The organism is Bacillota bacterium (assembly GCA_018818595.1).
Taxonomy (GTDB): Bacteria; Bacillota_I; Bacilli_A; order Izemoplasmatales; family Hujiaoplasmataceae; genus JAHIRM01.
The window spans coordinates 1-57,671 of record JAHIRM010000036.1; the positions used below are offsets into that span (position 1 = coordinate 1).

General features: G+C 32.1%; 51 protein-coding genes, 1 other RNA gene, 1 pseudogene and 2 other annotated features (1 of these 55 running past the window's edge). Of the genes and pseudogenes, 5 read left to right on the forward strand and 48 right to left on the reverse strand.

The window, feature by feature from the left end:
* The 11 genes from KJ971_06145 to glpK form a co-directional block, all read right to left on the reverse strand.
* The coding region (locus tag KJ971_06145) for a TetR family transcriptional regulator (GenBank protein MBU1145416.1) at positions 1-815 on the reverse strand (815 nt) is incomplete at its 3' end.
* Between the two features lie 118 nt (positions 816-933).
* Positions 934-1,428 carry a hypothetical protein gene (locus KJ971_06150; protein ID MBU1145417.1) on the reverse strand — a complete coding sequence of 165 codons (495 nt, stop codon included), beginning with the start codon at positions 1,426-1,428 and terminating at the stop codon, positions 934-936.
* Positions 1,429-1,443: 15 nt separating this feature from the next.
* A complete protein-coding gene (locus KJ971_06155) occupies positions 1,444-2,382 on the reverse strand; it encodes a phosphatase PAP2 family protein (protein MBU1145418.1) in 939 nt (312 codons plus the stop codon).
* The gene (locus tag KJ971_06160; protein ID MBU1145419.1) at positions 2,372-3,202 is read right to left on the reverse strand and encodes a Cof-type HAD-IIB family hydrolase; all 831 of its coding nucleotides are present in this window, start codon (positions 3,200-3,202) and stop codon (positions 2,372-2,374) included. The genes KJ971_06155 and KJ971_06160 overlap by 11 nt, the downstream gene beginning before the upstream one ends.
* Before the next feature lie 59 nt (positions 3,203-3,261).
* Positions 3,262-4,089: a 1-acyl-sn-glycerol-3-phosphate acyltransferase gene (locus KJ971_06165; protein MBU1145420.1), complete on the reverse strand. Its 828-nt coding sequence runs from the start codon at positions 4,087-4,089 to the stop codon at positions 3,262-3,264.
* Between the two features lies 1 nt (position 4,090).
* Positions 4,091-4,561, reverse strand: a complete 471-nt coding sequence (locus tag KJ971_06170; protein ID MBU1145421.1) for a dihydrofolate reductase — start codon at positions 4,559-4,561, stop codon at positions 4,091-4,093.
* A 1-nt stretch (position 4,562) separates the two neighbouring features.
* A complete protein-coding gene (thyA, locus tag KJ971_06175; GenBank protein MBU1145422.1) occupies positions 4,563-5,441 on the reverse strand; it encodes a thymidylate synthase in 879 nt (292 codons plus the stop codon).
* A gap of 69 nt (positions 5,442-5,510) precedes the next feature.
* Positions 5,511-5,840, reverse strand: coding sequence for a single-stranded DNA-binding protein (locus tag KJ971_06180; GenBank protein ID MBU1145423.1), 330 nt, complete (start codon positions 5,838-5,840; stop codon positions 5,511-5,513).
* A 189-nt stretch (positions 5,841-6,029) separates the two neighbouring features.
* Entirely contained in the window at positions 6,030-6,608 is a 579-nt protein-coding gene (locus tag KJ971_06185; GenBank protein MBU1145424.1) for a LemA family protein, read from the reverse strand.
* 11 nt (positions 6,609-6,619) lie between these two features.
* Positions 6,620-7,504 (reverse strand): DUF3137 domain-containing protein, encoded by an 885-nt coding sequence (locus KJ971_06190; protein ID MBU1145425.1) that lies wholly within the window; start codon positions 7,502-7,504, stop codon positions 6,620-6,622.
* Positions 7,505-7,565: 61 nt separating this feature from the next.
* Positions 7,566-9,053, reverse strand: coding sequence for a glycerol kinase GlpK (gene glpK / locus KJ971_06195; protein MBU1145426.1), 1,488 nt, complete (start codon positions 9,051-9,053; stop codon positions 7,566-7,568).
* A gap of 101 nt (positions 9,054-9,154) precedes the next feature.
* Between glpK and KJ971_06200 the strand changes: the two genes are divergently transcribed.
* Positions 9,155-10,075 (forward strand): alpha/beta hydrolase, encoded by a 921-nt coding sequence (locus tag KJ971_06200; protein ID MBU1145427.1) that lies wholly within the window; start codon positions 9,155-9,157, stop codon positions 10,073-10,075.
* A 67-nt stretch (positions 10,076-10,142) separates the two neighbouring features.
* Positions 10,143-11,090 carry a hypothetical protein gene (locus KJ971_06205; GenBank protein ID MBU1145428.1) on the forward strand — a complete coding sequence of 316 codons (948 nt, stop codon included), beginning with the start codon at positions 10,143-10,145 and terminating at the stop codon, positions 11,088-11,090.
* A 48-nt stretch (positions 11,091-11,138) separates the two neighbouring features.
* Here the strand turns inward: KJ971_06205 and radC are convergent, their stop codons facing one another.
* From radC to KJ971_06315, 22 genes and pseudogenes are all read right to left on the reverse strand, one after another.
* Positions 11,139-11,801, reverse strand: a complete 663-nt coding sequence (gene radC / locus KJ971_06210) for a DNA repair protein RadC (protein MBU1145429.1) — start codon at positions 11,799-11,801, stop codon at positions 11,139-11,141.
* A 92-nt stretch (positions 11,802-11,893) separates the two neighbouring features.
* Positions 11,894-13,156 (reverse strand): bifunctional folylpolyglutamate synthase/dihydrofolate synthase, encoded by a 1,263-nt coding sequence (locus tag KJ971_06215; protein ID MBU1145430.1) that lies wholly within the window; start codon positions 13,154-13,156, stop codon positions 11,894-11,896.
* 1 nt (position 13,157) lies between these two features.
* Complete coding sequence (locus KJ971_06220; GenBank protein ID MBU1145431.1) at positions 13,158-15,740, reverse strand: valine--tRNA ligase; 2,583 nt, start codon at positions 15,738-15,740, stop codon at positions 13,158-13,160.
* A complete protein-coding gene (locus KJ971_06225; protein MBU1145432.1) occupies positions 15,715-16,218 on the reverse strand; it encodes an NUDIX domain-containing protein in 504 nt (167 codons plus the stop codon). Before KJ971_06225 ends, KJ971_06220 begins: the two co-directional genes overlap by 26 nt.
* Positions 16,219-16,250: 32 nt before the next feature.
* Positions 16,251-16,453: a binding site (T-box leader), on the reverse strand.
* A 192-nt stretch (positions 16,454-16,645) separates the two neighbouring features.
* A pseudogene (locus KJ971_06230) lies at positions 16,646-17,131 on the reverse strand (class I SAM-dependent methyltransferase).
* 37 nt (positions 17,132-17,168) lie between these two features.
* Positions 17,169-17,756: a ribosome biogenesis GTP-binding protein YihA/YsxC gene (gene yihA, locus KJ971_06235; protein ID MBU1145433.1), complete on the reverse strand. Its 588-nt coding sequence runs from the start codon at positions 17,754-17,756 to the stop codon at positions 17,169-17,171.
* Positions 17,757-17,768: 12 nt separating this feature from the next.
* The gene (locus KJ971_06240) at positions 17,769-18,944 is read right to left on the reverse strand and encodes a class I SAM-dependent rRNA methyltransferase (GenBank protein ID MBU1145434.1); all 1,176 of its coding nucleotides are present in this window, start codon (positions 18,942-18,944) and stop codon (positions 17,769-17,771) included.
* 97 nt (positions 18,945-19,041) lie between these two features.
* The gene (locus KJ971_06245; protein MBU1145435.1) at positions 19,042-20,322 is read right to left on the reverse strand and encodes an insulinase family protein; all 1,281 of its coding nucleotides are present in this window, start codon (positions 20,320-20,322) and stop codon (positions 19,042-19,044) included.
* Complete coding sequence (locus KJ971_06250; GenBank protein MBU1145436.1) at positions 20,319-21,596, reverse strand: insulinase family protein; 1,278 nt, start codon at positions 21,594-21,596, stop codon at positions 20,319-20,321. The genes KJ971_06245 and KJ971_06250 overlap by 4 nt, the downstream gene beginning before the upstream one ends.
* A 51-nt stretch (positions 21,597-21,647) precedes the next feature.
* Positions 21,648-22,352: a purine-nucleoside phosphorylase gene (deoD, locus tag KJ971_06255; GenBank protein ID MBU1145437.1), complete on the reverse strand. Its 705-nt coding sequence runs from the start codon at positions 22,350-22,352 to the stop codon at positions 21,648-21,650.
* Positions 22,353-22,355: 3 nt separating this feature from the next.
* The gene (locus KJ971_06260) at positions 22,356-22,940 is read right to left on the reverse strand and encodes a hypothetical protein (protein MBU1145438.1); all 585 of its coding nucleotides are present in this window, start codon (positions 22,938-22,940) and stop codon (positions 22,356-22,358) included.
* Complete coding sequence (gene deoC, locus KJ971_06265) at positions 22,940-23,596, reverse strand: deoxyribose-phosphate aldolase (GenBank protein ID MBU1145439.1); 657 nt, start codon at positions 23,594-23,596, stop codon at positions 22,940-22,942. The genes KJ971_06260 and deoC overlap by 1 nt, the downstream gene beginning before the upstream one ends.
* Complete coding sequence (locus KJ971_06270; GenBank protein MBU1145440.1) at positions 23,583-24,233, reverse strand: hypothetical protein; 651 nt, start codon at positions 24,231-24,233, stop codon at positions 23,583-23,585. The genes deoC and KJ971_06270 overlap by 14 nt, the downstream gene beginning before the upstream one ends.
* 105 nt (positions 24,234-24,338) lie before the next feature.
* A complete protein-coding gene (gene ileS / locus KJ971_06275) occupies positions 24,339-27,077 on the reverse strand; it encodes an isoleucine--tRNA ligase (protein MBU1145441.1) in 2,739 nt (912 codons plus the stop codon).
* Between the two features lie 33 nt (positions 27,078-27,110).
* Positions 27,111-27,312 (reverse strand) — a binding site (T-box leader).
* A gap of 57 nt (positions 27,313-27,369) precedes the next feature.
* A complete protein-coding gene (locus tag KJ971_06280) occupies positions 27,370-27,636 on the reverse strand; it encodes a YggT family protein (protein MBU1145442.1) in 267 nt (88 codons plus the stop codon).
* Entirely contained in the window at positions 27,636-27,950 is a 315-nt protein-coding gene (locus KJ971_06285; GenBank protein ID MBU1145443.1) for a cell division protein SepF, read from the reverse strand. The genes KJ971_06280 and KJ971_06285 overlap by 1 nt, the downstream gene beginning before the upstream one ends.
* An 8-nt stretch (positions 27,951-27,958) precedes the next feature.
* Complete coding sequence (locus tag KJ971_06290) at positions 27,959-28,606, reverse strand: YggS family pyridoxal phosphate-dependent enzyme (protein MBU1145444.1); 648 nt, start codon at positions 28,604-28,606, stop codon at positions 27,959-27,961.
* 173 nt (positions 28,607-28,779) lie between these two features.
* Positions 28,780-29,508, reverse strand: coding sequence for a 5'/3'-nucleotidase SurE (surE, locus tag KJ971_06295; protein MBU1145445.1), 729 nt, complete (start codon positions 29,506-29,508; stop codon positions 28,780-28,782).
* Positions 29,508-29,804 (reverse strand): YhbY family RNA-binding protein, encoded by a 297-nt coding sequence (locus KJ971_06300; GenBank protein ID MBU1145446.1) that lies wholly within the window; start codon positions 29,802-29,804, stop codon positions 29,508-29,510. Before KJ971_06300 ends, surE begins: the two co-directional genes overlap by 1 nt.
* 217 nt (positions 29,805-30,021) lie before the next feature.
* Positions 30,022-31,194: a cell division protein FtsZ gene (gene ftsZ, locus KJ971_06305; protein ID MBU1145447.1), complete on the reverse strand. Its 1,173-nt coding sequence runs from the start codon at positions 31,192-31,194 to the stop codon at positions 30,022-30,024.
* Between the two features lie 190 nt (positions 31,195-31,384).
* Positions 31,385-32,497 carry a tRNA guanosine(34) transglycosylase Tgt gene (tgt, locus tag KJ971_06310; protein ID MBU1145448.1) on the reverse strand — a complete coding sequence of 371 codons (1,113 nt, stop codon included), beginning with the start codon at positions 32,495-32,497 and terminating at the stop codon, positions 31,385-31,387.
* A gap of 3 nt (positions 32,498-32,500) precedes the next feature.
* Positions 32,501-33,073: a phosphate propanoyltransferase gene (locus tag KJ971_06315; GenBank protein ID MBU1145449.1), complete on the reverse strand. Its 573-nt coding sequence runs from the start codon at positions 33,071-33,073 to the stop codon at positions 32,501-32,503.
* Positions 33,074-33,237: 164 nt separating this feature from the next.
* Between KJ971_06315 and KJ971_06320 the strand changes: the two genes are divergently transcribed.
* Entirely contained in the window at positions 33,238-33,918 is a 681-nt protein-coding gene (locus KJ971_06320; GenBank protein MBU1145450.1) for a queuosine precursor transporter, read from the forward strand.
* A gap of 30 nt (positions 33,919-33,948) precedes the next feature.
* Here KJ971_06320 and queA read toward each other — a convergent pair whose 3' ends face one another.
* Together queA and ruvB are read right to left on the reverse strand one after the other, a co-directional pair.
* Positions 33,949-34,980 (reverse strand): tRNA preQ1(34) S-adenosylmethionine ribosyltransferase-isomerase QueA, encoded by a 1,032-nt coding sequence (queA, locus tag KJ971_06325; GenBank protein MBU1145451.1) that lies wholly within the window; start codon positions 34,978-34,980, stop codon positions 33,949-33,951.
* A gap of 1 nt (position 34,981) precedes the next feature.
* Positions 34,982-35,986: a Holliday junction branch migration DNA helicase RuvB gene (gene ruvB, locus KJ971_06330; protein ID MBU1145452.1), complete on the reverse strand. Its 1,005-nt coding sequence runs from the start codon at positions 35,984-35,986 to the stop codon at positions 34,982-34,984.
* 128 nt (positions 35,987-36,114) lie between these two features.
* On the opposite strand from ruvB, the gene KJ971_06335 reads away from it, so the two are divergent.
* Positions 36,115-39,576, forward strand: a complete 3,462-nt coding sequence (locus tag KJ971_06335) for a hypothetical protein (GenBank protein MBU1145453.1) — start codon at positions 36,115-36,117, stop codon at positions 39,574-39,576.
* A gap of 13 nt (positions 39,577-39,589) precedes the next feature.
* The gene (locus tag KJ971_06340; protein ID MBU1145454.1) at positions 39,590-42,523 is read left to right on the forward strand and encodes a hypothetical protein; all 2,934 of its coding nucleotides are present in this window, start codon (positions 39,590-39,592) and stop codon (positions 42,521-42,523) included.
* A 31-nt stretch (positions 42,524-42,554) separates the two neighbouring features.
* Here KJ971_06340 and KJ971_06345 read toward each other — a convergent pair whose 3' ends face one another.
* From KJ971_06345 to lon, 13 genes are all read right to left on the reverse strand, one after another.
* On the reverse strand, positions 42,555-43,733 hold the full coding sequence (locus KJ971_06345) for a phosphopentomutase (protein ID MBU1145455.1): 1,179 nt from the start codon (positions 43,731-43,733) through the stop codon (positions 42,555-42,557).
* Positions 43,730-44,644, reverse strand: a complete 915-nt coding sequence (gene xerD / locus KJ971_06350) for a site-specific tyrosine recombinase XerD (GenBank protein MBU1145456.1) — start codon at positions 44,642-44,644, stop codon at positions 43,730-43,732. The genes KJ971_06345 and xerD overlap by 4 nt, the downstream gene beginning before the upstream one ends.
* 11 nt (positions 44,645-44,655) lie before the next feature.
* On the reverse strand, positions 44,656-45,768 hold the full coding sequence (gene hemW, locus KJ971_06355; protein MBU1145457.1) for a radical SAM family heme chaperone HemW: 1,113 nt from the start codon (positions 45,766-45,768) through the stop codon (positions 44,656-44,658).
* 141 nt (positions 45,769-45,909) lie between these two features.
* Entirely contained in the window at positions 45,910-47,736 is a 1,827-nt protein-coding gene (gene lepA / locus KJ971_06360; protein ID MBU1145458.1) for a translation elongation factor 4, read from the reverse strand.
* A 76-nt stretch (positions 47,737-47,812) separates the two neighbouring features.
* The gene (locus tag KJ971_06365) at positions 47,813-47,986 is read right to left on the reverse strand and encodes a hypothetical protein (protein ID MBU1145459.1); all 174 of its coding nucleotides are present in this window, start codon (positions 47,984-47,986) and stop codon (positions 47,813-47,815) included.
* Between the two features lie 24 nt (positions 47,987-48,010).
* Positions 48,011-48,342: RNase P RNA component class B (rnpB, locus tag KJ971_06370), an RNA gene on the reverse strand.
* Between the two features lie 14 nt (positions 48,343-48,356).
* A complete protein-coding gene (pnp, locus tag KJ971_06375) occupies positions 48,357-50,480 on the reverse strand; it encodes a polyribonucleotide nucleotidyltransferase (protein MBU1145460.1) in 2,124 nt (707 codons plus the stop codon).
* Positions 50,481-50,600: 120 nt separating this feature from the next.
* Complete coding sequence (gene rpsO, locus KJ971_06380) at positions 50,601-50,870, reverse strand: 30S ribosomal protein S15 (protein MBU1145461.1); 270 nt, start codon at positions 50,868-50,870, stop codon at positions 50,601-50,603.
* 120 nt (positions 50,871-50,990) lie between these two features.
* Positions 50,991-52,784 carry a DUF2779 domain-containing protein gene (locus KJ971_06385; GenBank protein MBU1145462.1) on the reverse strand — a complete coding sequence of 598 codons (1,794 nt, stop codon included), beginning with the start codon at positions 52,782-52,784 and terminating at the stop codon, positions 50,991-50,993.
* A gap of 89 nt (positions 52,785-52,873) precedes the next feature.
* Positions 52,874-53,326 carry an NUDIX domain-containing protein gene (locus KJ971_06390; GenBank protein ID MBU1145463.1) on the reverse strand — a complete coding sequence of 151 codons (453 nt, stop codon included), beginning with the start codon at positions 53,324-53,326 and terminating at the stop codon, positions 52,874-52,876.
* Positions 53,327-53,472: 146 nt separating this feature from the next.
* Entirely contained in the window at positions 53,473-54,120 is a 648-nt protein-coding gene (locus KJ971_06395; protein MBU1145464.1) for a hypothetical protein, read from the reverse strand.
* The gene (locus KJ971_06400) at positions 54,117-55,352 is read right to left on the reverse strand and encodes an FAD-dependent oxidoreductase (GenBank protein ID MBU1145465.1); all 1,236 of its coding nucleotides are present in this window, start codon (positions 55,350-55,352) and stop codon (positions 54,117-54,119) included. The genes KJ971_06395 and KJ971_06400 overlap by 4 nt, the downstream gene beginning before the upstream one ends.
* A gap of 159 nt (positions 55,353-55,511) precedes the next feature.
* A protein-coding gene (gene lon / locus KJ971_06405; GenBank protein ID MBU1145466.1) for an endopeptidase La crosses the window boundary here: on the reverse strand, positions 55,512-57,671 show its 3' portion. 162 nt of this gene lie beyond the right edge of the window; 2,160 of the gene's 2,322 nt are visible here — the last part of the coding sequence; the start codon falls outside the window, past its right edge; its stop codon occupies positions 55,512-55,514.

A 57,671-nucleotide genomic window follows, 5' to 3' on the forward strand; every position in this document is an offset into this window, starting at 1 on the left:
AAATACTCGATTTCTCCATCATTTATGTCAAATAGTTCCAAGATTAGTTTCTGAAGAATTAGTTCTGGGGATTTATTTGGACCTACTATTGCTAATATTTCGCCTTTTGTTAATTTTAAATTTAAATCAAACATGTCTTTGTTCTCTTTAGATAATTGTAAACTCATTTTATTGTTTAAAAAAACAGATTGATCTAAATTATCTAAATTGCGATATAAATTTATACTTTGAATTAAAGTAGATACCAAACTAGACACATCCGAACTTGTAAAAGTGTCTTTAAATACAAACGGTAAAAAATAATATTGAATTTCGACATTTTTAATAAACATTTTTAAGATTGTAGATTTCATTTTGTAATCTTTTAAAATCAAATTTTCGATTACTGGCAGTACTTTATCAACAAGAGATGAAATGCAATGCTCTAATCTGTTATTTTTCAAATCTTCTTTTTCAAGAAACGAATTATAATTTAACATAAGTAATTCTGGATTTAATGAATAAAGATTATATGAATTAGTGAAGAAAGCGTGTAATAAAACTTCAAGTGAAAAATTTCCTTTTAAATATTGAGTCTGTTTTTCAAAAATATTTAATTGTTCAATGTAGAGATAGTCCATTAATGCATAATATAAATCCAATTTATCATTGAATCGATAATAAAAACTTCCTTTATTTAATCCCGATGTTTTGATAATATCGTTTAATGATGCAACTTCAAAGCTTTTATGCGCAAATTCACTTAAAGTGGCTATAAATAAGTCTTTATTGTTTTTCAAAAAATATGTTTTATCGTTAATTTCCATGGTTTTCATCGCACACACCTCCTTTTTGACCATACGGTCTAAACCAAGCAGTCTAATTGTAATATATTTTTTGAAAAAATGCAATAAGAAAATAAAAAAAACAGACTAAATCAGTCTGTTAAAGGTGTTATTTATAAATGGTTGAGTACCTTTCTCTTAAAAAGCTATCTAATAATCCAAAATCATTGGCATGGTCAAATCCTTTTAAATCAACAATGTATGTCTTCTTTGTTTTTGAAGTAATGATTAAAAATTCTTTTGTTTTCCTTAATTTTGCAATTTCTAAATATGGTATAGAAAAGGTGTTCACATTATGAATCGAAATCTCAGTATCTAAGAATTGATAATGCTGCATCACTGGGTTTTCGACTAAAGGACTATTCTTAAGAATCCGTTTGGTTGAATACCATTGCATGATATAGGTTAATAAAAAATATAGTAACAGAATTGAAAATAAAAGTAATACATAATCCCACCGTTCCAATACAATCATATAGATGCTAAATCCAATTGTCACAACCGCCATGATGGAAAAGTTTTTTTGCATAAACGTTTGCAGATAATATTTATTGTACTTTATAATCAATTCCTGATTATAAAGAGTTGCATTATGAATGTTCAATTTTAGTCCACCTCTCTAAATATTAAACTTTTTAAATAGGATTGGATATGCTCCAATACCTACAAATACCATTGCGAAATATCGAATGAAATCAAATAATAGTGCGATTGAGCTTTGAATATATTGGTCTTGAACTAAATCTTCGGGATTAATAATGAATGAAAACACTGCTTTCAAAGCCAATCTTATGGCCATAACTACTATTACTCCCCCTACAAACCTAATCACATTTTTCTTAAGTATTTTATGATTTGAAAACATTGTCTTTTTGGCTTCAAATTTTAAACCGAAAATAAATCCGATAATGGCCCCCATCATTTTGGATACGCCTTCTACATTTGTGTACAAATCTAAAGAGGACTCCGCAGTGAATAAGAAATATAAATAACTAAATAAAAAGATCACTACACTTGAAATGAATATAATATTATATATTTTCTTGTGATCTTCATGTTTTTTAAAATAAAAATAAAATCCAAAAGAAATTCCAATTCCAAATATAGCTCCTACAATTACATCTGATAAGTAATGGACTCCCAAATACATTCTACTTATGGCCACAAGTAAGATAATTAGAGACACAGTAATCGTTAACCATCTTTTCTTAATCCATATACCCAAACTTCCAAATGTTGTTGCAGCGCCTTGTGTGTGCCCACTTGGGAAGGAATACCCCAAAGAAGTTTTAGGACGAATGTTCTCAATGGTGCTATCCACTAAAAAAGGTCTTGGTCTACTTACTATGACTTTCAGAACACTATTAAACACCAGCGAAACGAATACCGTTATTCCAATGGTTTCACCAATTTTTTTATCATAACACCAGTACATAAAGCCAAGAATGGCTATAATAAATAATTCTTCACCAAACATTGTCCAAAATTGGAAGAAATAATCTAGAAAATCATTTCGAAAACTTTGAAGCCACCTAATAATCTCTAATTCAAATTCCATTAAAATCATCTCCTAGTTGATTGATATATTGATTCATTATTTCTGATATTCCATCAAGATCATTGGATAAAGTAATAACGTCCGCAATTTCTTTTACGAAAGGTTTTGCATTCCCCATCGCAACACTGATTCCAGAAGCTTTTAAAAGTGATATGTCGTTTTCTTCATCTCCAAAAGCCATCGTTTCTGATTTGTCTAGTTTTAATAAAACAAGCAATTTCTTGAGTGCATCGCCTTTTGAACCTTTTAAATGTACAAATTCTAACAATTGATTTGAGCTTTTAAAGATATTGTATTGATCATACCAACTGTTTTCAATTGTTCCTTTAAACGTATTTAAGATCTTCTCTTCATCATATAACAACACTTTATAAACTGCTTCGTTTTCATCATAAAGATTCATATCAATCTTAACTACTGTTTTTTCATAAGCAGTATTATCTAAAAGTAATAATTTAATATCGTTAGAGATATAAACAAAGTGTTCACAGAAAACATGCATTTTCAAATTTGCAGGTAATACAAGAGAACTTATCTTTTTTACATCTTCTTTGTCCATTAATTTTTTGTCAATGATTTCAAAAGGAAATACTTTCAAAGTAAGAACGCCATTATAAGCAATAAAGTACGCTCTGTCATATTCGAACAAATCCAAAGGCTGAATGATTTTAGTGATTTCATGATAGGTTCTACCTGAAGCTATCACGATGTATACATGATGTTTTTTTAAAAGTTGTATGGTTTCAATTGTTTTAATAGATATTTTACCTTGAGAATTTAAAAGAGTTCCATCTAAGTCAACCGCTACTAATTTTATCATATATTCTTGTATAATCAAAACGTCTTTATAAGATGGTTTGATTATTCCCTTCTTTGTGGTTAGTCTTCTGGATGCATTTTTTTAAATTCGGTGAGTTGATTTGAAATAAGCAATTCAATTCGCTTTGTGATTTCTAATGTGTCTAAATTTTCATATTCTTCAAATGGAATTCTTGGCAAAATATGACAATATCCTTTGTGGATTTTAATTCTGCCTTTTTTAAAGATTCCATGCATATTATATAAGCAAATCGGACAAATATCCGCTTTAGCTTTCGTAGCTAGTTTCAAAGATCCGGCTTTAAACGGTGCAATTTCATTTTTATAGGAACGTGTTCCTTCTGGAAATATTCCCATTGGTTGTCCGTTCTTAACGGATTGAATGGCTAAAAGAATGGATTGCATTGCTTGTCGGTTGTCTCCTCTGTAAATAGGAATACATCCAGAACTTTTCAAAAGTCTTCTTACAATAGGTACTTTAAATAACGATTCTTTTGAAACATATGAAATAGGATAATCGTTAAATACTTGTTTGACATAAATTGGATCTGTATACTCAATGTGATTGGACACGACGACAAAATGATTGTTACTAGGTAAATTTTCTTTTCCAGAAACTACAATTTTAACTCTTAACAACACATTAAAGATATAAAAACCAATTGTATTGAAAAGCTGATGTTTAAAAAGATTTTTAGGGTCTGTTTTTGTAAAGAAAAATAAAACAGTAACAAAAAAAAGGAATAATAGGATTATAAATGCAATCATTGCTAAAAGAAATACGCCTATGATGGTTAAAATTCCAGTGAAGTTTAATTCATATGTCCCAAAAATCAGAAAAAGGATGGTAAAAAGAACGCTTAACAAAACTTGCAAAAACAAGATCATTTTAACTTTTCCTCTCATAGACAGAAAATGTTAATTCGCCTTTGGTTTCTTCTTTCATTAATGAAAAATCAGAAAATGGAATGTTATTTAAATAGACATCCCCTTCATACGGTTTTGAAATATGAGTAATATAAAGTCTATCTGCATAAGGAAAAGAAAGTTCATAAATCGTTTTTCCACCTATTATAAAAATTTCTTCTGAAGTTGGTTGTTTTAAAAAAGAAATTAAATCATGAATTACAGTAACGTTGGGATAAGAAAAAGGTTCTAATGAGGCCACTATGGATTTTCGGTTTGGCAAAGGTTTCCCAATTCTTGAAACAATGGATTGGAACGTTTCTAATCCCATTAGTACTGTTTTATGAAGGGTTGTTTGCTTGAAATAACTCAAATCTTCGGGATAATTCCATGGAAGATTATTTGCTTTTCCTATCAAAAAGTGTGGGTCAATGGCGAAAATTAAACTAATCATATTATACGGCCACCTTTCCTTTAATGGAAGGATACGGATTATATTCTGAAAGAGAAAAGTCATCAAATTTAAAATCTTCAATGGAAGTGATTTTTCTTAAAAAAGTCATTTTTGGTAAATTTCGTGGAACTCTTGATAATTGTAACTGAACTTGATCTAGGTGATTTAAGTAGATGTGAGCATCTCCAAATGTGTGAACAAACTCTCCGTACTCTAACCCCGTGACCTGAGCTACCATCATAGTCAATAAAGCGTAAGAGGCGATATTAAAGGGGACTCCAAGAAAGGCATCTGCACTTCGTTGATACATTTGACATGATAGTTTGTTGTTAATAACGTAAAATTGAAACAATAAATGACATGGAGGTAAAGCCATTTCTTCTAATAAAGGAGGATTCCAAGATGAGACAATAAGTCTTCTGCTATCTGGATTCATTTTAATATTCTTAATGACAGTATTTAATTGGTCAATCACTTGTTGTTTGCCTTCAAATGCTCTCCATTGCTTTCCATATACTGGACCTAAATTACCGTATTTTTGTGCAAATACTTCAGAATCCTTTATGTAAGATATGAAATCATCCATCGATTCACCATTATAGTCTTGAGACTGTTTGAATTTAAGATAAGGCCATTCGTTCCAAATTCTTACACCATTTTGGACTAAATATCGGATGTTTGTATCTCCTTTAATAAACCATAATAATTCATGAATAATCGATTTAACATGAAGTTTTTTGGTGGTTAAAAGCGGAAATCCTTTGCTTAAATCAAAGCGCATTTGATACCCAAAAGTTGAAAGAGTTCCCGTTCCCGTTCTATCTGTTTTTTCGATTCCATTTTTTAAGATATAATTTAAAAAATCTTGATATTCTTTCATGCTTATCACCTTATGTCAAATTATAACATTTATTGGACTTGAAAAAAAGAAAAAGATGCATTTTGCACCTTAGTCTTTATTTGTACTGATGAATGATATTTTTTCTACAATTATTTCAGGATAAGAAAAGATTTTTTTTGATTCAAAAATATATTCTTTTTGTTGTAACCGTGCCTTTATTCCAACAACGGAACCTTTTTTACAATAATCTACAGTTGCTTCGGCAATTCCACTCCATAGAGTGCAATTCAAGAAATCCGTTTCATAATCATTTGTTTCACCACTTTTAAAGGGTCTTTGCACTGCAAGTCGAATAGTTGTAACGGTTTTGTTGTCTTCCAATTTTCTTAATTCTGGATCGCTTGTTAGTCTTCCGACTAAAATTACTTGATTTAACATAATGCCTCCTTTTGTTTGATAGCATTATCTTAACTTGATCTTTTGTCGATTTCAAATAACAAATTTGGTTTCTATTTCTTAAAAAAAAAACAATAATATACTTATTTTTCGAAACATAAAAAAAAACGAATGAAGAATCATTCGTCTTTTATTTAGGTTGTGAAAAAGCGAATTAAAGTTGTAGATTTATTAAAATTTAAAATCGACGTCTTGGCGTTTCTTTTCTTCAGCTTCAAAATATGGTTTCTTTTCCATATGAATTGCATTTGCGACGATACTTTGTGGGAACGTAACGATTATCGTATTGATGCTTGTTACATTCGCATTATAAAGACGTCTTGCTGCTTGTAGATGTTCTTCCGTGTTTGCAACACCAGATTGTAATTCAAGAAAGACGGTGTTTGCTTTTAAATCAGGATATTGTTCCACAACGACGTTGATTCCTGAAGCCACTTGATTCATTTGCGATAAGAATTCTTCTTTGTCTTTTACCGTTGCACTTTGAGGAATCCCTGAACGCCATTTAACAACTTTTTCTAACGTTTCAGATTCGTGTTTTGCGTATCCTTTTGTGGTTTCTAACATTTTAGTAAGCATATCAAATCTTTTGGTTAAAGCTACATCAATTCCTGATTCAGCTTCATTTACTTTTAGTTCTAATTGACGCAAACGATTCATTGTGCCAATATACCAAAAAATGATGATAAGAATGAGCCCTGCAATGATTAGTAAAATAGTACCGGTTGTTCCAATTCCTAATGTAAACATTTTAATTCCTCCTATTTTTTAAATAATCTATTGTTTAGTTTCAAAGCGACGATAACATCTTTGACTACTAGTAAATCCTGTTTAAATTCTTCAACTACTGAATCATCAATTTTGCGAAACATCTTAAGTTCAAAAGTATCCTTGTTGTTGTTTATAGCAATATAAAGCGTTTCGCCTGTAAAGGAAAGTCCGATTCGACCAGGATTTCTTTTTTCTAAATTCATGATAGCTTCCATAATGTCAGGCGTAAGTACATAGAATGCACTTAATTCGGTTGTGGAATAGGTTTTAAATTTTTTGTTAAAATCGATGGACTCCAATTCAACTTTTTTGAATTTTCGATTGGAAAGTGGTGATCCACTTTCAAGCACTTGAAGATATCCTTCAAATTCTTTATTAAAAGTAAATTTAAAAATTCTACCTATAAAGTAAGGAACATAATAGACTCTTGTTCCATTTTTTGTATGTTCAACACGTCTTTCTTCTAATCTTACATCACTTGATATAAAATCAACATCATCAAGTGTGCCTTTCATTAAGTCTTCTGAATAGAAACGATCCGCTCTTTTTAAGAATTCTCCAGCGTAGACATCAAATTGGGATAATCCTTGATCTGGAGAATACTTTATTCCAGGAATAGCTTCTTCAAATACTCCCATTAAAACTTCTGTTTTAAATCGTTTTGAGAGGTTTTTAAAATCCATGCTTCCTTTTATCAAAAAAACAAAGCCTACGATTCCAACTATAATTCCGATTACTTGGCCTGCTACTGGATCAACGGTAGCGCTAAGTAAAAAGAAAATAATAATAGCCAATCCTAAAATAACTCCACCTATGATTACGGATTTAGAAGTTTTCTCTTTTTTCGCATTAAATTCCTTGAATTTATCTTCCATATTCATCACCTCTAGCTTCTTTCATATTATACAACAATTTGCAGAAAAATGCACGTGATATTTACTTAAACATCATACAAGCTTTCACTGCTTTCAACCATCCAGAATATAACTCTTTTCGACATTTTTCTGAGATAAGTGGTTTAAAGATTTTATCAATTCCCCACATTTGTTTGATGTCATCCAACGTCCAAAACTTAACGGCCAATCCTGCAAGATATGCAGCTCCTAACGCTGTCGTTTCTGAAGTGACTGGTTTGTCAATATAGGTATTTAAAATGTCGCTTTGAAATTGCATTAAAAAATCATTTTCAGAAGCTCCACCATCTACTCTTAGTCGGTTTAGATGAATTTTTGATTCGGACTCCATTACTTGCAATACATCTTTTGTTTGATAAGCGATGGCTTCAAGAGTCGCTCTAATGATGTGTTCTCTTTTCGTGCCTCTAGTGATTCCAAAAATGGCACCTTTTGCATCTTTATCCCAATATGGAGTCCCAAGCCCTACAAAGGCAGGGACAAAATACACGCCAAGATTAGAAGAGCACGTTTTGGCGTAAGCATCTGACTCAAAAGATTTATAGATGATTTTTAGTCCATCTCGTAACCACTGTACGGCTGATCCTGCAACGAAAATCGAGCCTTCAAGTGCATAAGTGATTTCATCATTTATACCCCACGCAATGGTTGTGAGTAATCCTTTTTCTGAAAGTGTTGGTGTCGTGCCTGTATTCATTAAGATAAAACAGCCTGTTCCATATGTGTTTTTAACATCACCTTTATTAAAACATGTTTGCCCAAAAAGAGCAGCTTGTTGATCTCCTGCTATTCCTGAAATTGGAATTTCGTGACCATAAAAGACGTTTTTAGAAGTGTATCCATAAATTGCTGAAGAAGGTTTTACGGAAGGCAACATGTTTTTAGGAACGTTTAGAATTTCACATAATTCATCATCCCATTTTAAATCAAAAATATTAAAGAGTAACGTTCTAGATGCATTAGAATAATCCGTTACATGCTGTTTCCCGTTTGTTAAATTCCAAACAATCCAAGAATCAATTGTTCCAAACAGCAATTCTCCTTTATCCGCTAAAAGTCTCGCTCCTTTAACATGATCTAAAATCCATTTTATTTTAGTTCCTGAAAAATACGGATCAATTAATAATCCGGTTTTTGATTTGAACTTCTTTTCATATCCTTTGTTTTTTAATTCTTCACAAATAGAGGAAGTTTGTTTGCTTTGCCATACAATGGCTTTATAAATAGCCACTCCTGTTGTTTTATTCCAAACAACAGTAGTCTCTCTTTGGTTTGTGATTCCAATTCCTGCTATTTGATGTGGAGATATCTTTGCTTTCATAAAGCATTCACTAATGCATACCGAAACAGATTCCCATATTTCTAACGGATCGTGTAAAACATATCCTGGTTCAGGAAAATATTGTGTGAATTCATGTTGTGATTGTGATGCGATTTTTCCTGATTTATCAAAAATAATTGCTCTTGAAGATGTGGTACCTTGATCAATTGCTAAAATGTATTTTTCCACCCAAGTCACCTCTTTGTTTATTATATCAAAACTTGTTTTAAAATAAAACCATTAATGATATAATTGACACAATAGATTAAGTAAAGTTAAGGAGTGAAATAATGCGTAAGGTCATTTTAAAGGATTCAAAGGAAAATCAAATTCATGTATATCTTTATGAACCAAAAATTGAAATAATCGGCATTGTGCATATTATTCATGGTGCAAGTGAGCACTTCGCAAGATACGGGTTGTTCGCAGAATTTTTAAACGAACATGGCTTTCTTGTTATAGGATGTGATATCTTAGGTCATGGACTTTCTACATCTACAAATGATTATGTTCACTTTGCAGATAAAAAAGGCGATTTATTGGCCTTTGAATCTGTTGAATTAGTAAAAGACTACATTGAAACTCATTACCCGAAAAAAGATGTTTATATATTAGGACATAGTATGGGTTCCTTTTTAGCAAGAAAAATGATTATCTTGTATCCTGATTTTTATAAAAAAGCGATTATTTCAGGAACAACACATGCTTCGAAAGGATTAACTTTTTTCGGAATTGCTTTAACTTCAATCTTTCAATGTTTTAAAGGTCCACGACATATATCTAAAACCATTCAAAATTTAGCAATTGATTCAAATCCAAATAAAATGAGAAAAGACGGTTTGATTCATGGAATTAATGAAGAATGGCTCACAAAAGATGAAGCCATTCAACAATATTATCATGCTTCGCCCATGTGTGGACAACCTTTTACCGTCAGTGCTAATCGGAATTTATTTCGATGGTTAAATTTTGTAAATGACAAAAAGAATTTAATGAAGGGCAATATGAAACAACCGATTCTCTTAATATCGGGAGCAAAAGATCCTTTAAGTAATTATGGAGAGAGAGTTGTATATCTCTATCATTTAATGAAACGTCTTGGGTATGAATCCATCGAATATAAACTATATAATGAAGATCGTCATGAAATCTTAAATGAATTAGATAAAGCCGTTGTATATCAAGATATTTTGGAATTTTTAGAAAAATAATTCTTTTTTACCAATAAAACCTCCTATCCTTTACGTATATTTAGTAGAAATTAGGAGGTTTTATAAAATGAAAAAGAAAATATTATTCCCAATCTTACTATTATTTGGATTGCTATCAGTTTTTTTAATCGGTTGCAATGCAACTGATGAATATTCTTATGTAACAGTAGATATTAACCCAAGCATCGATTTTGTGGTCAATGGAAACAACGTTGTTGAAAGTGTTTCGGCTCTTAACCAAGATGGTGAAATTCTTCTCTTAAACTTAAGTTTACAAAACAAGAACGTTGACGTAGCTATTGAAGAAGTATTAGATGAAGCTATTGACTTAGGATTCATTGATGTTAACGCAGATGAAACAATTGTTGAGGTTAGTTCTACTTCTACACAAATGCAAAACAGATTTCAAGAAAGAATCAATGAACTTTTCCAAGAAAAAGCAATGTTTGGTAGAGCAATCGCCAAACAAAACACTGATTTAGTAACAGAAGCTACTGAATTAGATGTTGAAGTTGGTTATTTAAGATTAGTATATCGCGCATTAGATGCAGAAGATACTTTATTAAAAGAAGATGCTCTTTTACTAACCAATCAAGAATTGATTCAAGTAATAAAAGATAACAATGAAGAAATGAATAAAGTTTGTGTCGAACAACAAACAGCTTTTTATGCAGACAGACAAGTAATTCTTGACGAGTATTTACCTCAAATTGAAGCTTTAGAAACTGAAATCGCTGCACTAGTTGCAAGCGATGAAGATACTTCAGTTAAACAAGCTGAACTTGACGCTTTACTAGCTACAATGCATGATTTACTTTCTACACTTCGTAATACTTACTATACTGAAGGAGCTGCAATTCGTGCAACATTTGAAGTTCAAAATCAAAACAAAATTGATGAGAATTTTGCAGCAGTAAATCAATTTCGTCAAGCACTTCAAACTAGAACTCAAACAATGAGTGACTCAATCAAAGAATATCAAGAAACAGGAATTTTACCAACCGATAAGCAATAACTAGGAGATATCTATTTAAAATAAAAAACACATTTAATTATGTGTTTTTTATTTTGTGGTTTTTAAGTAATCCATAATGGATAAATATCGATTTTTCCCAATAATGACATGATCGATTAACTTGATTTGCAACATATCTCCTGCTTCTTTAAATATTTTGGTAACTTGAAGATCTTGCATCGAAGGTTCTGGGTCTCCTGAGGGATGATTATGTACCATGATAATTTGAAATGCTGAATATTTCACTGCGAATTTAAACACTTCTCGGGGATGAATTAATGATTGATTTAAACTCCCTACAAAAATTTGCTTTTGAGCAATTAAATTGGTTTTTAAATCTAAAAATAATACGATTAATACTTCTTGCTTTAAGTTCATAAGTTCGTTTTTCAATAAATTAAAGACATCATTGGGTGAAGAAATTTTAATGAAATCCATTTTGGGATTTAATACTCTTTTTCCAAGTTCAATGGAAGCTAAAATTGCAATGGCTTTTGCTTTACCTACTCCTGTTATGTTTGCTAACTCAGTTATGGTTTTTGTTTTCAAATCGCTTAATTCATTCGTCTCATGAAGAATGGATTTTGCCACTTCAATCGCAGATTGATTTTTACAGCCCACTCTTAAAATGATGGCAAGTAGTTCAAATGTACTTAAGTTTTCTGCTCCATAGGATTCAAGCCTTTCTCTTGGCCTTTCCAATAATGGCATGTCTTTGATTGTATAAATAGTTACCACCTCATAAAATACTACGCTTTTACTTCATAATTTCTCTAAAAAAAACGGATGAAACTCATCCGTTTTTACTTAACAATCAATTTTCGTATCTCTGAAATAAAATAAAGTGATCCTGTAACTAACAAAATTTCGTTATCTTTTAAGACAGATAGCTCGTTAAAAGCCTTCTCAAAATCATGATGAATAAACTTTTTCTCATGAAAACTTTCAAAGAAGAGTTCTTCTGCATCCGCCCGCCTTGGATAAGGGATTTCAGTGAAATGAAATTCATCGACAACGTTATCTAATTCTGCAATGATTTTTAAATGTTCTTTGTCTTTCATCATGCAAAATAAGCATTTAATATACTTGTTGGGATACATCGCTTCAAGCGTTTTTTTAAGCGATTCCACTCCACCAATATTGTGGGCTCCATCTAAAATAATCGAATGATGAAAAATTTCAAAACGACCAGGCCATGTAGTCTTTATTAAACCAGCTTTTATATGATCTACTGTAATTTTCAAATCATTTGACAAATTTAATTCACGAATGGTTTCTATGGCTAAACAAGCATTTTTCACTTGATGAAATCCGGGAAGTAGTAACTTATATAATTCGTTATAATATTCAAAAGAAGTAACTTCAGAGACATTTACTTCTTTGATCTGATTAAAATCGATAAAGGTAATTTTAGAATGATTCTTTGAAGTTATTTCATAAAAAAGTGGAAATAAAGATTCGTTCTCAACGGAAGTGATAAGTGGAATTCCTTCCTTTACAATTCCTAATTTATTTAAGGCAATGCTTTCAAGCGTATTTCCCAATTGTTTCATATGGTCATATGAAATGTTTGTAATACAACTGACTATGGGTGTAATAATATTTGTCGCATCAAGGGTTCCCCCTAAACCAACTTCAATAACTCCATATTCGATTTTTTCATCTTTAAAATAGATAAAACACATTAAAGTGAGCACTTCGAAAAAAGTAACGGAATCTCCAGTTTCTAAGAAGATTTTATCCCACAATTCTTTTAAAATGTTTGTATATTTAAGGACATTTTCATCTGATATAAAATCATAATTAATGCCAATTCTCTCGTTGAATTTGACCACATAGGGCGAAGTATAAATTCCTACTTTATAGCCAGCTTCTATTAAAATATTTTTTATGTAATTAGCCGTAGAACCTTTTCCATTCGTTCCTGCAATGTGAATGGATTTAAATGCCTTTTCTGGATGCCCTAAAACTTCGCAAGCAATACTCATACGATGTAAATCTAGTTTTTCTCCAAAACGATGTAAGTTTTCAATCCATTCTTTTGCTTCTAAAAAAGTAGTAAACATATTATCCTTTGAGTTCCTCTAGTCTTCTTTTCATCTCTTCATAATTTTTTTGATAATTTTCGCTTTTTAATATCTCATCTTGAACTTTTTGGAGTGGTGCTTTTTTAAGAAAGGTTTCATTTGATAGCATGAAAGCACTTCGTTGCATTTCACTTTCTAATACAATCAGTTCTTTTTCTAGTTTGATAATTTCTTCTGTTAAATCTACTAAAGATCCAAGTGGCACATAAATTGTACAATTTGGTAAAATAATGGCTATTGCTTTTTCAATTGGAGCTAAAGTTAATGATATTTCAACGGATTTTGGATTTAAAAATTTATTCAAGTAATGTAAATTTTGATTTAAAAAATCGCTCATACTTTGAAAATCCACTTTAATCAATAAATCAATGGGCTTCGTCCAAGATACACTGTAATCATTTCGTACCGTACGAATGCGTTTAATCATTTCAAAGAACCATTCTTTATCAAGCGTTTCTTCAAAAATCAAATCATTATTTCTAGGCCAAGGTGAAATCATAATAGAAGGCTCAATGTGAGGCATCATTTGAAAGATTTCTTCAGTAACAAATGGCATAAACGGATGAAGTAATTTGATAATTGCTTCTAATACATAAAGAAGAACAGACTTTGTTTGGTCAATGTCTTGGTTAATCTTTGTCATTTCAACATACCATGAAGCAAAATCATTCCATGTAAAATTATAGATTAGTTTTGCAGCTTCTCCAAATTCATATGTCTCAAAATAATGATCGACTTGATCTATGGTTTGATTTAAACGAGTTAAAATCCATTTATCAGCAAAATTCATGTCTCGTTGTTTTAAAATGATGTCTTCAAATTTCATGTTTTCTGTATTCATCAACACATATCTACTTATATTCCAAAGTTTATTGATGTAATTCCAGCTAGATTCCATTTTTTCTTTATCATAACGAAGATCTAATCCTGGAGCTGAATTTGTTGAAATAAAATATCGAAGTGCATCTGCACCATATTCGTTTACAACATCGATTGGATCGACACCGTTTCCTAAAGATTTTGACATTTTAACACCAAATTCGTCTCGAATTAATCCATGAATTAAACATTCTTTAAATGGCGATTCTTCCGTAAATTCTATTGCTTGAAAGATCATACGTGCAACCCAAAAGAAAATAATATCATATCCTGTAACGAGTACATCGGTTGGATAGTATCGTTTAAATTCTTCTGTATTGTTCGGCCATCCAAGTGTTGAGAAGGGCCATAAAGCAGATGAAAACCACGTATCTAAGACATCTTCGTCTTGAGTCCATCCGTCTTCTGTTGGAGGCGTTTTTGAACAATAGATTTCTTCGTTTTTATACCAAACGGGTATACGGTGTCCCCACCATAATTGTCTTGAAATACACCAATCTTCGATTGAATTCATCCAATGTAAAAATATTTTTTGAAAACGATCTGGCACAAAAGAAACTTCACTTTGATTGACTGCATTTTTAGCAAGTTCTTCCATTTTAACAAACCATTGTTTAGAAAGTCTTGGTTCCACAATCACTCCGGTTCTTTCTGAATGACCAACGCTGTGAACGATTGGTTCAATTTTAACCATTAATCCAAGTTTTTGTAAGTCTGATACTACTTGTTTACGGCATTCAAACCGATCCATATTTTCATATTGAAAAGCTCTATGATTCATCGTACCATCTTCATTCATGCAAAGAGGCATCTCTAAATCATGTCTTCTTCCTACTTGAAAATCGTTTGGATCATGTGCTGGAGTCACTTTTACGATACCTGTTCCAAAATCTCTATCCACGTAGTCATCTGTGATGACTTTTATTTTAATTTTGGTCGTAGGTATGTAGACTTCTTTTCCATGATAGGCAAGAAAACGAGAGTCCAATGGATGAACCATTAACGCAGAATCTCCAAACATGGTTTCAGGTCTAGTTGAGGCCACGGTTAATCCTCCCACTTGGTCCACAAAAGGATAAGTGTAGTAATAAAGAGCACCATTTACGTCTTTGTGTTCTATTTCAATATTCGAAAGAGCCGTTTTCGCTTCAACGTCCCAGTTGATAATGCGCTCGCCTCGATAAATGTAGCCTTTCTCATATAATTTAATAAAGACATGATTAACAGAATCGCTTAATCCTTCATCGAGTGTAAATCGTTCTTTTTTATAATCCAAAGAAAGACCAATTGTTTTCCATTGATCTCGTATATGATTTGCATATTCTTCTTTCCATTTCCAGGCAACTTCTAAATATTTTTCTCTTCCTAGTTCGTAACGATTGATGCCTTCAAGGCGCAATTTTTGATCTACTTTTGCTTGTGTTGCAATTCCTGCGTGGTCCATTCCCGGTAAGTAAAGTGCATCAAATCCTTGCATTCTTTTTCTTCTTATAATCATATCTTGAAGTGTTGTGTCCCAGGTATGACCTAAATGAAGTTTTCCAGTTACATTGGGAGGTGGAATTACGATAGTAAAAGGCTTTTTACTTAGATCTCCACTTTCAAAAAAGCCATTTTCTAGCCAGAACTCGTATTTTTTGTCTTCTACTGCAATGTGATCATATTTTGGATTTAATGTCGTCATGATATAACTTCCCTTCCACTAAATTTGACTCTGAATTATAATAAGCAAGTATGGTTTCGAGATTATCGGGTGAATGAATTTCAGGCAAATGTTCAAGAGAAAAATATTCAAAAGCTAATGATTCGCTGTCGTTTATCCTTAAAGTCCCTCCTGTTATTTTTCCTTGAAAAGAATAACAAATGACTTTAGCTTTATCTGTAATTCTCCAAGTCATATTGGGATTTGTAAAAATTCCTATAAACTTAGTGAGACACACTTCTAAATTGGTTTCTTCTAATACTTCTCTTATAGCACATTCTTCAATGGATTCATCTAGCTCCATCAGGCCTCCTGGTAATCCCCACTTGAGATTGTCACTTCTTTTTTGAAGTAATATTTCGTTCTTTTCATTTGGCAAAACCACACAAGCCGCATTTAGAATGATTTTTTTATCTCCAACCATTTCTCTTAGATAAGAAATGTAGTTTTTGTTTTTCATAGTTCCTCCTTAAAATAAAAAAAACGGCCTTAAAAAAGGACGATTTTATCGCGGTACCACCTTTGTTCTAGATAAATCTAGCACTCATTCCATTAACGCTGGGGACGGATAAAACTACTAAAGTTCATTCTATCTACTCCATGGCGACATTCATCAATCCTTTTGGTAAACTTACACCTACCGTTTACTCTCTTTTTTTCCGGGCTTGACTACTCTTCCACTTCATTGTATTTTGAGAGTATTCTACCAAATTCTCTTCGAATTGTAAAGTACATTCATGATAATTTTCAATAATGATGATTCCAACACAAAACGAGATTTTCATAAAACTTAATTTTAATTGAGAATTAACTTTTTGAAGTAATTGATTGAATACATGATAATACTCTGATTCATCCCAAATATCAGAGGAAGATTTATAACATCTTTTTTTTGATTCTTCATCTAAAAAGAGAATATCTCCGATATAGATTTTTCCAAAAGGAGTCAAATAATTTAGCAGGTAATGAATCATATCAACGTATTTATCAATATCCAAATGATGCATGCAAAAAGTAGAAACAATAAAATCAAATTTTTCATCTTGAATTTCTTTTGGCAATCCTTGTACAAAGTCATGTAAAAAGAAAGTAGAGCTTGGCAAACGAAGTTTGGCGATTTCTAACATGTTTTTCGAAAAATCAACTCCGGTAAGTTTTAATAATTCGGGTTTGATTTTTTGATAAAGTTGTCCGGTTCCTATGCCAATATCCAAAATCTTATATTCGTTTAAATGAAGCTGTGCCATAATTTCTTTGGCAATTCGGTCCATCATTTCCTCATAGCCAGCATAAGGAAATAATTTTAAACGATCAATTTCTTGAATGGCTTGATCATAACTTGAAGCAATTCGATTAAAGTACTCTGAAAGCATATTATCACCTTTTCTTGCAAAACGTTCTTCTTAAAATTTAAGGAATCAATGAATGTTCAATTTCGTCCCAAATTAAATCTCGATTTTCTTTGGTTGTAGCGGAAAACATAAAAATCTTTTCAGTAGATTTTGAAGACAATCGTTCTTTAATCAGTTTCATTTGCTTAAATCGTTGATTGTTTGATAGTTTATCGGCTTTTGTCAAAATTAATAAAATGTTTAAATTTCGATTTCTAAAATATTCTAACATCATTAAATCATCGTTGGTTGGAATGTGTCGAATATCAAGTAAAAGAATGGCTGATTGAAGCGTTGGTGAGGATTCTAAATACATTTCAATGGATGTTTGAAAATCCATAAGCATGGTTTTATTAACATTAGCATATCCATATCCTGGAATATCAACAAAATAAAATAACGAGTTGATGAGAAAGAAATTAATCAATCTTGTTTTACCTGGAGTTTGTGATACTTTTGCAATTTTATAGTTGTTTAACATGGCATTAATAAAAGAGGATTTTCCCACATTGCTTCTACCTGATATGACTATTTGAGGTAAATTGTCTTGGGGATATTGATCTCTTTTTACGGCACTGCCACAAAAATCGATGGATTTAATAATCATAGTATCATTCCTTTATTTATCTAAAACTCGCAGTACAACTAACTTTAAATATAATGTTTCTTCTGATCCTAATAAAGTAGGATGGTCTTTTCCTTGAATTCGAAAATCAATCATTTGACAGGTTTTTTGCGCATCGTTTTCTGCTTCTTTTAACATTTGCAGAAAAAGTGCTGGGGTCATAAAATGAGAGCAAGAAGCCGTGATTAAATATCCACCATTTGAGATTAACTTCATGGCTTGAAGATTGATGTCTTTGTATCCTTTATAGGCACTAGCAATCTTACTTGTTGTTTTTGCAAAAGCAGGTGGGTCTAAAATAATGACATCAAATTTTTTGTTTTCTGCTTGGTAGTCTCGTAAAAGATGAAATACATTGGCTTGAACGACTTTAATCTCTAATTCATTCAATTTCGCATTCTTTTTGATTCGGTTACAAGCAACTTCTGATATATCTACAGCGGTAACGTTTTTAGCATTCGCTTTTTTAGCATGAAGCGCAAAACTGCCAATATGTGAAAAACAATCTAATACGTCTTTTTGATTGACATAACTTTGAAGTGCGAAATGATTGGCTTGTTGATCAAGAAATGTTCCGGTTTTTTGACCGGATTTTAAATCAACGCTTAAGAAAATTCCATTTTCTTCAATAAGCACTTCATCAGGAACGTCTCCATAAATAGTTCCTTTAAACAAATCTAGTCCTTCTTTTGTTCTTATAGGGACATCACTTCGTTCATAGATTCCTTTTGGATGAAACAAAGAGACTAAAATATCAATAAAGATTTGTTTTCGTTTGTCAATTCCTAAAGAAAGTATTTGAATGGATAAATATTCTCCATATTTATCCACAATTAATCCTGGCATTCCATCTGCTTCGGCAAAAAGAACTCTATAACTATTTTGAAACCCTAATTCTGTTTTATACTGATTTGCCTTAACAATAATTTGGTTGAAAAAATCATAATCAATTTCAACATCTTTTCTGGAAACAATTCTCACAAATATTTTAGATTGAGTATTTAAAAATCCTTTTCCAATAAATTTGTTTAAGCTAGAATACACATCAACGATATCTCCACTTACAATGTCTCCTTCTAAACGCAAAACTTCATTATTATAAACCCAGGAATGACCCTCTAAAATCCTTGTCTCTTCCCCAGGAAGTAAATAGACTTTACACTTTGACATATGCCACCTCTTGATACCCTATTATAGCATGTCAAAAGAGTTAAGACTATTAAAAAAAAAAAAAACCCAAAGAAATTTGGGTAAAAGATAAATCAAATTATTTATGATAATGAATGGACACAATCGCGTTTTCTTGAAAGTAATGAACCATACCATATAAATCATTTTCTGTAATTTTTTCTAAGATGCTTAAAAAAGTAAAAGCGTTCATTCCACGCAAGGCATATTCGGCAATAAAGTTATTGGTTTGGGTAATAGAATTAAAGATTTGAACAAATTGTCCAACTAATTTTCGTTTTTGAATGATAAATCGCTTGGAATCAATTTGATAATCTTGTAACAAAGTTAACAAAGATTCCATTTCTTTAATGCTCTGTTTCGGTTTTTTTGTTTCTGTATACAAAATGATGTGTCCATAAGTTTCTTCAGAACTTGCAGAATAATCAAAGGTTGAATTAATCAATTGTTTTTTGTTTAACTCTTGATAATTTGGAGAACTTTTTCCAAGATAATTATCCAACAATAACAAAAGAGAAATTTCTTCTATTGCCGCTTTTTGTGGAGAAAGTTTTGCATCTCGATGAATGAGTATTCCAATCATCACTAAATCCGTTACGACATCTTTGATGATTTCAGCTGATTTTTTTTTAGAGGAAACAGCTTCTAGCTTATCTGCTTTTATAAAGTCTTGATGTTTTTTAAAGGGAAAAAGAAATTGATAATTCTTGAGAAAGTCAAATACTTCTTCTTGATTCACATCACCCGTAATGACAAGCAACGTGTTTTTTGGATGATAAAAAGTGTAAAAAGCATTTCTTAAAAGTTCAGAATGAATCAGTAAAAGGGATTCTTCGCTTCCGGCAACGTCATTCTTGATGGGGTGATCTTTATACATTTGATGTAAGAGGTCATAATAGAGAGATTGATCTAGATCATCTTGATACATCGTGATTTCCTTTTGTATAATCGCTTTTTCCTTTAAAATAGCATCTTCATGTAGGGTAGGATTAAAAACGGTGTCAAGAAGCAATTTAAGCGGTTCAACAACTGGATTGGTTGTTGAGAAATAGTAACTCGTTCGGTTTGAGGTCGTATACGCATTCACAGAAGCCCCAAGCAATGAAAAAGCTTTTGAAACGTCATTTTGTTCGTTTTCAAAAATCATATGTTCTAAAAAATGGGCTGTTCCTTCATAAAATTCCTTTTGTTCTTTCGTTTTCTTTAATGTTATAAATTGATCGGTAGATCCAAATTTGATTTGTAAAGAAACCGCAACTCGACTAAAATCTTTTTTTGGTAAAAAGATTACTCTCATTCCTGAAGAAAGAGTCGTTTCTATTAATGTTTCTTGTATGGGAGAATAAGTGGTTGTCTTCATAGATTCATCCCTTCTTTTGTATACGTATGAACGGTGTCAAGTCGAAGAGATTTCCCTGCTTTGAGAACTTCATCTTTCGTAACCAACAAAATTTGAGAAATGATTTCTTCAACATCGTAAGCTTTTTGATAAAGTTTTTGATAAATAAAAACTCGATTAATCAAACTTCCCATAGAATCATTACTAAGTCTGACTCGATGAATTAAGTTTTCTTTTGCTAAAAATAAAGCTTCTTCAGATATTTCACCTTGAATTAATTGATGTAATGAATCAAAAATCAAATTACATGCCTCATCTTCTTTTCCGGGATCGATTCCTGCAAAAACGGATAAAAACCCTTTGTTTGGGTTGTAACTTGAAGAAATGTAGTAACATAATTGATGCGTTTCACGCACGACTTGAAATAATATTGATTGATCAGACTCACCAAAAATTGAGTTAAATAAAACCATAGCATAATATAATTTATCGGTAGAACGTATAAAAGTACGATAGCCAATATTAATTCTTGCTTGCTTTAAATCGGCTGTTTCAGTAATATAAGTTGGATTCATAAATTCTTTTGATTGTGTGTCAAGCCATGTGAAATTCATTTTACTTTTTGGAAAATGAAAATATGTTTTAACCGTATTTTCAATGTCTTCAAATTCAAAATCTCCTACAACAAACATCGATACGTCATCTTCTTGAATCATTGTTTCATAATAGTGAAAAAGATTCTCAGAAGTGATTTCATCAAGAGAGTCATAAATACCTCTTGATGAAAACTTAAAAAGTTCGTTTGAAAACATTTCTTTTTTGAATTGTTGGTAACTATATTCGAATTTATCATGATAATCTGCTTCAATGTCTTCTTTTAACATACGAATTTCATTGTTAACGATGCTTTTTTTAAACCCATTTTTAGTCGTTTTAGGATGAAAAATAATTTCACTTAAAAGAGAAAAAGCAAGAGGAGTTAATTTAACTTTTTCTTGAAGAAATTGATCGTTTACTACCATTACATCAAAGGAAATAACACTTTGTAATCCTATTTTTTGAGTAGATGTAGATAATTCTGTGCCATACAAGGCGTCAAACTCATTTTGAATGTATTGTAATCCTGGATATTTTTTACAAGCTTCTGTTAAGACTTCTGGTAGCAAAGAACGAGCATTAATGGTAGATTCCTGAAAAGAATTGACAAATTTAAGTGAAATTCCAATGGTCTTGAATTTCTTTAATTTTATCAAATATAACGTTAACCCATTTTGTTTTAACATTCTAGTTTCCATTTGTGCTCCTTCAAAAAGAATGGATGTTCCCTATCGAACCATCCATTTTGTTTATGCTAATTCAAGTGCAATTTTCATCATGTTTGTGAAAGCAGATTGCCTTTCCTCTGGAGAGGTTTCTTCGTGAGTTGTTAAAGAATCAGAGATTGTTAACAAACAAGCGGCTTGTTTGTTAAGAATATTTGCGGTATGAAATAAAGCAAATGATTCCATTTCAACGGCTAAACAGTTATGTTTTTCAAAGTACTCTTGAGGGGAAAGACCCGTTTCGCGGTAAAAGACATCGCTTGAATGAATTCTGCCTTTTACAATTGAAATATGAATCTTCTTAGCTGCTTGAATGATTTCTTTGTTTAGTTCTTTCGAAGATTTTAAAATGTGTCTTTTTTCTCCGTTTTGCGATTTTGCAAAATTAGATTCACTAAAAGCTTCTGTTACAAGTAATGTATCAAACAGTTTAAGTTTCGGAGAATAAGAGCCTGCTGACCCAATTCGTATAATTCTTTCTACTCCTAGAAAACGAAATAATTCATAGGCATAAATTCCAATAGAAGGCATTCCCATTCCTGAGCCCATCACGGAAATTCGTTTTCCTTTGTAGAATCCAGTATAGCCAAACATATTTCTTACCGAATTAAAAAGAGTGACGTTTTCTAAGAAATTTTCTGCAATGTACTTGGCTCTTAGAGGGTCTCCTGGCATTAAAACGGTTGATGCAATTTCGCCAATTTCAGCGCTGTTATGTGGTGTTCCCATAAATTACACGTCCTTTTCTTCTTCTTTGATATATGATTTAAGTAGTGTAATCACTTCTTGATTATTCACTACCAATAACTGATATTCTGTATCCATAAGAATTCCTTTAAAACTGACAAGTGGCAAATCTTCTTCTGTTACTTCTTTTAAGATAAAATCTTTCCCGTAAGAAACCGTGATACTATCTTTTGGTTTGAAGGAAAAAGCATTAGAATGATACGCTTCTAAATAAAGTCGATTGTTTTCAATAAACAATGAAGATTTTTTTAAATATACTTGCTTATGATTGACTTCAAGCATCGAAATAAATAAAGTCATTTTTGGTTTTTTACCTTTTAAATAGTTTAATTGATCGCTTAACATTTTCGTATTTTGATATTTCATAAAATATTCTTTTAATAAACAGTAGACAAAAGAGATTCCTACAATAAGTGGACCGCTAATCCAATTAATAGAAATCTGTCCAATTAAAAATACGCTTATGACAAAAACCGAAAAAACTGTTGTACTAACAAGAACGCGGCTGAATCGAAAAGAAATCATTTCTTTTTTGGTTCGATTGAGAATGTCTGTTTGTAAGTCAATCATTAATATTCAGATCCGGTTTCATTTTTTAACAGCGCAATGCCGTTACTTGTGCCAATTCTTGTTGCACCCGCTTCGATCATTTTTACAAAGTCTTCTTTTGTTCTCACTCCGCCTGCAGCTTTCACTTCTTTCCCATTTCCATTTGCTTTCATGATGGCTACATTTTCAGGTGTTGCGCCTTGCGTTCCAAATCCAGTTGAAGTTTTAATAAAAGTTGCATCTGTATTTCCAATGAGTTGACTCACTTTTATAATTTCATCCTCGGTTAGATAACACGTTTCAATAATAACTTTAACGGTTAATCCATGAGCTGCTTTTACTACTTGAGTTACTTCATTTTTAATATAATCATAATGGCCTGATTTTAATTCGCCAATGTTTAGAACCATATCGATTTCATCTGCGCCATTGGCAACCGCATTTAGCGTTTCAAACACTTTTGTTTCAATCGTGTTTGCTCCCAAAGGAAAGCCTATGACTGTACAAACTAAAACGTCTGTATTTTCTAAAGCTTTTTTGCAATGTGCAACAAACGCAGGGTTAACACATACGCTTTTAAAATGAAACATTTTTGCTTCTTCTAGTAAAACATCAATTTCTTTTGTGGTTCCTATTGCTTTTAAATAGGTATGATCAATCATTTTATTTAGTTCCATAAATATTTCTCCTTTTATGATTCAATTTCTCAAATCCAAATATATAAAACTTTAATAAGTATCCAATGGATAAAGCATAAACAATCGTTCCATAGTACACTGTTCCAAACCCGTTTTTTGTTAATAAACTAATTGAAACAGCAATTAACACAATCGCCATTTCGTTAAACGTTCTAGACACACCTAATTTTAATTTTGTGTGTCGATACGTGAGAAACATTAACTCATCATATAATCCCGCGGGGTAAGTAGATTTTATCATTAACATTCCTCCAAATGGGAGGATGAAAACAGATGCTGCAAAAACAATCCAAGTCATTGCTCCAAGAGGCATATAGTCTTTTAAAATCACTAAATCCCAAAAATCAAGCATGGGTGAAAACACGATTACTTGAACAAATAGAAACAGAAATTTAAAATTTTTATAATAAAGGATTAAAACAATAATAAAGAATGTCGATACAAGAAATGCGGCTGTTCCTAAAGAAATATGTGTCGTTTTAGAGATAATTCCTGTAAGGTTATCAGCTGGAGTTGCTCCAAATCCTGTTCGAAAAGAAAGAATAACCGAAAAAGATATTAACGCAATTCCTAAAAAATACATAATTGAATTGGTTAAATTAATTCTAACTTTCACGGGATTCCTCCATTTATTTCATAGATATTATACTTTTTTTCCGCCAAAAAGTCAATGTAAAAGGGATATAAAAGCCGATTGAAGACATGCTTCATCGGCTTATTATTACATGGCTACAATCTTTTGACAACGAGAGCATAATCCGTCTTCATTAACGTCATCTACTACTTGCCAACACCTAGCACAAGTCGTGCCACTTGCTGCAAGTACATCTATTGATACATCTTCTGCTTTAAATGAACCGTATCCTTCGTTTTTGATATCTAGTTTTGAAACGATGAACACTTGTGCTAAATTTAATTTACATTTTTCAAGTAAGAGTTGAATTTTAGCTTTTGGATAAATAATCAAATGAGCATTTAAACTCTTACCAATTATTTTTTCTTCTCTTGCGGTTTCTAATGCTTTTAAGACCACTTCTCTAAATTCCATAAACTCATCATATGTTTCTTCAATCGTCGTATCATAGGATTGGATTTTTGGCATATCTAGTAGATAGACATCTTCTTCTTTATTAGAAGATAGGTATTGATATGCTTCGGACGTAGTGTGAGGAATAAGTGGAGTTAGTACACGAAGTAAGGAATCAAGAATGGTATAAAATACGGTTTGAATTTTTCGTCTTTCTGGGCTATTTATTTTTTCGATGTAAAGAATATCTTTTGTAAAATCTAAGTAAAATGAGGATACAAATGTCACAAAATTTGTTACTTTACGATAGACATCATCAAAACGGAAATCTTCATAAGCATCTTTTACTTCTTTAACAAGATTATTCGTTTTTATCATGATGTATTGATCTATTTCAGACAACTCTGAATAGGCAAGTACGTCTAAAGTAAAATCAAAATCTGCTAAATTTCCAAGTAAGAATTTAAAGGTATTTCGAATTTTACGATAGGATTCTGATACTTGTTTGATTAAATCGTCTGACAGCCTTACATCAGCTTGATAATCAACACTTGATACCCATAAACGGAAGATATCCGCTCCTAGCGTATCAGCTATTTTATTAGGATCGACTACATTTCCAAGAGATTTAGACATTTTTCTGCCTTCACCATCTAGGATAAATCCATGACTTACAAGAGTTTTATAAGGGCTTTGACCCATCGTTGCCACACCTGTAATTAAACTCGAATTAAACCATCCGCGATATTGATCTGATCCTTCAAGATATAAATCAGCAGGATAAGGAAGTCCTCTTGTTAATAAAGCTCCATGATGACTTGTCCCAGAATCAAACCACACATCCATGATATCAGTTTCTTTTGTAAAGAGATTGTTTGGTGAATCTTTATGGGTATACCCAACAGGTAGTAACTCTTTTGCACTTCGGATAAACCAAGCATTTGATCCTTCTTTTTCAACGATTTTTGCGAAGTGTTCGATTAATTCTTTCTCAAGAATTGGTGTTTTATTTTCAGTGTAAAAAGCAGGAATTGGGACGCCCCAAGTTCTTTGTCTCGATACACACCAAGATCCTCGATCTTTAATCATATTACCTAATCGGACATCTCCCCATGATGGGTACCACTTTACTGTTTGAATTGCTTTTAAGATATCTTGTTTTAAGATATCGATGGACGCAAACCATTGTGGGGTTGCACGGAAAATTACTGGTTTTTTTGTACGCCAATCGTGTGGGTAACTATGAACGATTGATAACACTTTTAGTAAAGCATTTGTTTCTTGTAAAGCTTTTATAACTTCAAGATTACAGTCATCGACAAATAATCCTTCAAATCGTTTTCCAGCCGATTCCATCATATTTCCTTTGGAATCAACAGGACAAAATACTTCTAAATTGTATTTTTGACCGACGATAAAATCGTCTTCTCCATGCCCTGGAGCAGTATGAACTAATCCAGTACCATCTTCGGTTGTCACATGTTCTCCTAAAATAAGAGGACAAACTCGGTTGTAAAGTGGATGAACGTAAGTCATTCCTTCTAGTTCCCAACCAAAAACGGTGGTTTGAATGTCCATTTTCTCGCATTCTAACATTTCTTTCATCACTTCAATTCTAGCTTTCGCTAGCACAAAGTGACGACCGGTTTCCGTTTTAACAAGACTGTATTCTATTTCTGGCCCTGCACAAATCGCAAGATTTGCAGGAATCGTCCAAGGAGTCGTTGTCCAAATTAAAAACTCAGTATTTTTAGGAAACAACCCGTTCGTGAATTTTGAAGGCATTGCAACATAAATTGAAGGTGAAGTAACATCATAATATTCTATTTCTGCTTCTGCTAATGCCGATTCAGAAGAAGGAGACCAATACACTGGTTTTAATCCTTTATATACGAGTCCTTTTTCAACCATTTCACCAAACAGTCTAATTTGGGCTGCTTCATAGGATTTATCAAGAGTAATATAAGGGTTATCCCACTCTCCTAGTATTCCAAGTCTTTTAAATTGTTGTTTTTGAATTTCAACTTGTTCTAAGGCAAAGTCTTTGCATAATTCTCTAAATTTAGGAACATCCATTTCTTTTCGATTTACTTTTTTGTCTTTGGATAATGCGTTTTCAATTGGCAAACCATGAGTATCCCATCCAGGAAGATAAGGTGCCTGAAAGCCAGACATGTTCTTGTAACGTAAAACGAAGTCTTTTAATGTTTTATTTAAAGCCGTTCCTGCATGAATGGATCCATTCGCATAAGGAGGCCCATCATGTAAAACATACATTGATCTCAATGCATTTTTTTTAAGTATTTTATTGTAAAGATCTATTTTCTCCCAATTCGCTTGAATGATATGTTCGTTTTGGCCAAGATTTCCTCTCATTGGGAAATCTGTTTTGGGCATTAATAACGTATCTTTGAAATTTTTCTTTGTTTCCATTTTGTTATCCTCCTAAAAAAAAACGCCCTCAAAAATAAGGACGATTATTACCGCGGTACCACCTTTGTTCTAGAAAACTAGCGCTTGAGTCGTTAACGCCGACTTACGAAGTTATTTACGTTTGTTCAATAACTCTCTCCTAGGTGATAAACCACTTTCTGTTTCCTTGTTTGCACCAAATACAAGGTCTCTTAAAAACAGTGAAAGTGATATTTGTCCTAATCATCGATTTATATATGTTAATTCATTATAACAAATTTTTCAGTTTTATCAAGAAAAACAGTGAATTTAATTAAAAAATCGCTCTTGAAATAATACTTAAAAGGATTTGGTAAAGGATTAGTCCAAGCATTGGCGTAAAATCCATATTTCCAACGACGATCCATCCTCGAAAGATGTTTAAATAGGGAGCACAGATTTTTTGAAGGATCAAATAAAATTTTGAGTTTGCAATGGGAGTCCAACTCAAGATAATTGTCACAATCATGATATAAAAATAAATTCTAAGAACATAAAAACTATAGTATAAAAGTAGGTATAAATAATCGTTGATTGTCATTATTTTTTCTTTTGAAATTCACTGACAAATCGCTTTAATGTAGGCCCATTTAAATCCGTTTTTTGAGCAAGCAAATAAATTTTGTCTTGAATTTTTACGATTTCTCCATCGCAAGCAAATAAAACTCCTGTTAAAAATAAGAGAACTTCGTTTGCTTCTGGGATTAAACAATTATCAAAATTTAACACGATGGGAGTTCGATGCATGATAATCTCTGCATATTCATAAATCCCAGAACTATCTTGGATTCGAAAGAATTTTACATCTTCTAAATCAACATCTGTAGATACCATTTGATCTTTTTTCTTAAACATTCCCAAAATCATCCCTCATTTCTAAATAGAATTCTTCCTAATCGCAAATGGGTTGCATTGCATTTAACTGCAATTTGGTAATCATTTGACATACCCATTGACAAGTAAGATTGCTTTACGTTTGGTAATTGAAGCTTTTTTATTTTATTTGATAACTTCTTAAGTGATAAAAATTCGCTTTCGATTTGTACTTTGTCTTCTGTATTTGAAGCCATACCCATTAAACCTACTACCTCTATTTTATCATATATTTCAATTTTTTTGATAAAATCAATTACTTCTTTATTATCTATTCCAGATTTAGATACTTCTTTCGAAATATGGACTTCTATGAAACACTTTAATGGCGTTATTCGATATTTCTGAATTTCTAAAGCAAGACTAAGTCGGTCTAATGAATGCAGATAATCAATTTTGTTAATAATTTTTTTTACTTTGTTTGTTTGTAAAGATCCTATAAAATGCCAAGTAATCTTTTCCTTTTCAAACGTCTCGTATTTTTCTAAAAAGGACTCCGCTCGGTTTTCTCCAAAATGATTGATTCCAAGGAGTAAAAGTTCTTTCATCTTGGAAGAGTCAACGTATTTTGTCGCAGCTATAATCGTTTGTTGAGTCAAGTGTGATTTGATTGAATCTAAATTTTCTAATAAAGCCAATGAAACTTCACCTCTTTTTTCTAGATGCAAACGAAAAAAAGCCAGACAAAATCATAATATAGATGGCAAGCAAAATTGAAACAAATGTATTTTGGATTACAAAAGCAATCAAAAGCACAACTGTTATCAAGTTCACAAGATAAAACAATAGAAAATAAATGTATTTCTTTTTTTTAATCAAGTTGCCCCACCTTCTCTTTACATTCTTTCAGTCCTTTGGAAGTTTGATTGGCAAATTTCAAAGGGGTTATTGAGATGTAACCTTGATTAGCAGCCCATAAATCTGTGCCTTCTTCAAAATGAAATGGCAAGAATTTTCGATGGTTTTTATAGGTTCCATCGTCGCTTCTTAAGTAAAAATGTTCTGTAGGTCGAAATCCTAAATCTGTGATACGTATGCCTTTCGAAGTGGCAAAAGCTTTGGAAACAAAATTTACATTTAACAAATATTCTTTTGATAATAATTTATGAAATAAGATATAATCCATGACTTTTTCAAATTCGTCTTCTGCAGGTTTAAAGTAATCATAATCTGCGGAAAACGCTATGGCTTTTAAATTAGCCTTTAAAGCTTCCATTCCAGCTCCAACCGTTCCAGAATAGACTGTATCCGCTCCAACATTAAAGCCGTTGTTTATCCCTGAAACTACTAAATCTGGTTGTAAATTCAAGCCATGAATGGCAAAAGCAACCGCATCAGCAGGAGTTCCTTCCACGCTATAGATTGTAGGGGAATGTTCATAGACTTTGGCTTCATCCCAAAACACTCTTGAAACAGAAGCTCCACTCATGTGAAAATGTGGCGCAACTAAAGTCACTTCGCCATATTTTTGAAGTTTTGCATAGAGAATTTGAATTCCTGTTGCGTTGTACCCATCATCATTGGTAAGTAATATTTTCATTAAAGTGGCAACTCAATTCGATTAATTAAAGCAAGGTTTTCTTTGTACAAAACCATCACTTTTCCAATTTTTTGAATTACTTGAATGTCTGCTTCTTGAAGAGATTGTTCTAATGCAATGATTGGGGTTGTGCAGTTATTTAAAACGGTGATTTTCCCTAGTTCATATTTCGTCAAATAATCTAATAAATTAGTTTTAATTTGCGCAGTTAATCCTTCTTTTCCAATTTGAAATGCTGATTTTTTGGTTTGCGCTAAACTTCTTAATACGCGTTTTTGTTTTCCGGTTAGATTCATATGTTTATCAAATATAATATAATTTTCCTAAATATTATATATCCCTTTCGTCTTTTTTTGCAGTGGATGTTAGGTCATCCAATTTTTGTTTTTAGATAGGTGTTTCTTCATTTTATTTCTATGAATTTCATGTAATGGTTTCTAAAAAATTGTATCACTTTTTGACTGAAAATACAATGTTATCTTAAAGAAAAAAGGTGGGCAAGCCCAACCTTTGTTATTTTTTAAATCGTTCTTTTAACCAAGATGGAATTTGAATATCTTCTTTTTCTTCTTGTGTTTCTTTTGGAATTTCAATTTGTTCCTTTTGCTTTTTTAATTTTTTCTTATTTTCTTTTCTGGAAGGCGTGTTTTGTTTTTCAAACACATTATCCATAGAAGGTACATCAATTGGTTTTTCTTCAGCGTGTTGGAACGTGTTATCTCTAAATAGAGGATCTTCACTAAATCCAGTAGCTATAACGGTTACGATAATTTCATCTTCAAGGTCTGAATTAATAGCAGAACCATAGATTACGTTAATGTCGGTAGTAGAAGATTTTTGAATTTCTTCAATGATTTCGTTGATTTCATATAGAGATGCATCATATCCTGAAGTAATATTCACAATGGCATCTGTTGCGCCATTGATAGAAGTTTCTAATAATGGACTTCTAATGGCGGCTCTTGCGGCTTCAACTGCACGATTTTCGCCTTCTGCAATTCCGATTCCCATTAAAGCAGTTCCTTTGTCTTTCATAACTGTTTTGACATCGGCAAAATCGACATTGACCACTCCAGGGACAGCTATAATTTCTGTGATACCTTGTACACCTTGTCTTAATACATTATCTGCTTCTCTAAATGCATCAAGATATGGTGTGTTTTTATCAACAATATATAAGAGTTTATCATTTGGGATCACAATTAAAGTATCCACAAATGGTTTTAATTCTTCTAATCCTTGCATGGCTACGCTTGCACGTTTTCTTCCTTCAAATCCAAAAGGTTTTGTGACGATTCCTATGGTCAAACAGCCCATTTCTCTTGCAATGCGCGCAATAACTGGCGCAGCACCTGTTCCAGTTCCTCCGCCCATACCAGCAGTAATAAAAACCATATCGGTTTCAGCTAATAAATCGCGGATTTCGTCTTCGGATTCAAGTGCAGCTTGTCTTCCAACATCTGGACTGGCGCCTGCGCCAAGTCCGCGTGTTAGCATTTTTCCTAATTGTACTCTCACATCGGCTTTAGAAAGTTTTAATACTTGTGCATCGGTATTCATTGCTACAAATTCGACACCTTGAACATCATTTTCAATCATGCGGTTGATTGCAGATCCTCCGCCACCACCGACACCTATGACTTTAATGTTGGGTTTTTGATTAAATTTATCGTTTAAATCAAACATACGATACCTCCCAAGTCAATCATTAAATATATGTTATCATAAAAGAACATATAAATAAAGTTGTTTTAAATATTTCGGTGAAAAGTTCTTCTACTTCTATTATACGTAATTAGCGCTTTGTTTTCAATAATATTATATCGTGAACAGAACTTTTTTTTGCTATTTTATATCCTTTTGTAAAAATCGATTTTTACTTATAATATTGACTGAAAAATTCTGTCTTAAAATCAAGAAGCCTATCTTCTTTAATGGCTTCTCGAATTTGGCTCATTAACTGTTTTAAAAAATACAAATTGTGATAGGTTACCAGCCTTAATCCGAGTATTTCACCCGCTTTAAACAGATGACGGATGTAACTTCTTGTATACGTTTTACATACTTGACAAGAACAGTTTGAGTCAAGAGGTGTCATATCTTTTTCGTACTCTTTATTTTTAATGACGATTTTGCCAGTTGAAGTCATAGCTGTCCCATGTCTTGCAATTCTTGTTGGCAAAACACAATCAAACATATCAATTCCATTAATGGCACCATTAATTAAATCATCAGGAGATCCAACTCCCATTAAATATCTTGGTTTAGAAGCCGGCATTAATGGATTAAGAAATTCAAGCATTTCTAACATTTCGGTTTTTGTTTCACCCACACTTAACCCACCAATTGCATATCCTTCAAAATCAATGTTTATCAGTTCTTCAAGGCAGTGTTTTCTTAAATCTTTAAAAGGTCCCCCTTGAACAATTCCAAAAAGGGCTTGTTTATCTGGAAATTGATGAACTTGTTTCCCTCTTTTAGCCCAGCGTAATGTACGCTCTACCGAATCCTTCATGTATTCATAATTGGAGTAAAAAGGAGGACATTCATCAAAGCTCATGATGATATCTGCTCCTAGATCGTTTTGGATGCGAATACTATCTTCTGGAGACATATGCAATCTTTCTCCACTTAAGTGGTGTCGAAAATCTACACCTTCTTCTTTGATTTTACGGATGTGAGAGAGACTAAATACTTGATATCCACCAGAATCTGTAAGTAAAGCTTTATCCCATTTCATGAATCCACGAATTCCTCCGTGGGCTTTTACAATGTCTTCTCCTGGTTGAAGCCAAAGGTGATAGGTGTTTCCAAGAATTAAGCCATCACTTACTTGGTTAATTTCTTCTGGAGTTAATGTTTTAACCGTTGCTTGTGTTCCAACAGGCATAAAAATTGGCGTTTCATAACTGCCGTGTGGAGTATGTAAAATCCCACATCTTGCATTTGATTGTTTGCAGATGTGGGTAATTTCATAAGTAATCGCCATAACTTAAAGGATTTGTCCGTAAACGATGCCGTTTATTGCTGCAGCATTGCCTTCATCTGTATCGATATGCATTGCGGAAGCAAAATCATCCCGAACACGAATGACTACGTCTCCAAAAACAAGGGATCGATCTAGTGTTTCGACTTTTACTAAAACGATTTGTTTATCTTTTAAATCAAAAGCTAACGCGTCTTTTGGAGTCAAATGAATATGTCTTTTCGCAATAATAACGCCTTCTAATACCTCAATTTCTCCAACGGGTCCAACAATTTTACATGGAGCACTTTTAAAAGTGTCTCCTGATTCTCGAATAGGAGCAACGACACCTATCGATCTTGCATCCGTTAAAGATATTTCAATTTGAGTATTTTTCCTTACAGGACCTAGAATAGACACTCCTGTAATTTCCTTTTTTGGTCCAACAACTGTAACGCGTTCTTCTGCCGCAAATTGCCCTGGTTGAGACAACATTTTTTTTATTGTAAGTTCATGATTTTTTCCAAATAAAATCTCTAAATCTTTTTGGCTCAAATGAACATGTCTTGCTGATACTTCTACTAATACATTTCGTTCCATATAGTCCTCCTTCACAAGCATCGTAATCATTCATATTCTACTACTTTTGCACATTTTTCGCAATTCAAATCTGCTTTTAATTGTATTTTTTCGAGAATTTGATATAATGGTATCGCATTCGCAGTTCGAAACCATCCTGCGTAATCAAAACTAGGAGGATTTATATGAGTAATGAATTGTTATGGTTTATCTTTGCCATTGTTAATTTTTTGTTATTAATGGGATTGTATAAACTATTTGGAAAAACTGGTATTTTTGTTTGGGTAGGTATTGCAACGTTACTTGCCAACATTCAAGTAACAAAGAACATCTCTTTGTTTGGAATCAATGCAACTCTTGGAAACATTATGTATGGTACTATTTTTTTAGCAACCGATGCTTTAAATGAAATTTTTGATAAAAAAGCTGCTAAAAAGGCTGTTTATCTTGGGTTTTATGTGTTGTTATCTTCTCTTATTGTAATGCAACTTGCATTGACTTTTATTCCCAATGAGAACGATATATCTCAAACTGCATTAGAAACTATTTTTGGTTTTTTACCACGAATTGCTTTAGGTAGTTTAATTGCGTTTTTCATTAGTCAGCAATTGGATGTGAATTTATTTCAAAAAATAAAACACAAATGGCCAAGTGATAAATGGTTATGGGTAAGAAACAATGGATCAACATTTATAAGCCAATTCGTTGACAGCATTATTTTTGTTCCGATTGCTTTTTTAGGAGTTTATGATTTAACTGTAGTCATTGAAATTTTTATTTCAACTTATGTCATTAAACTTGTCGTTGCTTTTTTAGATACTCCGTTCTTATATTTAATGAAAAAAATTAAACCACTTGATAATTAATCAAAAGAAAAAGGCTAAAATTAGCCTTTTTTATTTTTTTGGTAGTAAAAACATGGAATCTCCAAATGAGAAAAAACGGTACTTTTCTTTGATGGCTTCCATGTATGCATTCATTATAATCTCTTTTGATGAGAAAGCAGATACTAACATGACCAAAGTGGATTTCGGTAAATGAAAGTTGGTAATTAAGCCATCGATTGCTTGAAATGAAAATCCAGGATAAATGAAAATATCAGTAAATCCACTTTCACCTATGAACTGGTGATGTTTTTGATAAATAGACTCAAGGGTTCTTGTGGTAGTTGTTCCAACCGCAATAATCCTTCTGTTTTCTTTTTTTGCTTGATTTAGCTTATTTGCTACTTCTATGTCAAATGAATAAAACTCAGAATGCATATGATGTTTTGAAACATCATCCACGCTTACAGGACGAAAGGTTCCAAGTCCCACGTGAAGTGTAAGAAAATAGATTTCAACTCCAATTTGTTGTAGCGTGTTTAACAACTCTTTGGTAAAGTGTAATCCCGCTGTTGGAGACGCTGCACTTCCAATTACTTTTGAGTACACGGTTTGGTATCTATCTTGTTCTTTTAGTTTTTCATGAATATATGGAGGCAATGGCATTTCGCCAAGTTGATCCAGGATTTCTAAGAAAATTCCTTGATAGATCATCTTGAAGAGTCGAATTCCTTCTTCTTTTACACCAATACATTTTGCTTTTAATAATCCTCCAAAAGTTATAACAGTACCTAATTTTACTCTTCTAGCTGGTTTAGATAGTGTTTCCCATACATCAAGTTCTAATGATTTAAGTAAAAGTATTTCAATGGATGCATGTGTTTTCTCTTTGGTTCCAATTAACCTTGCAGGCAGCACTTTGGTATCGTTTAAGACTAATACATCTCCTTTTTTTAAATAGGAAGGAAGATGATGAAACAAATCATGTGTTACTTCAAAATTATCTCTGTGACAAAGTAGTAGTCTAGAGGAATCACGATTTAAAAGTGGAGTTTGTGCAATTAATTCTTCTGGTAATTTATAGTCAAAGTCATCTGTTTTCATTCTAGAACATACTACCTTGGTAGCCCTTTTTTAAATGTTTGTAAGCTTTTTCTGTTACTACTCTACCTCTTGGTGTTCGACTAATAAATCCTTGTTGAATCAAGAAAGGTTCATAAACATCTTCTAATGTTTGTGGATCTTCACTAATCGATGTTGCAATGGTTTCAAGTCCAACTGGCCCACCATGATATTTTTCTATAATTCCTAGAAGATATTCTCGATCTTTTCGATCAAGTCCGCTTTCATCAATTTTTAATTTATCAAGTGCAATTTTTGTAATATCGATGGTAATGGTTCCATCTCCTAAAATATCTGCGAAGTCTCTAACTCTACGAAATAACCGATTTACAATTCTTGGAGTTCCTCTTGATCGCTTAGCAAGTTCACACACAGCTTCAGGAGAAATAACACATTCATAAATTGCTGCAGTACGAATACAGATGGCTTCTAATTCTTTATCTGTATAAAAATCAAGTTTATGTACAATTCCAAATCTCTCTCTTAAAGGGCCTGTTAAATCACCAAATCTTGTAGTAGCTCCAATCAAGGTAAACGGCGGTAAATCAACACGAATGGACTTTGCGCCTGAGTCTCTTCCTACAACAATGTCAATAATAAAATCTTCCATGGACGAATATAAAATTTCTTCTACAATTTTAGGAAGGCGGTGAATTTCATCAATAAATAAAACATCTCCTGGTTCAAGCGAAGTAACGATTGCTGCTAAGTCCCCTGTTCTTTCTATGGTTGGTCCGCTGCATACTTTAATATGAACGCCTAATTCATTTGCAATGACTTGTGCTAGTGTGGTTTTTCCTAACCCAGGAGGTCCATATAAAAGTACATGATCTAGCGATTCTGAGCGCTTCTTAGCCGCCTCAACCGCTATCTCAATCATTTCTTTTACATTGGTCTGTCCAATATACTCTCCAAAGTATTTTGGGCGTAACGTTGCTTCGATTTCGTCATCGATTAATAAGTTATTACTGATGATTCGTTTATCCATATTACACACCTCGTTATTATTATACCAAATTTAAGATAAAAATCATCAGAATTATTTCTCTTGTTTTATTGAATTAAAGTACTATCTATATTATAATATCTTTATGAGGGAAAGTTGAGGTGAACGAAATGGCAAAAAATCGCGATATCATTTCATATGTGCTGAATAGATTTCCAGCTTTTTTTAACGACCATAAGACCGTTCAAACCGCCATTGATCTTGAACTTTCTCAAGTATTAGAAAATTACAAGTACGAAATTGAACGGATTAGACAAAACTATGAATCATTTGAAGCGGATCATTTTAATGAATTTATTTTAACTGAAATGAATTTCCATAAATCCATTGATTTCGTAAATGAAGAATATCATGAATTATTTCAGAATATTGAAGAAGATATTTTTAATCACGAAGAAGTCGTAAAACAATCTATAAATGAAGAAAATGATTATTTTAATTCTGCTTTGCAATCAATTGAACAACTTAAACATGACGCATACTTGCAATTTCTGGAATTAACCAAAAATTCAGATGAAGCCATTGATAAAGAAATGAAAGTTCATCATGATTTCTTAAAATTAGAACAAAAGAAATATGATTCACTTCAAAATGACTATCAAGAAATTAATTCCGAACAAGCAAACATTCTTTTGTGGACAATTGAGAAATCTAAAAATGCTTTGATTGCGCTTAAAAAACAATTGAATAAAGATTCATCCAACCAAGCACAATTTATGAACGAATCCGTACTTCAAGTGATTGAAGCGTTAAGAAACACTAAAAATAAGATGAATGCTTTGTTTAAAAGCTCTTCTGACATCTATACTCGTCAGAAAGCAAGAATTGAAGGACTTAGTCACCAAAGACAAAAGCCTCATTCTTTAATTAATCAAACGATTATTCATCAATTTGTCAAACAAATCAAAGATGTCAACCAAAAGAAAAATTCTTTTGAAAAGTTAATTCAAAAAGAATATAAAGAAACAAAAGAAATCATTGGAAGAAAAATCATTGAGTCAGATAAAAATGGTCAATCACGCTTGACTGAAAAATATATTATGCAATATGAGATTATTCAAAATAAAGCAAATTATTTACTGAAAAGAAATCAATCGATGGCTGATTTATTAATTTCTAAATATCAAAATGAGATCAAAAAAATTAAAATTGATTCTTTTAAACGTGTAGAAGAGATAAAACTTGCTTATTATATGCCTGCAGCTTTTTTCCAAAACAGTATTAATTTATATAGTAATTTTGCTTTTTACGTAAATGAATCTTTTGATGAATTAGATAATATTTTAGCTGAATTCATTCAATTTAATCAACAAATTACTGAAATGGAAAGCAATTACATCACGCAAAGCGCTAAAACGCTTGAAGATTATAAAATTAATGTAATGGTTCGAGTCAACAACATTACTTCTACTTTGACCGATTTAATTACTCAAATCGATTTCTTCAGTAAAGAAATTGTGACACTTGAATCAAACAATCAACTCGAAGTGGCTTCCATTCGAAAACGTATGGAAAACACTGATATATCTGGAGATTATAATAAATATCTCGCTGAATTAAAAGAAGATGAATTTTTTGCCAAATACCAACATGACATTAACCTAAAGAAAATCGAATCAGAATCCAACCTTCAAAATGGTTTGATTTCGATTCACAAAGAAAGTACTTTCTTGCATTTGGCAAAACAACATAATCTTGTTAGAAAAGATTATTTGTTGAATCTAAATCAAGTCGAAAAGAAAATTCATGAATTAGCCTATGATAAAGACCTTGCCTATGCAAAAGCAGTCTTTGAAAGAGCAAAAGCTTTAGATATTCACCAAATGAAATATAATAAATCGATGATAAGCTATGAAATCAATCGGTTAAATTATCAATATGCTATCGCTTTTGAAAATTACAAAAAACAATTTTCACTTTTCCAACAAGAAGGAAGCAATAAAATTGTAGACTTCGTTCATCAAAAACAATTGTTAATTGATCAAATTGAAGCAGATAAAGTGCATGTTTCTTTTTTCGTTGAAAATTCAAAAGAAGATCGAACTTATGCTTATTATCTTGAAACATTACGCTATAAATTAATTCATGAATTTGATCAACAAACAAGTAAAAAAACAGCTTTAGCACACAAGGACATTCAAACCATTCATCACGAATTTAGAACAATAATAAAGAGCATACATACAAAAATCGATTTATTTATGAATCCATGGAAAACTCAATTACTTCATCAAGATAAATTATCTGATCAAACTATTATTTTGCCTTTTATGAATAGCAGATCTCAAATGCACTCCGTCGTTAACATTTTGAATGCTATCATGAATGATTGTTTACAATTGACTCAAAAATACAATTACCTCAACTTGAACCAATCATTGTCAAAATGGATGGATCAAAACATTATAGAATACGTTATTAATGCTTCTTCTGCTCAACATTTTCTTCAAAAAAACACACTCAAACCAGTAAAACAAAATACTATTTATAAAGAATATTTAATTGAATCGATTATTCTCTTTAAAAAAATTTATTTTAAATTGTACAACGTTCTTGACTCTACTGAGTTGCTTGCGATTAAAAACGATGTATTGTTTGTAAGCCAGATTTATGATAAAGCAAGCGAAACGAAGAATATTATTAACAATCAATACGACCGTTTAGTTTATGAAGCTGTCAAATCTGGTAAGAATCGAGCTAAACAATTACAAAAAATTAAACAAGATTCCTTTTTACTGGAAACAAAACTCAAAGATCAAGTGATTGAAATGAATAAAGCCTTTGAGCGCTCTACTAGGATTGATTCTGATGAATACGAATACTTAGAAACTAAAATTAATCAAATCATTCAAAAAAATCAAAAATTATTGAAACACAAAATTCTATTATATGATAAATCTCATAAACGCAGTTTCAATACCATTGACAATCGATTTCATATGTTTGAAACAGCATATCAACGTCTAAAATCTCAAATAGAACTTGATTTCCATTTGGAAAATGAGTATATTGAATCCTTAGCAATAAATGATGATCAAATATCTTCTCGTAGTCTTTCAAAATTAGAACAAGAAATCTCTATTCTTCCCATAACTTCTAAAGAAGTCACTTCTAGTTTAGAAGCAACCAAACTAACTCTTATTCAAGAGCGTAGGTTAACCTTACTTCAAGAATTTGCTCATATTGAGGAAACTAAATTTGTCTCTAGGCCTCAATTTTTACTTGAAATTGAAGATGTAAAGAAACGACTTCCTAGTGACTATTTAGAAATTTATAAAAAAATTCAATTAGCAGAAGAAACTTTTTTAAAACAATACACTCAATCGAATCAAGATCATTTAAATGATTACTTGCAATTTTATGATGCCCAAAGTGATTATCATAAAATTATTGAAGAAGGAAACTTAATTAATCTTCCTTTTGACAAATATTATTCCCTTCAAGAATCTCTTTATAAAAAATCAATCGATGCCTATAAAGACACTCTTACCAAAGCTAAAAACACAAAAGATGCAATAACACTTGAGGAAACCAAATCTAGTCAAAAACAAGATCGCATCATAAACGTGTAGAAAGGAGTTCAAGGTGGCTCAATCTGAAACCAAATTGCAAAAAGACATCCATAATCAAAAAATTTATGAAGAATCGTTAAAAACTTCTTTTACCGATGAAATGAAATTTTATGATGAGTTCTTTCATAAAATATCTGCTCATGCGTCTACTCATAGACAAATCACCTTGAATAACCTAAATGATGCAGAAGAACGTTTAGACCAATTAAAAATTGAAGCTTCAAATTTAAAAGAAGCTCTTTTTTATCATGACGAAACCGCCATTGTAGATCGTCAAGAGATTATTTCCGAAACCGAAGCTAGTGTTCACGAACAAAACGAAGTCTTACTTCATCACGATCGATTGGAAGCCTCAGAAATATTAGATACAATCGATTATCTAAATAAAGCATTAATCCAAGTTAAATCTTCGTTTTTTGAAACCTATCAAAGAACGTATTTAAATAATCTTTATAATACTGATAAATTCTTTGATTTCTTTACCGAGCAATCTTCTCGTTTTCAAAAAGTGTTAGATCAACATCAAGAAGAAATAATGGATTTGTTCTTAAGCTTAAACGAAGAAATTAAAGGGATGGATTCTACTATTTCCGAAATCATTCAAAAAAAGAATCAATTTGTAAAACAAATTAACCGTTTTTATGAACAAGAAACAAAACATTATGTTGATAATCAATTGTTGTTTAGCGCGGAAGACGATCCGACGTCTATTGACATTCAAGCACTTGTTTCCGATAAGATTAATCAATTTGAAGCTTTTAAAAAACATCTATTTGAACAAGATTTGAAGATTGAACAGCTTTTAGTTCAAGATTATAAGAGACTATATCAAAACATTTATGAGCGATTACTCAATCGAAAATCAAATTTAATGACAGGAGACATCCACTTCTTTAAAAACCCTGAAAAAAACATTTTAGAGCTAAAAGAAGCAATTCTGAATGCTCGAAATAATAAAAATTTTACTTTATTAAAAAAATTAATTTCTCAATATGATGAAGTGAAGCATTATCATAATAGCATGTTATCATGCCAAGCGAAAGCAAAAAAATTAGTAAAAAAGAATCAAAAAGAAAAAAGAGAATATCTCCTTTTATATCGTTTTGAATCTAATAAAATGTTAAATCAACTAGAAGAATACTTAGTTTTATACCAAAGATTAATGACGTTCGATCCTTTTTTAGCTCAAACAATTGGAGAATTTTCATCAAAAATCATTAAGGATGAATTAACTCACTTATCCATACTTGAAGTGAATAAAGAGTTAAAAACAAACATCAATTACGATATTGAATCTTTAAAAGTTAAAAATAAAATTAATGAAATTGAACAAAAGTTGATTTACGAAGTTAAGAAACATCTTCTTCTTCAAGAAATAAAACTTTTAGATATTATTAATCAAATTCAATTCTTTCTAATTGACCGTAAAATAATTTTCTATAAATCAAAACAATCTATTACGAAAGAACGTTTTTTGATAGAACGTTTAGATGCTGCAATGAATTATCATTTAGAGTATTTACAAGAATCTGGAAATATTAACCGAAAATGGCAATCACTCGTATCTTTAAAATTAATCCAACAAATTAGAAATGATGAAACGCACAATATTCATGTTGTGGAAGCCGCTTCAAAAGTGAAACTGGCTTTGAAAGAATACGATATGACTGCTCTTCATTTTAAAACGATGCATGAAACCGAAATGGCTTATTTGATTATGCAATCTTCAAGAGTTGAGGAAGAAACAAAAATACATCATGAGTTCATCTTAACTACATATTTGAATCAAATGAGATTTTCCAAAGAACAAATAGAGTTAGCAGAATCGGAGTATCGAATTCGTGTAGAATCTTTGATGCAAATTATCGATGAAGAAAAATCATATTTTGAGGATATCATTCAAAATACAACTCTTAAAGCGTCGAAAATGCAAAAGCAAATTGAGGATGAATATCAAGCTTTACTTTATAAAAACACTCATTTTTTATCTGAAAATACAGACGTTAAAATCAGTAAATTAATTCACAAGGAAATGGAAAAAATTTCCAAGCAACAAACCGATGCAATTAATAAAATCCACCAAGATTTAGCGAAGAACGAAACCATTCTTACTTCAAAAAGAAAAATACAAGAACTCGACGTTCATCTAGACGATGCATTAAAAGACGCTGAAAATTTGCGAAATGATACCATTCAAGAAATGACAGATAGTTATCAAGATGCAAAGAATCATTATGAAGCACTAAAACCTTATCTTGAGAGCAAAGTCAATATTTTAGATCCAAGTTTTTACAATACCTTAGAAAAAATGAATGATCGTTATCATTATAAACTCAAAGTGGCAGAAATTGAAATAGACGTTGCCTCAAAAGATTTATTAGATCAATACTTATCGGTTTACTTTGAGGATCAACCTATTCACAACCAGGCACAACTTCTTGCTCAAATCGATGAAATTACGCTTTCAAGAGACACTTGCAGAACTGAGTATGCTCAAAAAATGCAAAAACTTGAAGATGGATATAAGGTGAGCTTTTTACCTTTAGATGAAGAAATTAAAGCAATCGATGCGGATGCTTCTTTGTTAAAGGAAACCGCTAAAATAAAGGAAGAAGCGACAGTTCACTCGATTCAATATGAATTAACACAATTGGAAAAAAGTTATCTTATTCTTGTAGATAAACATCAAATTGCTTTGTCAAATCAAATTGATGCCCTTACAAATGAGTACAAAGCTGCTCTAGTGAATAATCAAAAGTATACTTCAAATTTATCATCTGAGTTTGAAAAACTACTGCATAGTTATAAACCATATCTTACTCTTTCCAAAAAGAATCCAACTGTTTCTAAACTGTTTAAAGAAGTTCATATGGCTTTTAAAGCAAAACAAAAATGGACCAAAAAACAATCCATCTTAAAATATAAAAACAAAATTACTTTTAATTAAAAACTGTATCCTTGTAAAGGACACATTTTTTTTATTGAAGCTGTCTTAATAAACTTTTTCCATATTTGGTTTTACTGACATTAAAATTTTCGGCAATGGTAGCTGAGATATCCGCAAACGTTTTTGAAATTGGAAGAAAACTTCCATTTAAATCACGATTGTAAATAAACAAAGGAATGTATTCTCTTGTATGATCGGTTCCTCTAAAAGTAGGATCGTTTCCGTGATCTGCTGTGATGATTAACAAATCATTGGAATCTAATTCTTTCAAAAGCGTTGTTAAGTCTTGATCAAATTCTTCTAAAGCGGCTTTGTATCCAACAGCGTCGCGTCGATGTCCATACAGTGCATCAAAATCAACTAAATTGATAAAGGCAAGCCCAGTAAAGTCACCTTTTGCAAGATCTATCGTTTTTATCATTCCATCGTGATTTGAAACGATAGAATAATGATCTGTAATTCCAGATCCATTAAAGATGTCTTTGATTTTTCCAACTGAAATAACATCATACTTTTCATCTTCTAAATAATTTAAAACCGTTTTCCCAGATGGAGATAAAGCATAATCGTGTCGATTTGGCGTTCTTTTAAATCCATCTTTTGGATTACCTAGGTAAGGTCTTGCAATTACTCTTCCCACTTTCCATTCGGGTTTTAAAGTTATCTTTCTTGCTTTACGACAAATATCATAGAGTTCATTTAATGGAATAATTTCTTCATGAGCCGCAATTTGTAAAACGGAATCTGCAGAAGTGTACACGATTAAATCCCCCGTTTCCATTTGATGAGGTCCAAGTAAATCTAAGATTTCTGTTCCGGAGGCAGCCATGTTTCCAACTATTTTTCTGCCGGTTGCTTTTTCAAGTTCTAAAATTAATTCTTTAGGAAACCCGTGTTCGGTAAAGGTTTGAAACGGAACTTCCGTTTTAAGTCCCATGATTTCCCAGTGACCTGTCATGGTATCTTTTCCATTACTAATTTCAATCATTTTTGTCGTATTAGCTTTTGGATGATTTACAGGAGCGACTCCTAGAATATCCGTTAAATTTCCATACCCAAACGATTCAAGCATAGGTAAAGTAATACCATTTGTTGCTTTTGCAAGGTTTCCTATGGTATTTGATCCAACATCATTATATTTTGCGGCATCAGGTAGTTCTCCTACTCCAACGGAATCAATGACGATTAAAAATATGCGTTTGTATTTCATGCTTTGTCCTCTTTTCTATTTGCACGGGGGTGTGCAGATTCATAGGCATCTTGAAGATGCTTTTTACTAATATGTGTATAATTCTCTGTTGTCAAGATATCTTCGTGCCCTAACAGTTCTTGGACTGATTTTAAATCCGCACCGTTCTCTAGCAAATGTGTTGCAAAAGAGTGTCTTAAGGTATGAGGTGAAATTTGTTTTTCGATGTTCGCTTTTTTGGCAAGAGTTTGAATCATCTTGTAAAATCCGATTCGACTCAAGCGAGCGCCTGATTTATTGACAAACAGCACTTCAGCTTGAATGGGATGTAAAAAAGGTCTGCCTTCGACGATGTATTTTCGAAGGGCTTTCACACTTTCATCACCAAGTGGAACAATTCTTTCTTTGTTCCCTTTACCTATTATTTTAACTAAATTCACATTTAAATGCAAATCAGATAACTTTAAATCCACCAATTCGGATACTCTAAGTCCTGCTCCATATGCAATTTCAATCATTGCAGTGTTACGTAAATCCAGTGGAGTTTCTTTTCCATGAGAACAAGTAATCAGTCGTTCGGTTTCCTCGATGTTTAAAACGACTGGCAACAATTTTTGCGTTTTGGGCTTCGGTATTTTTTTTACGATATTATCGTCAATAATTTTTTCGAAAAGTAAGTATTGATGAAAAGAACGAATGGATGATAATTTTCTTGTGATGCTTTTTGAAACCATATTCTTTCTTTTTAAACGAATAACATAATTTAAAATGTGTTGTTTTTCAACCAAATCCATCGTTTTAATATGATAATTTTCTTCCAAAAAAATCAAATAATCTAAAATATCATGTTCATAACAAATAATCGTGTTTTTAGATAGATTTTTAGTGATTCGCAAGTAATAGGTATATTCTTTTAAATAAGATTGTAACATCATTTCTCCTTCTAAAACAGACTCAAAAATACTTGGTTAGACAAAAGCATTCCTTTTTTGGTCAAATACAACCGATCGTTTTTCATTTCTAAGAGTCCATTTGATAAATGGTTTTCTAATTCAGGATATTTTTGGAAAACAGAACCATTAAATTTTTGATTAAAATCCGATAGAGAAATTCCTTCTGTTTTTCGTAATCCAAGCAAGATTGTTTCTTGAATGGGATTAAAATCTTCAAAGACTTGTATTCCTTTATTGTTTTTTGATACAAGTTCAAGGTAAGACTTATAGGTAGAGGCGTTTTTAAAACGAACTTCTTCTATTTGAGAGGCTGCCCCAAGTCCTATTCCAAGGTATTCTTCTAAATTCCACACAATTAAATTATGTAGACATTGTCTGTTTTGAAGTGAATAATTGCTAAATTCGTATTGATAGTATCCTTTTGATTCTAAATAAGTTGTCATGTAGTTTGACATTTGTTCTTCTGTTTCTTCCAAGACAAGTTCTAATTTTCCTTTTTTTACATCGTAATCAAATTTCGTTTTGGGTTCAAGGATTAAAGAGTATACAGAAAGATGACTTGGGTTAAGAGAAACGGCTATCGATAAATCATGTTTGAATTGTTCTAGTGATTGATAAGGTATCGAATACATTAAATCAAAATTAATATTATCAAAGTGGTGATTGTGAAGTATGGTTACTGCGCTGATTACATCTTGAGGTAAATGATTTCTTCCTAAGACAGATAAAAGTTTTTCATCAAATGTTTGAACTCCAATGCTTATTCGATTCACTTGGTATTTTTGAATCAATTTTACAAAGCTTGGAGTAATGTCTTTTGGATTTGATTCTATTGAAAACTCTTTGACTAAAGACATATCTATTTGAAGATGTATTTGTTTAAAGAGAAGTTCAAGTAAAGATTCATCAAGAAAAGAAGGCGTACCTCCGCCGATGTAAATCGTTTGAATCTGAGAGAGTTGTTTTCCATAAAATGTTAATTCTTGTAAAAGAGATGTCACATATTTTATGTGATATTCTTTTGAAGCTACCATTTTTGCAAAGTCACAATAATGACAAATTTTCTCGCAAAATGGCAAATGAATGTATAGTCCTTTAATCAAAGTAATCACCACTATTATGTTAACATAATCTTTTTATAAAGTATAGCGATATACATGAAAAACACGTGATTCACCTTGATAAACGATTCTTGTTATTAAAAAAGCAACCAATAATCGATTGGTTGCTTTTATTTAAGAATATTATTTATCAGATTCAAGCGATAGAACCGACATAAAGGCTGCTTGAGGTATTTCAACGGATCCAACAGATTTCATACGTTTCTTTCCCTTTTTTTGCTTCTCTAAGAGCTTTTTCTTTCGAGAGATATCTCCACCATAACATTTAGCTAAAACATCTTTACGCATGGCTTTAATGTTAGTACGAGCTATTACTTTGGTTCCGATGGCGGCTTGAACTGGGATTTCGAATAGTTGTCTTGGAATTAACTCTTTTAATTTTTGACAAATCTTGTTTCCACGTTCATAAGCGAAGTCTTGATGAACAAGAAATGCTAACGCATCCACGGGTTCGCTATTTAGTAAAATATCAATTTTGATTAGTTTTCCTGGACGATAGCCAATAAGTTCGTAATCAAAAGAAGCGTATCCTCTCGTATTTGATTTTAAACGATTGAAAAAATCAAAGATGATTTCATTTAAAGGCATTTCATAAATAATTTCAACTCGAATATCGCTGATATAGGTCATGTCTTTAAAGATTCCACGTTTGTATTGACAAAGTTCCATAATATTTCCAACGTATTCACTTGGTGAAATGATGGTAGCTTTGACAAACGGTTCTTCGATAGACTTAATTCGTTGAATCAAAGGCATCATTGCTGGATTATCGATTTCTATGGTTGTGTTATCCGTTAAATTAACTTTGTAATTAACGCTTGGAGCAGTCGCAATAACATTTTGTTGGAATTCTCTTTCAATTCGCTCTTGAAAAATCTCCATATGGAGCATTCCTAAAAAGCCAATTCGAAAACCAAACCCTAACGCTTGAGACGATTCCGGTTCAAAAATCAAGGAAGCATCGCTCAATTTAAGTTTTTCAAGGGAATCTTTTAAATCTTCATAATCGTCTGCATCCACTGGGTAAATTCCAGAATAAACCATGGGTGTTAATTTTCTATATCCTGGAAGAGGGTGTAACGCTCTACTAACAGAATGGGTGATGGTATCTCCTACGTGAACTTTTTCGATATTTTTAATGGTAGCACTAAGCCAACCAACATCTCCTGCTGCAAGGTAGTCTCTTGTTTCTTCTTTTGGAGTATAAACTCCTAAATCAGTCACTTCAAAGATGCCACTTGTGGCCATCATTTGAATGGAATCTCCTTTTTGAATGATTCCGTTCACAATTCGGACCAAAGGAATAACTCCTCGATATGCATCATAATATGAATCAAAGATTAATGCTTGAAGAGGTTCATCGATGTTTCCTCTAGGAATAGGAACTTTTTTTACAATGGCTTCTAAAATATCATAGATGCCAATGCCTTCTTTTGCGGAAGCAAGTATTGCATCCTTTGCATCAAGTCCTATGGTATCTTCTATTTCTTTTTTTACTTTTTCTGGGTTGGCACTTGGCAAATCAATTTTATTGATAACGGTAATAATTTCTAAATCATTATCTAAAGCAAGATAGACATTGGCAAGTGTTTGAGCTTCAATACCTTGAGAGGCATCTACTACTAAAATAGCTCCTTCACAAGCCGCAAGAGATCTTGATACTTCATAAGTAAAATCGACATGTCCTGGCGTGTCAATTAAATGAAAAATATATTCGATGTTATCTTTTGCAAGATATTTTAATTCAACGGAATTTAGTTTGATGGTGATGCCTCGTTCTCTTTCTAAATCCATTGAATCTAAAATTTGATTTTTCATATCTCGCATGGAAACGGAATTGGTCATTTCTAAGATTCGATCCGCTAAAGTCGATTTGCCATGATCGATATGTGCGATAATCGAAAAATTGCGGATTCTTTTTTGCCTTTGCTTTAATTCATCAATTGGAATCACTTCAGCAAACCTCCTTTTATATTGGTGATATTATTGTACTATATTATGTCGTTTCTTTCAACTAAAAACGGCTTTATTCCTCGTTTGATTTGATTTGAATTTCAATATTCTTCAAAGCTGAAATAAATGCTAACTCGTGAAAAACAATTACTGTTTCATTTATGTCAAAAATCATCATTTTTTTATCCAAAAGATGTCTTTCAATAATGATTGATTCGCATTTTGAAGAAAAAAAAGCATATATCATCTATATGCTTTTTAAAATCAAACCATCTATAAGCCATGTTCTGTCCGTATAAATACGTGGCAATCATTTATCTCCGGTTTCCCGTCAGTCGATTAGATTCATTTATCCATCAACCGTTCCCCTACCAAAATTTGGGTTTCTAGCTTGTGGGGTTTACCTCGTTTCATTCATATATATTTTATATGAGTCGTCTCTGTGGCACTTTATGAATACTTTGGCCTTTAACATCCATTTCTTCGCCGTCACCTTTTAAGGGTGCCTAAACTTATTGGTTTGTTTAGCGCAATCACTACAAGCATCTCAGCCTGTGCTAGCATGGACTTTCCTAACAGTTTCCTGCTCGATTACCCGATGGTTTGATTATTTCTATTTAATTTTTTATGTCTTCTAAAACAGCTTTTCTTGATAAATCTACTCTGCCTTTGTCATCGACACCGATTACTTTAACGGTAATTGAATCGCCAAGTTTTACAATGTCTTCTACGTTATTTACACGTTCTTTTGCAAGTTTAGAAATATGAACTAAGCCTTCTTGGCCTGGCCATAATTCAACGAAGCATCCAAACTTTTCAACTCTTGTTACGGTACCTGTATAGACTTCGCCAATTTCAACTTCACGAATAATGGCTTCAATCATTTTAATGGCTTTGTCAATAAAGAAACTATTTTCATGCATTAAAATAACGCGGCCTGTTTGTTCGATATCAATTTTAACATCTCCACATTGTTCGATGATTGCGGTAATGGTTTTTCCACCACTTCCGATAATTTCACGAATTTTATCTGGAGAAACCATCATCATTTTAACTTTAGGAGCGTAAACCGAAAGTTCAGTACGAGCTTTTGGTATTGCTTTCAGCATGGTTTCAAGTATTTCAAGTCTTGCTTTTTTTGCTTGAAGCAATGCTTCTTTAAAGATTTCTTTGGTGATTCCAGAAATTTTAATGTCCATTTGCAAAGCCGTGATTCCATCTTTTGTTCCAGCAACTTTAAAGTCCATATCGCCAAAATGATCTTCAAGACCTTGAATATCTGTTAATATTGTGTAGTTTTTGTCTTCTTTAACAAGTCCCATTGCAATTCCTGCCACTGCAGATTTTAAAGGAACTCCTGCAGCCATTAATGCCATAGTACCTGCACAAATAGTTGCTTGAGAAGATGATCCATTGGATTCTAGAATTTCTGATACAACTCGAATCGTATAAGGGAATTCTTCTTCGGAAGGAATGACTTGAAGTAAGGCTCTTTCTCCTAAAGCTCCATGGCCGATTTCACGTCGTCCTGGTCCACTATATCTTCCTGTTGATCCAACAGAAAATTGTGGAAAGTTATAATGCAACATAAAGCGTTTGCCATCTTCAATGGAAACACCATCAATGATTTGAGCTTCTCTTAAAGCCCCTAATGTAACGGTAGCTAAGGCTTGGGTTTGTCCTCTTTGAAATAAAGAAGAACCATGTGTTCTTTCAAACAAATCAACTTCAGCTTCTAAAGGTCTAATTTCATCTGCTTTTCTACCATCTGGGCGAATTTTATCGACTGTAATTAAACGTCTTACTTCTTTAACTAAAATCTCTTCTAAAACTTTATCAACGAATTTAAGTTGTTCTTTGACTTCGTCTTTGTCTAAACCATCTTTTTTAAATTTGATTGCTAAAGTGTCTCTTATTTCATCTTCAATCGCTTGAATTGCTTCTTGTCTTGCGATTTTTTCATGAACGGAAATGGCAGCAATAATTCTTTTATCTTCTAATTGATAGACTTGAGAACGAATGTCTTCTGGAACAGAAACCAGTTCAATTTCCATTCTTGGTTTTCCCATTTCTTTAATGATTTCTTCTTGGAAAGAAACGAGTTCTTGTACTTTAGAATGCCCAAACATTATGGCGTCTAGCATTACATCTTCATCTACTTCTTTTGCGCCAGCTTCTACCATGTTTATCGCATTTTTAGTTCCTGCGACGGTTAAATCAAGCGTCGAAGCATTTAGTTGTTCTGCCGTTGGGTTACAAATAAACTCTCCATCAATTAATCCTACAATAACGCCAGCTACTGGGCCATTAAATGGAACTCCACCAAGTCCTAAGGACAAAGAAGAACCAAATAAAGCAGTCATAACTGGAGAATGATCTGGGTTAACGGACATTACGGTATTGATTATTTGAACTTCGGTTCTAAAGTCATCATCAAATAAAGGGCGAATTGGTCTGTCAATCCCTCTTGAAGCTAATGTTTCTGCTTCAGTTGGTCTACCTTCTCTTCTTAAAAATCCTCCTGGGATTTTACCGACGGAATACAATTTTTCTTGATACATTACCATTAAGGGAAAATAATCTAAGGTAGTTGCTTCTTTTCCAACAACACATACGGATAAGACAGCAGTGTCTTCAAACCGCACAAGTGCAGCTCCAGTAGCTTGTTTGGCAAGTTGTCCAACTTCGACAATTAATTTTCTTCCACAAAATTCTCTTTCAAATACTCTTTTTTCACTCATATATATACCTCTTTCATAATTTATGGGATTATTCAATGTAATTATACCATAATTTTAATCGTTTTTTTAAACTTTATTCTCAAAGAATAAGCACCCAAAAGATTGGGTGCTTCGAGTTAGCTATCGACGTAATCCAAGTTTTTGAATAAGCACTTGATATCTTTCAAGCGATACGGATTGTAAATATTTCAGTAAGCTACGGCGCTTACCTACTTTCATTAAAAGACCGCGTCTTGAATGGAAATCATGTTTGTGTACTTTTAAATGCTCATTTAGAACTTGAATTTCTTCTGTTAAAAGTGCAACTTGGATTTCAGGAGAACCAGTGTCCCCTTCTTTGAATCCATATTCTTTAACAATTTCCTTTGTTCTTTCTTTTGTTAATGCCATTTTTGTTTCCTCCTTTGTTTTAACTTACCTACATCCAAAAATAGTGTCGGAGTGTCGCTAATTTTAGGTCTAGGCGCGAAAATTATTATAACATATTTACTTTAAAGATGCAAGAATTATTTACTTTAGCATTTTTTTGATTCCTTCTAGGATTGAAAACATCGATAAGGTATCTTGTTTGCAATAATTCAAAAGATTTTTAATTGTTTGTTTTTTATCTTTTTCGGATAATAATGGCAGAAGGGCATAATTGGTATAAGCTAATACGCCATTATTAATTGGTAAAGTATCATAGTAAGGTTTGTCAAATAATGGTAGGACTTTTTTTAAAGAATAGTTTCCTGAAAGCAAAGGATGATAATAATTATATCTTTCAGCTTCTTCTTTTGAAAACCCAAGACCAATGTAAAAATCGATGTCTGTTTTTAAGACTTTAAGAAGGTCAAACAATCTCGAACTAATTTCTAGTAGCCTATCTTTCTGTTTTGGAAAAAGGAGGGAAAGTTCCAAAAGACGTCCTCTTTCAAACGTTTCATTATACACAATGATATTTGAATTTCCTTTTGGAATCGAAAGTAGTAATTGATCCACAAGTTCTTCTCGATGATCGGCATCATCTTTTGACAAAAATTCATGATGAATCAATAAATTTTTGTCTTTGATGGATGGATCATTTTGGATATGAATTGAAAATTGAAATACACTTTGGGTATAGGGTGTTTCTCCGTAAAATCTTGGGAGCAAAGAGGGGTAAGCCTCAAAGTCTAGAAAGATAAGTGGATATTTCAATGTTTTAATATAAGCTGTTATTTTTTTCTTATTTAAATAAGTATATTCGTTTTCAACACAATAACGTTGCATCAAGTTTTTTTCTCTTTGAAGCCAAGATATTGGAATATCTAACATATCAACGACGCCTTCGTTGATTAAGTCGTAAGTATCATGAAGAATATCACTTTTATGAGGTCCTTCTTTAAAACCTACATGTTGACTAAAATAGGCAAACAAGGAATTGGTTTCTGGAACATGAGAGAAACAATAATCCACGAATTCACACTGAAATGAAGTTCCTTTTAAACATTCGTTTTTCACTAGTAAACAACGTGAATCGTCTCTTAATTCAATGTGATTAATCATCCGATACAAATCGGATTCCATTTTTTCTTGCATGGAATTTATGACTTCGGTGAAATCAAATAATTTGACGAAATCAAGTGTATAATCATTCCCATCATATACGTAATCCGAATGGACTAAAATAAGATATTGATTCATTAATGTATTTGGATACAATCGCTTCAAAACAAATTGTTTAAACGCCAAGTCATATACCATTCTTCCTAAATCGGTATGTCTGTTTGTAATTTTTTTAAATTTATCATAGTAATTTGTGAGATCATCTGTATTGATTATCGGCATAGATACATGATATATCCCTTGATTATCTTGATAAAACAAATTGCTTTTTTTCTTATTTATATGATACTTTAGTTTTAAAAATTCTGTCGATGAAGACATGCTAAGGGTTAAAAAACGAGATAAATGTGCGGTTTCAATCTTAAAATCCATATGGATAGAAAGGGTGATATCGTTTCGAAATGAAAATTCATAGTCTTGTTCGGTTGATAACACTTCATTTGTATATTTCTGTTTTAAAAGGGTTTGTACAATTTGATAATATTTTAAATAAGTAGCAGATAACGTAAAATGATTGGATTCTTTTTCCTCGTTTGAATTTAATAGTTCTTCTTCAGGTTCAATGACGGGGTAAAAAGAATTTATTTTATTTTGGGTAAAAGAGTCTTTTTTGGTTTCATTAGAATTAGTGGTCTGATTTAATCTTCTTATTGAATCTAAAGCTGCAAATCTTCTGCACCTTAGATAATTCAATAAATCAAAAGTTCTAAGAATCATAAGGGTACTCCTCACATGATGGTTAAATACAAAATCATTATATCATATTTTTAGATTGAAGACAAAAAAAACTCCTAAAACTTTAGGAGTTAAATGCTATTCATTAAACCGATAAATTCACGCGATAAAATGTTTTGTCCATATAAATTGGTGCTTTCATAAGAATCAAACAGAAAAAGCGCATCAATGCTTGAAATCCATGATAATTCTTGACCGTTTTTCATTTCTTCTTTTGTTAGGTTTAGTTCGTCTTGTTGTTCTGAGGCAAGTGAACATAAGAAATAGTGATTTTCCCAAGTGGAATCGATAAAGTATTCATAAACGGTTACGGTTGGCCTAATGATATCTACATGATATCCCGTTTCTTCCAATACTTCTCTTTTTAAGCACTCTTCTAATGTTTCGTTTGGTTCAAGTCCACCACCAGGCAAGGTATAAATATCTAATTTGTTCACATATTCAAGTAAAATCAAATCTTTATTTTGAATAATCGCTCTACAACCAACTCGATAGGTTTCTTTGTTTATATCTCTTCTTTGCATTCCATCTGAAAAAATTTCAATTTTCATCATATTCTCCTTAAAAAAATATTTTAATTATCCTAATGTTCATCAAGATAAATAAAACATTTTCAAAATTACTTTATTCTTATTATAATACTTAATGATCACTTTGCCAAATAGAAAAGCTAAGCAAAGAGTTTTGTTTTAATTAAAAGCGCAATTCGATGAAACAAATCAACCATATATCCAATTAACAAGGCAAAGATGATTGTGGTTGGTCCAATATAAAACCAAACTGAATAGTGAGAAAACAATATTCCAACAATAATCGTCAGTGTTAAGGCAATTCCTTCACCAATTAGTTTTCCTTTTCCGAAGGTTGTGTGTAAGCGTTGACTAATGCCTAAGCAAAGTTCATCTAAGGCAGGTAGTGGATATTTGCAATATAAAATTAAATTTAATCCTATGGCACAAACAATTAAAGCAGCTGCTAAATACCCAAGGTTCCATAAAACACTTGCCTCTGTAACGCTTGGAACAACTAACAATAACGTATCAATGACTACTCCCACATAAAAACTTATCACAAGTGGAAACAGCATCCATAAACTCGCTTTTCGTTTTTGAAGCAAGTAGGCAAAGGTAATTAAAAAAACAGACACAATGGGATTTAAGTATTTATATTCTAAAGGGATTCCAACGTATAGATTACGATAAAAGGCATCCCAAGTACTCATTCCAAGATTAGTCTGTTGAATTAACGTTACGCAAACACCAAGTAAAGTCAATCCAATTAAGTATAATAGCGTTTTTTTAACAGTTAATTTTTTCATGAATCTCCTTTAATGATTTTCGCAACTTCAAGTCCAGAAACCATTGCATCAACAATTCTTTTAAATTCATTCACCCGATCTCCGCCTACAAATATGTTTTCATAATTTGTAAAATAAGGACCTTTCAAAGGGTCAAGCAACAATTTTGAACCTCTAAATACGGTATCACTACTCATTTGTCCGGTTGCAAAAATTAACTCATCAAGTTCAAATTGAACTTTCTCATTTGGAAGAACAACTACTTTACTTCTATTCGATTTCAAATCTTTAATTAAACAGGTTTTATCGCAATCTAGGATTTTTGTTTGAGGTCCTTTTTTAAAGGAAATTGGTCCAAATAATTCATGAATCATTACCCCTTCACTTATCGCTTGTAAAACTTCTTTTCTTGTTGCTGGTGCTTCTTCTAATGTTCTACGGTAAATAATATGCACTTCTTTTTCAAGACGTGCTAGCGTTCTTGCCATATCAACCGCAACATCACCAAGTCCAATAATTCCGATTTTATGACCTAACCCATTTTTTAAGTCTTCATATTGATAGAGTTCTTTGTTTAATAATTCAATGGCATAATAAATCCTGACATCTTCTTGTTCTATATCGACTTCAAAAGGTAAATCAAGTCCAGCAGATATAAAAATCGAATCGTATTGTTTCATTAAATCTTCTAAAAAGATGTCTTTTCCAACCATTGTATTATACTGAACATTAATCTGTAACTCTTTAAAACGAGTCATATAATTTTTAAGAATGGTTTGATTAAAGCGAAAATCAGGAACAAATTTATAAATGGCTCCTCCCAAGGAATCATCTGCGTCGATGGCATCAACAATGTATCCGTATTCTGCCATTTTTAATGCGTTCGCAATTCCTGCAGGTCCAAGACCAATCACTAAATGTCGATGATTGATTTTTCTTAAAGGAATATCAACTTTATCTTTAAATAACAAAGCTATTTCTTTTTCAAGCCAACCGATTCGAAGTGGTTTGTTCAATTTTTCAAGTGTGCAATGTCCTTCGCAAAGAGATTCATGCGGGCAAAGAATTCCACAAATTTCAGGTAAATTTGAAGTAGTATGCCATAAATCTCTTGCTCCTTCAAAATCTTCAATTTGAATTTTTTTCATAAATTCAGGTATCGGATTATGAGCAGGACAAGCTTCAACACAAGGTTTGTGTTTGCAATTTAAGCAACGTTTTGCCTCAGCGATAAATTCTTCTTTTAGAACCATTTTTATTGCTCCTTCTTTGAATTTATATTATTATATCATGCTTTATAAGAGATAGAAAGAAATAACTCTAAAAGTTTTTATTTGAAAATATTATGTTTTTAAACTCTCTTATAATTTCTCTAAAGAAAAGAGCCATCCTTGAAAATGGATGGCTTATTTTTAGGACTTTAATGCAACTTTTAAAACATCATCGAGTGTCTCAGCAAAGTCTATTTCTAAAACATCTCTTACTTCTTTTGGAATATCATCAATGTCTTTTTCATTTCCTTTTGGTATGACTATTTTTTTAAGACCACTTCTAGAAGCAGCAATGGCTTTCTCTTTTAATCCACCAATTGGTAATACTCTTCCTTTTAAAGTAATTTCACCTGTCATTCCTACAAAGCGATCAACTTTTCGGTTAGATAGTACCGATATCAAAGCAGTAGCTATCGTAACGCCTGCGGAAGGTCCGTCTTTTGGAATGGCACCTTCTGGGACGTGGATATGAATATCGGCTTTATCAAATGTATTTTGTTCGATGTGAAGCATTTCAGCATTGCTTCGAACGTAAGATAGAGCCGCCATAGCAGATTCTTTCATAACGTTTCCTAGGTTACCAGTTAATACTAGATTGTTTTTCCCTTCATAGAAGGTAGCTTCAACGTCTAAAGTATCTCCACCAGCCATCGTGTAAGCCAAGCCGGTTACCACTCCAATCATATCTTCTTTTTGAATTTGATTGTTATGAAATAAAGGCTTTCCTAAAAAATTGGGAATCGTTTCTTTATCTATTTGAACAGATTTTAGTTTATTTACTAAGATTTCTTTAATAGCTTTTCTGACAATAGAGCCAAATAAACGCTCAAGTTGTCTCACACCAGCTTCTCTTGTATATTCTTTTATCATAATATGAATGGCTTCATCAGTGATAATTAATTTACTTGGATCGAGTCCGTGTCCTTCTATTTGTTTTGTTATTAAGAATTTTCTTGCAATATAAAATTTTTCTATTTCAGTATAAGAACTTAATTCAATAATTTCCATACGATCTCGAAGAGGTGCAGGAACGTTTTCTAAATAGTTTGCAGTTGCGATAAAAATTACTTTGGATAAATCATAATCTTCTTCGACGTAATGGTCGCTAAAAAATTGATTTTGTTCCGGATCTAGCACTTCTAAAAGTGCTGAAGATGGATCGTTTCTTTCGTTCATGACAAGTTTGTCAATTTCATCAATCAAGAAGATAGGGTTAGCCACTTTCGCTTTAATCATTCCATTAATAATTCTTCCTGGAAGGGCTCCAACGTATGTTCTTCTATGTCCTCTTATCTCTGCTTCATCGTGTACACCACCAAGGCTTGTTTTAACAAACTGACGATTTAATGCGTTGGCAATTGATTTAGCTAAACTTGTTTTACCTACTCCTGGAGGACCAGATAAACACAAAATAGTTTGTGGATTTTTCCCTGTTAACATTTTTACGGATAGATATTCAATAATTCGTTCTTTTACTTTGTCAAGTCCGTAGTGGGAAGCTTCCAATTTATCAATGGCAACGTTTATGTCTTTTTCATCATCAGTTACTTTTTGCCATGGAATAGAAATCAAGGTTTCTAAATAGGTTCTTACAACGCTAGATTCACTAGAATTAGCGGATAAATATTCATAACGTTTTAATTCTTTTAACGCTTTGTCTTTTACGTGATCTGGCATATCTGAATCGTTTATTTGTTGCAATAGTTTTTGAGCATCGTCTTGTTTGGAATCTCCAAGTTCTTCTTGAATCGCTCTCATTTTTTCGCGTAAATAGTATTCTTTTTGATTTTGATCTGCTGATTTACGAACACTTTCATTGATTTTGGATTCGATGGTTTGTAAATTCTTTTCTTTTTCAATGTCTTGCAAAATGTATTGAAGACGTTTGTTTATGGAAATGGTTCTCAAATATTTGATGCGTTCGCTTTCGGAAATGCGAAGTTCTGAAGCAATTAAATCACATAGTTTATCACTTGTAATTCCACCTTGCATTGCATCCAATACTTTTTTAGAATCGCGAAACAAAAAGGTTGCGTTTTCAAGGGCTTCTTTGGAAACCATTTTTAGAAGAACTTGTTCTTCATCTAAATTTTCATTTCTTAAAACCAAAGATGTAAAATCGATTAAATAAAAAGGTTCTTTAACAATCAAATCGTTTAACGTGACTCTTGTGATTGGTTCAAATTTAATTTTAAAGTTTCCATTTGGAAGTTTAATTTTAACTGAAATGCGTGCTAAAAGTCCGACTTCGATGAAGTCTTCAAATTCAGGTTCTAGAATTTCTGGATCTTCTTGAAAGAC

Excerpts from the sequence above, each read along its gene's own strand:
- KJ971_06300 (MBU1145446.1), bottom strand. The coding sequence starts at position 29,804 with ATGAATCTAACCGGAAAACAAAAACGCGTATTAAGAAGTTTAGCGCAA.
- xerD (MBU1145456.1), bottom strand. The coding sequence starts at position 44,644 with ATGTTACAATCTTATTTAAAAGAATATACCTATTACTTGCGAATCACT.
- rpsO (MBU1145461.1), bottom strand. The coding sequence starts at position 50,870 with ATGGCATTAACAAAAGAAAGAACAAAGGAAATTGTTAAAGAATATGGA.
- surE (MBU1145445.1), bottom strand. The coding sequence starts at position 29,508 with ATGAAAATATTACTTACCAATGATGATGGGTACAACGCAACAGGAATT.
- KJ971_06220 (MBU1145431.1), bottom strand. The coding sequence starts at position 15,740 with ATGACGACATTAAATCCAAAATATGATCACATTGCAGTAGAAGACAAA.
- ileS (MBU1145441.1), bottom strand. The coding sequence starts at position 27,077 with ATGGAAACAAAGAAAAATTTCAAAGATACGTTATTAATGCCCAAAACA.
- KJ971_06180 (MBU1145423.1), bottom strand. The coding sequence starts at position 5,840 with ATGTTAAATCAAGTAATTTTAGTCGGAAGACTAACAAGCGATCCAGAA.
- KJ971_06395 (MBU1145464.1), bottom strand. The coding sequence starts at position 54,120 with ATGAAAAAATTAACTGTTAAAAAAACGCTATTATACTTAATTGGATTG.
- KJ971_06280 (MBU1145442.1), bottom strand. The coding sequence starts at position 27,636 with ATGACAATCAACGATTATTTATACCTACTTTTATACTATAGTTTTTAT.
- KJ971_06170 (MBU1145421.1), bottom strand. The coding sequence starts at position 4,561 with ATGATTAGTTTAATTTTCGCCATTGACCCACACTTTTTGATAGGAAAA.
- KJ971_06155 (MBU1145418.1), bottom strand. The coding sequence starts at position 2,382 with ATGGAATTTGAATTAGAGATTATTAGGTGGCTTCAAAGTTTTCGAAAT.
- KJ971_06260 (MBU1145438.1), bottom strand. The coding sequence starts at position 22,940 with ATGATTGACTTACAAACAGACATTCTCAATCGAACCAAAAAAGAAATG.
- KJ971_06190 (MBU1145425.1), bottom strand. The coding sequence starts at position 7,504 with ATGGAAGATAAATTCAAGGAATTTAATGCGAAAAAAGAGAAAACTTCT.
- KJ971_06240 (MBU1145434.1), bottom strand. The coding sequence starts at position 18,944 with ATGTCAAAGTGTAAAGTCTATTTACTTCCTGGGGAAGAGACAAGGATT.
- deoD (MBU1145437.1), bottom strand. The coding sequence starts at position 22,352 with ATGGGAACACCACATAACAGCGCTGAAATTGGCGAAATTGCATCAACC.
- radC (MBU1145429.1), bottom strand. The coding sequence starts at position 11,801 with ATGCCATTATTGGAAAGGCCAAGAGAAAGGCTTGAATCCTATGGAGCA.
- pnp (MBU1145460.1), bottom strand. The coding sequence starts at position 50,480 with ATGAGTGAAAAAAGAGTATTTGAAAGAGAATTTTGTGGAAGAAAATTA.
- KJ971_06365 (MBU1145459.1), bottom strand. The coding sequence starts at position 47,986 with ATGATATATGCTTTTTTTTCTTCAAAATGCGAATCAATCATTATTGAA.
- deoC (MBU1145439.1), bottom strand. The coding sequence starts at position 23,596 with ATGGAACTAAATAAAATGATTGATCATACCTATTTAAAAGCAATAGGA.
- queA (MBU1145451.1), bottom strand. The coding sequence starts at position 34,980 with ATGAAAACAGATGACTTTGACTATAAATTACCAGAAGAATTAATTGCA.
- KJ971_06345 (MBU1145455.1), bottom strand. The coding sequence starts at position 43,733 with ATGAAATACAAACGCATATTTTTAATCGTCATTGATTCCGTTGGAGTA.
- KJ971_06335 (MBU1145453.1), top strand. The coding sequence starts at position 36,115 with ATGGCAAAAAATCGCGATATCATTTCATATGTGCTGAATAGATTTCCA.
- KJ971_06250 (MBU1145436.1), bottom strand. The coding sequence starts at position 21,596 with ATGGAAACTAGAATGTTAAAACAAAATGGGTTAACGTTATATTTGATA.
- KJ971_06385 (MBU1145462.1), bottom strand. The coding sequence starts at position 52,784 with ATGATTCTTAGAACTTTTGATTTATTGAATTATCTAAGGTGCAGAAGA.
- KJ971_06200 (MBU1145427.1), top strand. The coding sequence starts at position 9,155 with ATGCGTAAGGTCATTTTAAAGGATTCAAAGGAAAATCAAATTCATGTA.
- ruvB (MBU1145452.1), bottom strand. The coding sequence starts at position 35,986 with ATGGATAAACGAATCATCAGTAATAACTTATTAATCGATGACGAAATC.
- KJ971_06320 (MBU1145450.1), top strand. The coding sequence starts at position 33,238 with ATGAGTAATGAATTGTTATGGTTTATCTTTGCCATTGTTAATTTTTTG.
- KJ971_06185 (MBU1145424.1), bottom strand. The coding sequence starts at position 6,608 with ATGTTTACATTAGGAATTGGAACAACCGGTACTATTTTACTAATCATT.
- KJ971_06245 (MBU1145435.1), bottom strand. The coding sequence starts at position 20,322 with ATGAAGACAACCACTTATTCTCCCATACAAGAAACATTAATAGAAACG.
- KJ971_06160 (MBU1145419.1), bottom strand. The coding sequence starts at position 3,202 with ATGATAAAATTAGTAGCGGTTGACTTAGATGGAACTCTTTTAAATTCT.
- KJ971_06315 (MBU1145449.1), bottom strand. The coding sequence starts at position 33,073 with ATGGAACGAAATGTATTAGTAGAAGTATCAGCAAGACATGTTCATTTG.
- yihA (MBU1145433.1), bottom strand. The coding sequence starts at position 17,756 with ATGATTATTAAATCCATCGATTTTTGTGGCAGTGCCGTAAAAAGAGAT.
- ftsZ (MBU1145447.1), bottom strand. The coding sequence starts at position 31,194 with ATGTTTGATTTAAACGATAAATTTAATCAAAAACCCAACATTAAAGTC.
- KJ971_06390 (MBU1145463.1), bottom strand. The coding sequence starts at position 53,326 with ATGCAAAGAAGAGATATAAACAAAGAAACCTATCGAGTTGGTTGTAGA.
- KJ971_06205 (MBU1145428.1), top strand. The coding sequence starts at position 10,143 with ATGAAAAAGAAAATATTATTCCCAATCTTACTATTATTTGGATTGCTA.
- KJ971_06400 (MBU1145465.1), bottom strand. The coding sequence starts at position 55,352 with ATGGTTCTAAAAGAAGAATTTATCGCTGAGGCAAAACGTTGCTTAAAT.
- tgt (MBU1145448.1), bottom strand. The coding sequence starts at position 32,497 with ATGGCGATTACTTATGAAATTACCCACATCTGCAAACAATCAAATGCA.
- KJ971_06215 (MBU1145430.1), bottom strand. The coding sequence starts at position 13,156 with ATGTTTACTACTTTTTTAGAAGCAAAAGAATGGATTGAAAACTTACAT.
- KJ971_06225 (MBU1145432.1), bottom strand. The coding sequence starts at position 16,218 with ATGAAAAACAAAAACTACATTTCTTATCTAAGAGAAATGGTTGGAGAT.
- KJ971_06165 (MBU1145420.1), bottom strand. The coding sequence starts at position 4,089 with ATGATCTTGTTTTTGCAAGTTTTGTTAAGCGTTCTTTTTACCATCCTT.
- KJ971_06285 (MBU1145443.1), bottom strand. The coding sequence starts at position 27,950 with ATGTTTAAGAAAAAAGATCAAATGGTATCTACAGATGTTGATTTAGAA.
- thyA (MBU1145422.1), bottom strand. The coding sequence starts at position 5,441 with ATGAAAGAATATCAAGATTTTTTAAATTATATCTTAAAAAATGGAATC.